Raw genomic sequence first — 57443 nt, forward strand, 5'->3', positions numbered from 1 at the left:
TTTCCTGCATCAGGGCAACACCGGTATTACGCAGAACCTGTCCTATATTGGCGGTTAATCGTTTTAGAAAGGAGCATTCAGATGAGCCAGGCTAGCGCTGAGTTTATTCCGACCCGTATTGCTATTCTTACTGTTTCCAGCCGCCGTGGCGAAGAGGATGATACCTCCGGCCACTGGCTGCGCGAGGCGGCGCAGGAGGCGGGACACCATGTCGTCGATAAGGCGATTGTGAAAGAAAACCGCTACGCCATCCGCGCCCAGGTGTCGGCGTGGATCGCCAGCGATGACGTGCAGGTGGTGCTGATCACCGGCGGGACCGGGTTCACCGAGGGTGACCAGGCGCCGGAAGCGCTGCTGCCGCTGTTTGACCGTGAGGTCGAAGGCTTTGGCGAAGTGTTCCGCATGCTGTCGTTCGAAGAGATCGGCACCTCGACGCTGCAGTCCCGGGCCGTGGCCGGCGTTGCCAACCGCACGCTGATTTTTGCCATGCCGGGCTCGACCAAAGCCTGCCGCACGGCGTGGGACAACATCATTGCCCCGCAGCTGGATGCTCGCACCCGTCCGTGTAACTTCATTCCTCACCTGAAGAAATAATCTATGTCACAACTGACCCATATTAACGCCGCGGGCGAAGCCCATATGGTGGATGTCTCCGGCAAAGCGGAAACGGTGCGCGAAGCGCGCGCCGAGGCTTATGTCGAAATGCAGGCGGCGACGCTGGCGATGATTATCGACCGCAGCCACCATAAAGGCGATGTGTTCGCCACCGCGCGTATCGCCGGGATCCAGGCGGCAAAACGTACCTGGGAGCTGATCCCGCTGTGTCATCCGCTCATGCTGAGCAAAGTGGAAGTCAATCTGCAGGCGCAGCCGGAGCATAACCGGGTGCGCATTGAGTCACTTTGCCGTCTGACCGGTAAAACCGGCGTTGAGATGGAAGCATTGACCGCCGCCTCCGTTGCCGCGCTGACCATCTACGACATGTGCAAGGCGGTGCAAAAAGATATGGTCATTGGCCCGCTGCGCCTGCTGGCGAAAAGCGGCGGCAAGTCCGGCGATTTTAAGGTGGACGAACGCCATGATTAAGGTTCTGTTTTTCGCCCAGGTGCGCGAACTGGTCGGCACCGATGCCCTGACACTCGACGCCAGCGACCTGGCAACCGTCGAAGCCGTGCGTCAGCAGCTTGCCGCTCGCGGCGACCGCTGGGCGCTGGCCCTGGAAGAGGGCAAGCTGCTGGCGGCAGTCAACCAGACGTTGACCGCGTTTGACCATCCTGTCGCCAGCGGCGACGAAGTGGCGTTCTTCCCACCGGTTACCGGAGGCTAATAAGATGACGCAAACTCGTATCGTGGTTAGCCCGGCGCGCTTTTGCGTCGGCGATGAGTATCCGTGGCTGGCCGAGCGCGATGAAGACGGTGCGGTGGTCACCTTCACCGGTAAAGTGCGCAATCACAATCTTGGCGACAGCGTGAAAGCGTTAACGCTGGAGCACTATCCGGGGATGACTGAAAAATCGCTGGCGGAGATCGTCGACCTGGCGCGCGAGCGCTGGCCGCTGGGCCGGGTGACGGTTATCCACCGCATCGGCGAAATGTGGCCGGGGGAAGAGATTGTGTTTGTCGGCGTCACCAGCGCCCACCGCGGCAGCGCCTTCGCCGCGGGCGAGTTTATTATGGACTACCTGAAAACCCGTGCGCCGTTCTGGAAGCGTGAGGCGACGCCGGAAGGCGAACGCTGGGTCGACGCCCGCGACAGCGATCGTCAGGCGGCAGAGCGCTGGTAGTGTGATACGCTTACAGGGTGAAACTTTGTTAATCAGGAGAGAGTCATGGACAGATATCCGCGTTCCGATTCAATCGTGCAGGGCCGAACCGGCCTGCAGACTTACATGGCGCAGGTATACGGCTGGATGACGGTCGGCCTGCTGCTGACGGCGTTTATCGCGTGGTTTGCGGCGAATACCCCGGCGGTGATGATGTTCGTCTTTTCGAGCAAAATCACTTTCTTCGGGCTGATTATTGCCCAGCTGGCGCTGGTGTTTGTGCTGTCGGGAATGGTGCGGCGGCTGAGCGCCGGGATGGCCACCACGCTGTTTATGCTCTACTCGGCGCTGACCGGGCTGACGCTGTCGAGCATTTTTATCGCCTATACCTACTCATCGATCGCCAGCACCTTTGTGGTCACCGGCGGGATGTTCGGGGCGATGAGCTTGTATGGTTACACCACGAAGCGCGATCTGAGCGGCTTCGGCAGCATGCTGTTTATGGGGCTGATTGGCATCGTGCTGGCATCGCTGGTCAACCTGTGGCTGAAGAGCGAGGCGCTGATGTGGGCGGTGACCTACATTGGAGTGGTGCTGTTTGTCGGCCTGACGGCGTATGACACCCAGAAGCTGAAAAACATCGGCGAGCAGATTGACACCCGCGACAGCGCCACGCTGCGTAAATACTCGATCCTCGGGGCCTTAACGCTGTACCTGGACTTTATCAACCTGTTCCTGATGCTGCTGCGTATTATGGGCAACCGCCGCTAACCTCTTAATATCAGCGGGTTGCATCTCCTAACGCCCGGCAAGCGCAGCGCCGCCGGGCGATGGCATCAGGTACGGTACCCGTGGTGCTGCCGGGTGGCGGCTGGCGCCTGACCCGGCCTACAGGAGCCTCTCACAGGCTCACACCCCGTAGGCCCGTGCAAGCCGCAGCGCCGCCGGGCGAGATTTCAGGCACGGTACCCGTGATGTTGCCGGGTGGCGGCTGGCGCCTTATCCGGCCTACGGTGCGTGCGACCTGTCGTTAATTTATTCACCTTTCTTGCTGAAACTGCCGGTGCTGACGGCCTCAAAATCGCTGAGACGTTCCCGGAAGGTCGGGGCAGCCCGCATGGATGCGGGCTGAGGGCCGTGTTTTGCAGGGACGCTGCCTCGGCCCGACCCGAAGCCTGCAGGGATAAGTCGAAGGCACCACGAAGTGGCGATTTTGCTGGCCGGAGCCCGGGGGTACAGGGGGCGGCGGCGACTGGCCGCCCCCTGTGCGCTCCCTGCGCCGTAAGAGACATAACGCAGAAGACTAACCGGGAGCGCAAACTACGCTGAAGCCACAGATAATATAAACAACCACACCGCAGTGCTTCCCCTCACCCTGTCCCTCTCCCGGAGGGAGAGGGAACCGTCCGGCTGGCGTTTAGACCTGCCAAGCGCAGCGCCGCCGGGCAAGATATCAGGCACGGTACCCGTGGTATTGCCGGGTGGCGGCTGGCGCCTTACCCGGACTACAGGATCCTCTCACAGGCTCACACCCCGCAGGCCCGGCAAGCGCAGCGCGACCTGGCGGTGTCATTCGCGGGCCAGCTTGCGCTCGTTCTTTTGCCGCAGCTTTTTCGCCCGACTCTCCAGCAGCAGATAAGCCACCGTCGCCAGCAGCAGCGGCAGGAAATAATAGAGCGCGCGCCAGGCGAGCAGGGCGGCGATAATCGCGCCCTTCGAAATATCCTCTCCGGAGAGCATGGCGATAAACACCGCCTCCAGCACGCCGATACCGGCCGGAATATGAACGATCACCCCGGCGATACTGCTCACCAGCAGCACCCCTAATACCAGGAAATAGTTAATTTCGCTGCCCAACAGCAGCCAGATTATCGCCCCCATCGCCATCCAGTTCGCCGCCGAAATCCCCATCTGCAGCAACGCGAAGCGCCAGGAGGGCAGCACCAGCCGCTGGCCTTTAATCGTCAGGTGACGGCGTTTGGCAAACGCGCAACCGAACAGATAGCAAAGCGTAAGGATCAGCATCACCCCACCGATAATGCGCAGAGTGGTCTGGCTGATGTACCAGTGCGGCGGCAGCTTCACCAGATCCGCCGTAAATATCACCCCACCGAGCAGGATATAGCCCAGCCAGTTGGTGGTAATGCTTAATGAAAAAATACGGGTGATGGTGCCGCCGTTGAGCCCCAGCCGCGAGTACAGCCGGTAGCGCATGCCGATCCCGCCGACCCAGGTGCTGAGCGTCAGGTTAAAGGCATAGCAGATAAACGACACCAGCATCACCTGGCGTTTCGCCAGCTTATGCCCACAATAGGCCCGGCCAAGCAGATCGTAGCAGCCGTAGATCAGATAGCTGACGATGACCAGCGCAATGGCGCTAAACAAGGCCAGCCGATCGTAGCCGCGGATCACCTTCCACACGTCCTGCCAGTCGACTTTTTGCGCGTAAATCACCAGCAGGACGATCACCGCGATAAAAAAGAGCACGGTAAGTACTCTTTTCGCCATCCGCCAGCGGGGATGCGATTTGCTCATAGCGGATTATCCCTGGTTTGTGAGTCGACACGATCCTGGGTTTCAATCTCCGGCTGCACCGGCGGGCTGACCCTGGCCAGCCGCGGCGTATGGGCTGGTAGCCAGCCGACCCACGCCGGGAAGTGGCGCAGAAAGTGGAAGGCCATCACGCTGACGCCCAGCCGCCACCAGTTGCGTTTCGGCAGCATCGTTTTATCGATCCGCTGGCAATCCCTGGCGATAAGCCCGTTAAGGTTATCGCGCAGCGTCTGGTTAAACACCCGGTCGTGGATGATCAGATTGGCTTCCAGATTCAGCGACAGGCTCAATGGATCCAGGTTGCTCGACCCGACGGTGGCCCAGTGGTCATCCGCCAGGGCGACCTTGCCATGCAGCGGACGGCGGCGATATTCGTAGATCTGCACCCCGCCCTTAACGAGATAGTGATAGAGCAGGTGGGCGCCAAACTTCACAATCGGAATATCCGGCTCGCCCTGGACGATCAGCTTGACCCGCACGCCGCGCCGCGCGGCGTTGCGCATCGCATGCAGCAGGCGGTAGCCGGGAAAGAAATAGGCGTTGGCAATGATCACCTCCCGGCGGGCGCTGGTGAGCATCTTCAGGTAGTGGCGTTCGATATCGTCGCGGTGATCCTGGTTATCGCGCCAGATGAACAACGCCTGCGCCTCGCCGGGAGTCTGGTTGATCTCTGGCTGGTGGCGACGGCGGCGCCACCAGCGGCGGGCGGTTTCGCTGTTGGGCAGGTTCTCCAGCTCGAACTGGAGAATATCAAGCACCACCGGCCCCTCGACCTGCACCGCATAATCCTGTTTCGCCTCCGGGCCGTAGTCGCTCATATGCTCGGCGGAGTAGTTGATGCCGCCGACAAAGGCGGTGGTGTCGTCAATCACCACGATTTTACGGTGCATCCGACGGAACAGGTTGGTGCGCATCCCCATCAGCTTAGGGCGCGGATCGTAGTAGCGAAAAATCACCCCGGCGGCGGTCAGTTCGCCGACAAACTCATCGCTGAGATCCGGCGAGCCGTAGCCGTCAAGCAGCACCTCCACCTGAATACCGCGGCGGGCGGCTTTCAGCAGCACCGCGTGCAGCCGCCAGCCCACCTCATCTTCAAACCAGATAAAGGATTCGAGGATCACCCGCCGGCTGGCGCGACCAATAGCCGCAAACAGCGCCGGATAGTACTGGTCGCCGTTCTCCAGTAGCGTAATGCGGTTGCCTTCCTGCCAACGACATTTCACAAGTGTATCTCCACGCTAAGGGGCGCATGATCGGACAGATGCCGCCATTGTTTGAGGGCCAGCGCCTTCGGGTGGCTGGCGTGGGCGTTTTTGACATAAATACGATCGAGGCGCAGCAGCGGAAAACTGACCGGAAACGTACGCGCCGGCCGTCCGCGGGCGCGGGTAAAGATCTCTTCCAGCCCGGCTTGCGCTTTTAACGGCTGATTCGCCTGCTGACGCCAGTCGTTAAAATCCCCGGCCACCACCACCGGCTCACCGGCGGGGAGGGTATTGACCCATTCTGCCAGCATGGTCAACTGCGCCTGCCGTTGGTCGGCGCGTAAACCCAGGTGAACGCAGATCACATGGATCGTCACGCCGCTCTCTGGCGGCACGATGCGGCAGTAAAGCAGACCGCGTTTCTCGCCGTTGCCGACTGAAATATCCCGATTTTCATAGTATTCAATGGGAAAGCGCGACAGTACGGCATTGCCGTGGTGGCCTTCCGGATAGACTGCGTTGCGCCCGTAGGCGTAATCGCTCCACATGGTGTCGGCGAGAAATTCATAATGGGTGGTATCTGGCCAGTTTTCGATGTGCAGCGGGTGAACCTCGTGAGCGCCCATCACTTCCTGCAGGCAAACAATATCCGCGCTGACGCTGCGCACGGCGTCGCGCAACTCGGGCAAAATAAAACGCCGATTAAACGCCGTAAAGCCTTTATGGGTGTTAATTGTCAGCACGTTCAACGAAAATCCCGACGTTGGCTCAGCCATAATTCTCCAGTAAATGTCACTTTCCTGAATAAAATAGTGTAGTAGACGTCACAAAAAGATGCGGTGTTACGGAATTTTCCGTAAAGTGCGGTACTCTGAGTAGCAGAGAAAAATCCTTCAGGAGAGAAGCCATGAAGTGGCAACAACGTGTACGCGTCGCAACAGGTCTTAGTTGCTGGCAGATTATGTTGCATCTACTGGTCGTGGCAGTGCTGGTGATGGGATGGATGAGCGGCGCGCTGGTGCGCGTCGGATTGGGGCTGTGCGTCCTCTATAGCGTCACGCTGCTGGCGATGCTGTTTTTGCAGCGTCACCACGAGGCGCGCTGGCGCGATGTGGGAGACTTCCTTGAGGAGCTCACCACCACCTGGTACTTTGGCGCGGCCATGATAGCGCTGTGGCTGCTGTCGCGCGTGCTGCACAACAACCTGCTGCTGGCCCTCGCCGGGCTGGTGATACTGGCAGGCCCGGCGGTGGTCTCGCTGCTGGCGAAAGATAAAAAACTACGCAATCTTTCTTCGGAACATCGCATACGCCGCTGAGCCGGTGGTGGCCGCTATGACCAGTAGCGGCCACAAACTTCCCCACACAATCTTCAGACTCGCATCCTTCAGATAAATTTGCTTGGTGATATCGGTAAAATGGCGGATCGGGTTTATCCAGGTCAGATCCTGCAGCCACTGCGGCATATTTTCCACCGGTGAAACGTAGCCCGAAAGCAGGATCGCCGGCATCATAAAGACGAACACGCCGATAAACGCCTGCTGCTGGGTGGCGCACAGCGATGAAATCAATAAACCGAAGCCCACCAGCGATAAGCCATAAATCACCATCGTGAAATAGAACAACAGCAGCGAGCCGGCAAACGGGATCTGATAGGCCCAGATACCAATCGCCAGCACGATAGTCGCCTGCAGGGTGGCGACGATCAGCGCCGGCACTGCTTTGCCAACGAAGATTTGCCAGGTGGCGAGGGGCGAGACCAGCAGCTGATCGAGGGTACCCTGTTCGCGCTCACGGGCCACCGACAACGACGTCACGATCATCACTCCGATGGTGGTGATCATGGCGATAAGCGACGGCACCACGAACCACTTATAGTCGAGATTCGGGTTGTACCAGTTGCGCACCACCAGTTCGCTGTTGTTCGGCTTCGCTTTCCCCTCCAGCAGCTCCTGCTGATAGTTTTTTACGATCTGCTGCAGGTAGTTGGCGGCGATTTGCGCGCTGTTGGAGTTGCGCCCGTCGAGCAGGAGCTGCAGCGGGGCGGTTTGATAGTTGTCGAGATTACGCGAGAAATCCGCCGGGAAGCGTACCACCAGCAGGGCTTTTTGTTCATCGATGGTCGGCTGGATAGCCTGCGGGCTTTTCAGCAACAGGACGTGGGTAAAGGCTTTGGCGCGGGCGAAGCGCTGAGTGAGTTCCACCGCGTGGCGGCCGCTGTCTTCGTTGTAGATGGCGATGGTGGCGTTGGTCACCTCCAGCGTCGCGGCAAAGGGAAACAACAATACCTGAATCAGCACCGGCATGATTAAAATTGCCCGCGTTTGCGGCTCGCGCAGCAGCGACTGCAGCTCTTTGCGGATCAATGTCCATAAACGGTGAAACATAATTGCTCCTTTGGCCCATTCAACCACGCCGGGCGGCACTGCGTTTGCCCGGCCTGGGGGATCGGCGAACCGTATAATCGATGTTGGTTAAACCGTAGGCCCGGTCAGCGCAGCGCCACCGGGCAAAACCTAATCCAGACGCCGCTTGGTTTTTAACCACGTCAGGCCGATAAACATCACCGCCGACGCAATCAAAAACAGCACATTCACCAGCAGCACCACCGGAATATTGCCCGCCAGAAACAGGCTTTGCAGGGTGTTGACGAAATAGCGCGCCGGGATCACGTAGGTCACCGCGCGGATCACCGCCGGCATACTGTCTATCTGGAAAATAAACCCGGACAGCATAATCGACGGTAAAAACGCGGCATTCAGCGCCACCTGCGCGGCGTTAAACTGGTTGCGGGTAATGGTTGAGATCAGCAGCCCCATCCCCAGGGTGCTGAGCAAAAACAGACTGGTGATGACAAACAGGATCGGCAGCGAGCCGCGATAGGGCACGCCGAGAATAAATACCGACACCAGCATACAGAGCAACATCGCCAGCATGCCGAGGAAATAGTAGGGAATGAGCTTGCACAGCAGCAGTTCGGCGCGGGTGATCTCCGTCGACAGCAGCGCCTCCATGGTGCCGCGCTCCCATTCGCGCGCCACCACCAGCGAGGTCAGGATCGCGCCGACCACGGTCATGATGATGGTAATTGCGCCGGGGATAATAAAGTGCTGGCTAATAGCCGCCGGGTTAAACCAGTAGCGCATCTGCACGTCGATCAGCGGTTCAAAGGTTTCGCCGCGGTCTTCCGCCCGCTGCTGCTGCCAGATCTGCCAGATACCTTCCACGTAGCCCTGAGCGAAGTTGGCGGTATTGGGCTCGCTGCCGTCGGTGATGAGCTGCAGCGGTGCGTCGGCGCCGGCGCGGGCCATCTGTCGGTCGAAGTCCACCGGAATGACCACCATGGCGCGGATGCGCCCGGCCTGCATCATTTGAATCAGTTGCTGGCGATTATCGCTGACCGTGGCGTCGATATAGGGCGAGCCGGTCATGGTATGGACGAAATCCAGCGCCTCTTCGCTCTGTTGCTCCAGCAATACGCCGACCCGCAGTTTGCTGGAGTCGAGGTTAATGCCATAGCCGAAGATAAACAGCAGCAGTAGCGGGATCACCACCGCGATCAGCCAGCTGCTGGGATCGCGGACGATCTGCCGGGTCTCTTTCACGCACAGGGCGCGGACCCGCCGCCAGGAGAGAATGCTATTGCTCATGGCTATTCTCCTTATCCCAGCGGTTAATCAGGGTAATGAACGCCTGCTCCATGGTCGGGTCCGTCTGGCTGTCATCCGCTGCCTGGGCCTTCAGCGCGTCCGGGGTGCCGCTGGCGATAAGTTTACCGTGGTAAACCAGCCCGATACGGTCGCAGTATTCCGCCTCATCCATAAAGTGGGTGGTCACCATCACCGTCACCCCTTTATCGACCATGCTGTTGATATGCAGCCAGAACTCGCGGCGGGTGAGGGGGTCGACGCCGGAGGTCGGTTCATCGAGAAACAGAATATCGGGCTCATGCATCAGCGAGCAGGCCAGCGCCAGCCGCTGCTTGTAGCCGAGCGGCAGCTCGTCGGCGGCGTGACGGGCGATACTTTTCAGGCCAAAGGCATCGCTCATTCGGGCGATTTTTTCATTTTGCGCCCGGCCGCGCAGGCCATAGACGCCGGAGAAAAAGCGCAGGTTCTGCTCGACGCTGAGGTTGCCGTACAGCGAAAATTTTTGCGCCATATAGCCCAGATGCTGGCGCGCCTTGCCAGAGCTGACCTTAAGATCCATCCCCAGCACCAGCGCTTTGCCGGAGGTGGGCACCAGCAGGCCGCACATCATTTTGAAGGTGGTGGATTTCCCGGCGCCGTTGGGGCCGAGCAGGCCGAAAATTTCACCGCGCTTAACCTGGAAATCGACGTGGTCGGTAGCGGCGAAATCACCAAACTTTTTCGTTAACGACTGGGCTTCAATGACCGTTTCGTCTTTGCTGCCGTCAACACGATGGATAATCGCTCCCAACGGCGATTCGGCGGTTCCCGCTCCGCCGAGCAGATCGATAAACGCATCTTCAAAGCGCGGCGCGGTGTCGGCCACCTGCAGCGGCGGCATGTCGCCATGCTGCTGGACTTCCTCAATGCGGGCGTCCTTTTTCAGGATCAGGCGCACCGATTTGCCCTGGATCACGCCATCGCTGACCTGCGGCAGCTTCAGCGCCCGCTGCAGCAGACGGCGGTTGTTTTCCTGTGGGCTGGAGACGAGGAAACTGCGCCCGGCCATGGTTTGCGTCAGCGCCGTCGGCTCACCCTGGTAGAGCAGTTTGCCTTCGTTCATCAGCAGCACGTCGCGGCATTGTTCCGCTTCATCGAGATAGGAGGTGCTCCACAGGATCAGCATGCCGTCGCCGGCCAGCTCGTGCACCATCTGCCACAGCTCGCGGCGCGAGATAGGGTCGACGCCGACGCCGGGCTCATCCAGCAGCAGTACTTTCGGGTCGCCCACCAGGGTACAGGCGAGCCCCAGCTTTTGCTTCATGCCGCCGGAAAGTTTGCCTGCCAGCCGTTCGGTGAACGGGCCAAGGGAGGTGAACTCCAGCAGACGGTCGAAAATTTTCTTCCGCGCCTCGCCGGTGACGCTGCGCAGGTCGGCGTACAGGGTCAGGTTTTCCATCACCGTCAGATCTTCATACAGGCCGAACTTCTGCGGCATATAGCCGAGCACCGCGTGCAGGGCGCTGTCGTCTTTTAGCGGGTCGAAGCCGATCACGCTGGCGCGGCCCTCATCAGGCTTGAGCAAACCGGCCAGCATTCGCATCAGGGTGGTTTTCCCCGCGCCGTCGGGCCCCACCAGCCCGGTGACGTAGCCGGCGTGGATCGTGCAGGTGAGCGGCGCCACCGCTGGCCTGTCCATTCCGGGAAAACGGCGGCTCAGACCGTTTAAGGCAATGATGGCCTCACTCATGTCCGTTCCCGTGGTTAAAGGAGACGGTCACCGGCATCCCCTGGCGCAGGGCGCCGTCGGCATCGTTCACCACAATACGCAGACGATAAACGAGGTCGGTACGCAGATCCGGCGTTTCAACGGTCTTCGGCGTGAATTCAGCGCTTGGCGAGACAAAGCCGATTTTGCCGTGATAGGGCTTATCCGGCCGGCTGTCGGTATACAGCAGCACTTCACGTCCCGGCTGCGCCTGACCAAGGTTTTTTTCGTCAACATAGGCGCGGACCCATACCGGATGGGTTAACGACAGCGTCAGTACGGTGCCGCCGGCGTTGAGCATGGTGCCGGGCTCGACGGCGCGGGTCATCAGCGTACCGTCGGAAGGGGCGGTGAGCACGGTATCGTGCAGGTCCAGTTTGGCCTGGGCCAGCGCCGCCTGCGCCTGTTCCAGACTGGCTTTGGCCTGGGCAATCTCCTGCGGGCGGTTACCGGCGCGATACTGACGCAGTTTATCCTGCGCCGATTTGAGCGTTGCCTGCGCCTGGTCGCGTGAGGAGCGGGCGTTCTCCAGATCGTTGGCGGAAATCGCGCTGCTGGCGCGCAGCCCGAGCTGGCGCTGATAAAAGTTTTGCGCATAGTCGTAAGCGGCCTGCGCCTGTTTCACCGCCGCCGCGGCCTGGGCAATCTCTTCCGCGCGGTAGCCGGCCATCATCAGGTCATACTGCGCCTGGGCGGTGGAGACGTTGGCCTGGGCCTGCAGCAGGGCATTTTCATAAGGCGCGCGATCAAGCTCGCCGAGAGTTTGCCCGGCGCGGATGCTGTCGCCTTCGTCGACGGTCAGCGAAGCCAGTCTGCCGCCGACGCGGAAGCTCATGTTGACGGTGCGGATATCGACATTGCCATACAGGGTCAGCGGCTGCTGCCGGCTGCTCTGGTACCACCACCAGCCGCCGCCCAGCGCGGCGAGAAGAATCACGATCAGCAGAATGACGACGACGGGTTTTTTCATCAGCCCAAACTCCTTTGCGATAACCCATGCAGAATGAAATCGATATGACAGGTAATGACCTCGAAAATCTGTTCGGTCTTTTGCGCGTCAAACTGCGTCCAGCCGGTGCGTAGCAGGATGGTTTCACGCCCAAGACGGAAAGCCAGCACCTCGCCCAGCAGGGCGTGGGTGTGGAGGATCATTTGCGTATCACCGGCATCGCGGCCTGTCCAGGCGGCAATCAGCCGGGTGAGATAGTGGTGCAGGGGGGCGATCACCTGCTGGTGGATCAGATGGTAGGCGGCGGTCGGCGCCAGCTGCTCACGGGAAATGAATTTGCTTAAGTTGACCGTATCATCCTGGGTCAGCAGCAGGATCATGTTATGGCAGGCGTTGAGAATGAGGGCGCGTATTGCCTGGCGATCCGGCGACTTCCCGGCGAGCAGGGCCTCCGCCGCTTCGGCCTGTGGGCGAAAATTGTCGCCGATAAAATCGGCGATCCATTGGGCACAGGCGAGATATAAGTCGTCTTTCGAGCCAAAATAATAGGTGATAGCGGCGATATTCTGCCCGGCCTGGGCGGCGATATCGCGGGTGGTGGCATGCTGACCATACTCGCCAAACTGGGCGATAGCGGCCGCGATAAGCTGATTTTTTGCCTGTTCGCCTTTACTGGTCATCGCGCTCGGTAAAAGTTAATCAATCGATTGATTAACTTTAGGCCTCGATCGGCGGTTTGTCCACCAGCCGGGATCAAATATGGAACCCTTCCTCCTTCAGCTCCCCGGCGACCCAGGCGAAGAAACGCTGGACCTTCTCCTTCTGTTCATTGGCATGGGGAAGAACGAAGTGGTGCGCGCCGACCGGCATACTCCGCTCGTCGTCAAATACCGGCGTCAGCTGCCCCTGACGCACGTGCCCGCCGGCCAGCAGATTGCTTTCGAGGATCACGCCCATCCCCATTCTGGCCGCCTCGATGCTCATGTACGACCGGTCGAAATTAAAAATGAAGTTTTTATGCCAGCCGCGGACCTTGTGCCACGACAGCCAACTGCTCCAGTTAATTAAGGTGCTGTCGGAGTGGATCAGATCGCAGGCCAGCAGATCTTCCACCGCATGCACAGGATGGCTGGCTAAATAAGACGCTGCGCTGTAGGGCAGGACACACTCATTTTTAATGGTTCTGACCAACAGCGTTGGCCACTGTGATAGCCCGTGACGAATATCGATATCAATATTATCCCGGGAGAACTGGATGCTTTCGTAGGAACAGGTCAGGCTGATTTTTAACTCCGGCCACGCCTGGCGAAATTTATCCAGGCGAGGCATCAACCACAGCAGGCCGAAGCTCGGCGCCGAGTGAATACGTAAATAATCCTGATGGATATCATTGATCACCTGGCTGGTGGCCTGGCCAATCATATTCAGCGCCCCGGAGACCTCTTTGAGATATTTTTCTCCCACCGCCGTTAACATGACGCCTTTACTGCTGCGGGAGAACAGTTTTTTCCCCAGAAAGTGCTCCAGGCTGGCTATCTGATGGCTGACCGCCGAGGCGGTAATATTGAGATTCTCTGCGGCCAGGTTGAGGCTGCCGGTAGCGGCGACTTCAATAAAGGCCTGGATATTGCGTAAAGAGGGCATCGGCAAATTTTTATTGGGCAACGGTTGACTCATGGCAGCATCCTGGGCAGGGCGTTTCTAAAAGAAAATAGCGAACAGCGTGGCGCAGTCGTGATAGCCAGCATAGGGAAAAGGAAAAAAATGATTTTAATTTGTGATGGGCTTAACAATTTATCTCGTTAAAAGCGCGCGTGTCAGTAAAGACTAAAAATTTGCGGGAAGTCACTAACTCAATTTTTCTCAATCATAATTGAGGTTTTTTGAATACCGTTTCATTTTGGGGTTGTTATATTCCTCTCACAGGCCTGATCACAAACGGCGATGCGTTGAGATCGCCATTATAAAACACCTAACCACCTGTTTAGCTGAGCGAAAAGATATTTATCTTTTGCTGCTGTATGGAAAGTGAAAACGCGGTGATCCGAAGCGGCAACGGGCAGCGAAGTGGATGAGGTATAAGATGAGGAAACCCTATGTCACGTATAGATACACTAGTCTGTACTGACGCCAGGAAAACGAAATATCGTTTCGTGGTTTTGACGATGATTTTCCTGGTGTATGCCATCAATTACGCCGACAGAACCAATATTGGCGCGGTTCTGCCGTTTATCATTGATGAGTTTCATATCAATAATTTTGAAGCCGGGGCCATCGCCAGTATGTTTTTCCTCGGCTATGCGGTAAGCCAGATCCCGGCCGGTTTTTTCATCGCCAAACGCGGTACCCGGGGGCTGGTTTCGCTGTCCATTTTCGGCTTCTCCGCCTTTACCTGGCTGATGGGCACGGTGAGCTCCGTGTTTGGCCTGAAGCTGGTGCGTCTGGGACTGGGGCTAAGCGAAGGGCCTTGCCCGGTGGGGCTGGCTTCCACCATAAATAACTGGTTTCCACCAAAAGAGAAAGCCACGGCAACCGGCGTTTACATCGCGGCGACCATGTTTGCGCCGATTATTGTCCCGCCGCTGGCGGTGTGGATTGCGGTGACCTGGGGCTGGCGGTGGGTCTTTTTCTCCTTCGCGATACCCGGGATTGTGGCAGCGATAGCCTGGTATCTATTGGTGAAGTCAAAGCCATCAGAAAGCGGATTTGTTTCACAAAGTGAACTGGCAGAGATTAATGCCGGGCGTGAAAGTCATAATAATAGCGTACGCGAAAATATATTAATTGCCGATCGATTCACCTGGCTGGATAAAATCATTCGGGTAAAGAAGATGGCGCCAATTGATACGGCGAAAGGCTTATTCACCTCAAAAAATATTCTCGGTGACTGCCTGGCGTATTTTATGATGGTTAGCGTGCTGTACGGATTATTAACCTGGATCCCGCTGTACTTAGTCAAAGAGCGTGGCTTTGATGTAATGAGTATGGGGTTCGTGGCCAGTATGCCGTGCATCGGCGGCTTTATTGGCGCGATTGGCGGCGGGTGGATTTCAGATAAAGTCCTGGGCCGCCGACGTAAACCCACCATGATGTTTACTGCCGTGTCAACGGTGGTCATGATGTTAATTATGCTGAATATCCCGGCAAGCACCCTGGCGGTCTGTATTGGATTATTTTTTGTCGGTTTTTGTTTGAATATCGGCTGGCCGGCTTTTACCGCCTACGGTATGGCCGTTTCGGACAGCAAAACCTATCCAATCGCCTCTTCCATAATTAATAGCGGCGGCAACTTCGGTGGATTTGTCGCGCCGATGGCAGCCGGTTTCTTACTTGATAAAACCGGGAGTTTTAATTCTGTATTTACCTATTTTGGTATCTGCGCCGCCATTGGTTTGGTGGTGATTCTTTTCCTCGATGAACCACAATAACGGAAATATATCCTGTTAATTAATATGACGTAATGTCATGGAGTGAAACTATGTTATTAGAAGATAAAGTCGCCATTATTACTGGCGCGGCCTCCGCTCGCGGTTTGGGTTTCGCCACCGCGAAATTATTCGCCGACAACGGCGCGAAAGTGGTCATTATCGACCTCAATGGTGAAGCCAGCAAAACCGCGGCGGCGGCATTAGGCGAAGGCCATCTCGGCCTGGCGGCGAACGTCGCTGATGAAGTGCAGGTACAGGCGGCCATCGAACAAATTCTGGCGAAATATGGCCGGGTTGATGTGCTGGTGAATAACGCCGGGATTACCCAGCCGCTGAAGCTGATGGAGATCAAGCGCGCCAATTATGACGCAGTACTTGATGTCAGCCTGCGCGGCACGCTGCTGATGTCGCAGGCGGTTATTCCCACCATGCGGGCGCAAAAATCCGGCAGCATCGTCTGCATCTCGTCCGTTTCCGCCCAGCGCGGCGGCGGTATCTTCGGCGGCCCGCACTACAGCGCGGCAAAAGCCGGGGTGCTGGGTCTGGCGCGGGCGATGGCGCGCGAGCTTGGCCCGGATAACGTCCGCGTTAACTGCATCACCCCGGGGCTGATTCAGACCGACATTACCGCCGGCAAGCTGACCGACGACATGACGGCCAACATTCTTGCCGGGATCCCGATGAATCGCCTCGGAGACGCGGTAGACATCGCGCGCGCCGCGCTGTTCCTCGGCAGCGACCTCTCTTCCTACTCCACCGGTATCACCCTGGACGTTAACGGCGGCATGTTAATTCACTAAGCGAGGCAAACAGATGAAGATGACCGAATCACAAAAAGTCGCCGCGGCGGCATGGCGTATTCGCCGTTACGCCCTGCAAATGGGGGAAGTGCAGGGGCAGGGCTATATCGGCCAGGCGCTGGGCTATGCCGATGTGCTGGCCACCGCCTTCAGCCACGCCATGACCTATCGTCCGGAAGATCCCGAGTGGGAGGGGCGCGATCGCTTCCTGCTCTCTCATGGCCATTACGCTATCGCTTATTATGCCGCGCTGCTGGAGGCGGGCATTATCCCGGAAGCCGAGCTGGAAACTTACGGCTCCGACGACAGCCGCCTGCCGATGTCCGGCATGGCGACCTACACCCCAGGCATGGAGATGTCCGGCGGTTCGCTGGGACAGGGGCTGTCCATTGCCGTCGGCATGGCGCTTGGGCTGCGGCAGAAACAGAGCACGGCCTGGGTCTACAACTCCATGTCCGATGGGGAGCTGGACGAAGGGTCGACCTGGGAAGCGGCGATGTCGGCGGCTCACTATGGCCTGAGCAACCTGATTAACCTTGTCGACGTCAACAAACAGCAGGCCGACGGCGATTCACGCAAAATCCTCGGCTTTGAGCCGCTGCATGAAAAATGGGCCGCCTTCGGCTGGTACGTACAGCGCGTGGACGGTAACGATCTGCCGGCGGTGATGGCCGCCTTTGACAACGCGAAAAGTTATTCCGGCAACCAGCCGCGGGTCATTTTATGCGACACGCTGATGGGCAAAGGTGTGCCGTTCCTCGAAACCCGCGATAAAAACCATTTTATTCGCGTCGATGCCGACGAATGGCAAAAAGCGATTGCGGTGCTGGATGCTAACAAACCAGAAGGAGTGCTGTAATGAGCCAGAGTCAACCCCGTTTAAAAACGTCGGCGATGATCGCCTCGATTGCCGATGAGGGCCAGGCGACCATCTCTGCGCCCTTCGGCGTCGCGCTGTCAAAACTGGCGGCGCAGCGTCCGGAAATCGTCGGCATGACCGCGGACCTGTCAAAATATACCGATCTGCATATTTTCGCCCAGGCCTTCCCGGATCGTTTCTTCCAGATGGGCATGGCCGAGCAGCTGCTGATGGCGGCGGCGGGGGGAATGGCGAAGGAGGGATTTATTCCTTTCGCCACCACCTATGCCGCCTTTGCAACCCGTCGCGCCTATGATTTTATTCATCAGGTCATCGCTGAAGAGCATCTGAACGTGAAGATCTGCGCGGCGCTGCCGGGCCTGACGACCGGTTATGGCCCCAGCCATCAGGCCACTGAAGATCTGGCGATTATGCGCGGTATCCCCGGCATGGTCATCGTCGATCCTTGCGATGCGCTGGAGATAGAGCAGGCGGTGCCGGCCATTGCCGATCACCAGGGGCCGGTGTATATGCGCCTGCTGCGCGGTAAGGTGCCGCTGGTGCTGGATAAATACGACTATCAGTTCGAACTGGGTAAAGCAAAGCTGCTGGAGGACGGCAACGATGTGCTGATCATCTCCTCCGGGCTGATGACCATGCGCGCGCTGGAGGCGGTTGAAAAGCTGCGGGCCGATAACATCAGCGTGGCGGTCCTGCACGTGCCGACCATCAAACCGCTGGATGAAAAAGCGATTATTGAACAGGCGTCGAAGCCAGGTCGTCTGGTGGTGACTGCGGAAAACCACACCGCGGTCGGCGGCCTGGGGGAGGCGGTGGCCGCGCTGTTGATGCGTAAGGGTGTGCGCTGTGAGCTGGATACTGTGGGGCTGCCCGACGCGTTCCTGTTAGCCGGCGCGCTGCCGACCCTTCACGATCGCTACGGCATCTCCACCGCGAAGATCGTTGAAAAACTTAAGTATCGTCTGCGTTAATCGCTTTGCCATGACGCACCAGGCCGCTGAGCTCGCTCAGCGGCCTTCTCATGCCCGCCAGCCAGGCGCGGTATTCTTTTGCAGATTTTATGCGGCCTGTCACAAAATCTGCTAGACTGCGCCCCTTCATGGCATTGTGGTTTTTGCCATCTCTTATCGCAATAATCTCCCTGAAAACTACGCCCTTCACCGGGCCGGGGCGGTTCGGAGTTGTTATGTCTTTTGATTCCCTTGGCCTGAATCCCGATATCCTGCGCGCTGTCGCTGAGCAGGGCTACGTTGAGCCGACCCCTATCCAACAGCAGGCGATCCCGGCAGTAATGCAGGGGCGCGACCTGATGGCCAGCGCCCAGACCGGTACCGGTAAGACGGCGGGCTTTACCCTGCCGCTGCTGCAGCGCCTGATTGACAAAGAGCCGCACGCAAAGGGTCGCCGTCCGGTACGCGCGCTGATCCTGACCCCGACCCGTGAGCTGGCGGCGCAGGTGGGCGAGAACGTCCGCGATTACAGCAAGTACCTGAATATTCGCTCGCTGGTGGTATTCGGCGGCGTGAGCATCAACCCGCAGATGATGAAGCTGCGCGGTGGCGTCGACATCCTCGTTGCCACCCCGGGCCGTCTGCTGGACCTCGAACATCAGAACGCGGTCAGCCTTGATAGCGTGGAAATCCTTGTGCTGGACGAAGCGGACCGCATGCTGGATATGGGCTTTATCCATGACATCCGTCGCGTACTGGCTAAACTGCCGGCGCGTCGACAGAACCTGCTGTTCTCGGCCACCTTCTCCGACGAGATCAAGGGCCTGGCCGAGAAACTGCTGCACAACCCGCTGGAAGTGGAAGTGGCGCGTCGCAACACCGCGTCCGAGCAGATCACCCAGCACGTCCATTTCGTTGATAAGAACCGCAAGCGCGAACTGTTGTCGCAGCTGATCGGCGAAGGCAACTGGCAGCAGGTGCTGGTGTTTACCCGCACCAAGCATGGCGCCAACCACCTCGCGGAGCAGCTTAATAAAGACGGCATCCGCAGCGCGGCGATCCATGGCAACAAGAGCCAGGGAGCGCGTACCCGCGCGCTGGCCGACTTTAAATCCGGCGGCATTCGCGTGCTGGTGGCGACCGATATCGCCGCCCGTGGTCTGGATATCGAAGAGCTGCCGCACGTGGTGAACTACGAGCTGCCGAACGTACCGGAAGATTACGTCCACCGTATCGGCCGTACCGGTCGCGCGGCGGCCACCGGTGAAGCCTTGTCGCTGGTGTGTGTGGATGAGCATAAGCTGCTGCGCGATATCGAGCGCCTGCTGAAAAAAGAGATCCCGCGCATCGCGATTGCCGGATATGAGCCGGATCCGTCCATTAAAGCCGAACCTATCCAGAACGGTCGCCAGCAGCGCGGCGGCGGTCGTGGGCAAGGTCAGGGACGCGGTGGCCAGGGTCAGGGACGCAGCGGACAGCCGCGCAGCCAGAACAGCGCCCCGCGCCGTCAGGACGGCGAGGCGCCGAAAGCGCGTACGCAGGACGGCAAACCGCCGCGCCGCCGTCGTCCGCGTAAACCGGCTGGCGAATAACACGATGATGCCCCGGCCGCGATAACGCGGCCCGGCTCAGGCCCGTCTGTCCGCTACGCGGCGGCGGGCCTTTTTCTTTCCATTACACTATTTGTCGAGCACGCTTCCACACTCAGCAGAAAGCAATACCTCCAGGCGGGCAAAAATGGCACAATAGTGGCTGTTTATACAGTATTCAGGTTTTCTCATGGCTTTGACCGCTGCGCTGAAAGCGCAAATCGCCGCCTGGTATAAGGCGCTTCAGGAACAGATCCCGGACTTTATTCCCCGCCCCCCGCAGCGGCAGATGATCGCCGATGTGGCGAAAACTCTCGCCGGGGAAGAGGGCAGGCATCTGGCTATCGAAGCGCCGACCGGCGTAGGTAAAACGCTGTCATACCTGATCCCGGGCATCGCCATCGCCCGGGAGGAACAAAAAACGCTGGTGGTCAGCACCGCCAACGTCGCCCTGCAGGATCAAATCTACAGTAAAGACCTGCCGCTGCTGCGTAAAATTATTCCCGACCTGCGCTTTACCGCCGCCTTCGGTCGTGGGCGCTACGTCTGTCCGCGTAACCTGACGGCGCTGGCCAGCACCGAGCCGTCGCAGCAGGATCTGCTGGCCTTCCTCGATGACGATCTCACCCCGAACAACCAGGCCGAGCAGAAGCTGTGTGCGACCCTGAAGCAGGACCTCGACAGCTACCGCTGGGACGGCCTGCGCGATCATACCGATAAAGCCATCGATGACGCGCTGTGGAGCCGGCTGAGCACCGATAAGGCCAGCTGCCTGAACCGCAACTGCCACTACTATCGCGAGTGCCCGTTCTTCGTGGCACGGCGGGAAATTCAGGAGGCGGAAGTGGTGGTGGCCAACCATGCGCTGGTGATGGCGGCGATGGAGAGCGAGGCAGTGCTGCCGGAGCCGAAAAACCTGCTGTTGGTCCTCGATGAAGGCCATCATCTGCCGGACGTCGCCCGCGACGCGCTGGAGATGAGCGCTGAGATCACCGCCCCCTGGTTTCGCCTGCAGCTGGATCTGTTCTGCAAGCTGGTCGCCACCTGCATGGAGCAGTTTCGTCCGAAAACCACACCGCCGCTGGCCAATCCGGAGCGGCTCACCGGCCATTGCGAAGAGCTGTTCGAGCTGATTGCGTCGTTGAATAATATTCTCAATCTCTACATGCCCGCCGGTCAGGAAGCGGAGCATCGCTTCCCGATGGGCGAACTGCCGCAGGAGGTGATGGAGATCTGCCAGCGGCTGGCGAAGCTCACCGAGATGCTGCGCGGGCTGGCGGAGCTGTTTCTTAACGATCTCAGCGAAAAGACCGGCAGCCATGACGTGGTGCGCCTGCATCGGGTGCTGCTGCAGATGAACCGCGCGCTCGGCATGTTTGAAAGCCAAAGCAAGCTATGGCGCCTGGCGTCGCTGGCGCAATCCTCAGGCGCGCCGGTAACCAAATGGGCGACGCGAATGGTGCGCGACGGCCAGATCCATGTCTGGTTCCACTGTGTCGGCATCCGCGTTAGCGATCAGCTGGAACGGCTGCTGTGGCGCAGCGTGCCGCATATCGTCGTGACGTCAGCGACGCTGCGCTCGCTAAACAGCTTCTCGCGCCTGCAGGAGATGAGTGGTCTGAAGGAGAAAGCGGGTGACCGCTTCGTGGCGCTGGATTCGCCGTTCAACCACGTGGAGCAGGGGAAAATTATTATTCCTCAAATGCGCTATGAACCGCTGATGGATAACGAAGAGCAGCACATTGCCGAGATGGCGGCCTATTTTCGCCAGCAGGTAGAGAGCAAGAAACATCTCGGGATGCTGGTGCTGTTTGCCAGCGGGCGGGCGATGAACCGCTTCCTGGAGCATGTGACCGATCTGCGCCTGATGCTGCTGGTGCAGGGCGACCAGCCGCGCTATCGGCTGGTGGAGCTGCATCGCAAACGGGTGGAAAGCGGCGAGCGCAGCGTGCTGGTGGGTCTGCAGTCCTTTGCCGAAGGGCTGGATTTAAAGGGTGATCTGCTAAGCCAGGTACATATCCATAAAATCGCCTTTCCGCCCATCGACAGCCCGGTGGTGATCACCGAAGGCGAATGGCTGAAAAGCCTTAATCGTTACCCTTTCGAGGTACAGAGTTTGCCCAGCGCCTCCTTTAATCTTATTCAGCAGGTGGGGCGTCTGATCCGCAGCCATCACTGCTGGGGAGAGGTGGTGATTTACGATAAGCGTCTGTTGACCAAAAACTATGGCGCGCGTCTACTGAACGCGTTACCTGTTTTTCCCATAGAGCAGCCGGGCGTCCCGGAGGTTATAGTAAAACGGAAAGCAAAACAGACAGCAAAACAGTCAGGCCGCAAACGTCGCTGACGCCGGCGCGTGATGCACCAGGGGGAGCCATGGAGTACAGCAAAATTATAAAAGAGGTGGGTCGCGGTAAGAATCATGCCCGCGACCTCGATGAAGAGACCGCCCGTGCGCTCTATGCGCGGATGCTGGACGGCGAGGTGCCGGAGCTGGAGCTGGGGGGAATATTAATCGCCCTGCGCATCAAAGGCGAAGGCGAAGCGGAGATGAAAGGGTTTTACGCGGCGATGCAGCAGCATACGCTGCGCCTGACCCCGCCGGCCGGCAAGCCGATGCCGATTGTCATCCCCAGCTACAACGGCGCGCGCAAGCAGGCGAACCTGACGCCGCTGCTGGCGATGCTTCTGCACAAGCTGGGGTTTCCGGTGGTGGTTCACGGCGTCAGTCACGATCCCACCCGGGTGCTGACCGAGACCATTTTTACCCTGCTGGATATTCCGGCCACCCGGCACGCCGGACAAGCTCAGGCGCAGCTGGAGGGCCATGAACCGGTGTATATCCCGGTGGGGGCTTTCTGTCCGCCGCTGGAGAAACAGCTGGCGATGCGCTGGCGGATGGGCGTGCGCAACAGCGCCCATACCCTGGCCAAGCTGGCTACACCGTTTGGCGAAGCGGAGGCATTGCGTCTCTCCAGCGTGTCGCATCCGGAATATGTTCCGCGGGTGGCGAACTTCTTTCGTGAGACCGGTGGCCGCGCGCTGTTGATGCACGGTACCGAGGGCGAAGTGTATGCCAACCCGCAGCGCTGCCCGCAGATCAGCCTGATCGATGAGCAGGGCGTGCGGGTGCTGTACGAACGCCAGACTGAGACGGCAGCGGAGGCGGTGGTCCTGCCGGCCTCGAAAGATCCTGAGGTCACCGCGCGCTGGATCGAGCGCTGCGTCGCCGGCGTCGAACCGGTGCCCCACTCGTTGAAAATTCAGCTTGCCTGTTGTCTGCTGGCCAGCGGGGAAGTCACCACCCTGGAGCAGGGCCTCAGCCGCGTCAACGACTGCTGGTGATCGGATCTGCAGGATAAAAAAAAGCCCGTCCGGTGGCTCGGACGGGCAAGGCAAGGGTATTAAAGGTCTTTTCAGGGTTAATTCAGTGGCTTACAGAGGGAACAGCGATTATTTATAGATAACCGCAGTACCGCTCAGTTTGTTGTTGGTGTTAGCGGAAGTAATGCTGTAGCCGGTCGCGCCAGCGGCTTCGGCTTTAGCAGCCAGTTTTGCTTCCAGACCATCTAAAGTGGTTGCGCCTTGCGCAGACACCACACCGATTTTATTCATGCTTTCAGCCTGAGCGGGGGTGACCGGTTCGGCGGCAAAGGCGCCGAAGGAAAGGGCGGTCAGAGCGATGGCAGCGGCAGCATATTTGATGTTTTTCATAGTTAATCTCTCGCAGGTTGTTCTGTTCAGGGGACGATGTTCCGTCGATGTGATAAGTATCACGCTTTTTTGCGGGAGATAAAATCGAAGGAAATTCACAGTCTTCATCGAATTTTTTGAATGATTAATAATTTACTGATTATTAATAAATTATTTCTCATTCTTTTCGTCACGAAGCGTAGCGAGGAAGACCGACGCGTTTAAGGGCACATATTGCGACTTTTTCCGCCAAAAAATGTGCGCGAAAAGATAATGCGAAAGGCTGTCATGAACGGTAAAGGAAAGTCAGCGTAGCTGGCTATCCTTGGATACGCGGCGATTATATCCTGAAAATGTATTGTTATGTAAATCTTTCTCCTGCTGGCACTTCACGCAATATCTGACCCCTGGGATGGCCTGTCGACGGGCCTCCGGAATCGGCTCTCCACATTCATCACAAAATTTGTTGCTTTCGCCGCGCGGAAGCTCACGGCGCGCGCGAGCCACCGCATCGTCAATGGTGCTGTCGATCTGATCCTGAACGGCCCCATCGCCTGCCCAACCTGATGCCATCGTCTGCCTCCTGTGAAAGGTTATTGATAAATTATAGCTGAACCGTGCAGTCGGTTACCGCTACTGGCGGCATTGACCCGCCAGGCTATCGCCCCCTGGCGGTGGGCCTTATCCGCGAGGGCGGCCACCAGATCATCAAGGGTGCTGGCACCGGAGGCGGAGACGGTGCCGACAGGGCGGAGCGGCCCGGCATAGGGCAGTACGGGTGTCGGTGGCAGGGGAGAGGCCGCGGTGGCATGAGCGGTGAGCGCAGCGGCGAATAGCAGCGAGGTGATTTTCATCAGCATATCCTCATAAACAGCATGGGACATAGCTTAAGTGTAGGTCTTTCCCGACCGTGCGATAGGGAATTTTTAATGCAAAACAAGGCGTTTAGTAGGCTACCGGCGCAGGGCAGCGGTACTCTGGCCGGTAGATTATTTAGCGGGCGTCAGGGCGGATCATGTCAAAACGCAGACTATCATCAATACTGTAATAGGCGCTCGGACCTCCGGCGCGCAGGATCGGCTGGGCGCGGGCGGTTTGATAGATGCCGTTGTCCAGCAGTGATTCATCAATATGCACGGCGACCACTTCGCCGAGCACCAGCCACGTATCAACAGGGTTACCGTCGGCGGTGGTGAGTTGAATACATTGCGACAGACGGCACTCAAAGTTCACCGGGCTCTCCGCGACTCGGGGGGCGCTGACCAGGCGGCTGGCGGCGGCGGTGAGACCGGCGCGCACGAACTCGTCCTCATGGTGCGGGATCGAGGCAGACGTTTCATTCATCGCCACGGCCAGCGGTCGCGTCGCCAGGTTCCAGACGAACTCCTTTGTTTCGACGATATTTCGCACGCTGTCTTTCCAGCCGCTGCTGGCGAAACCAATGATCGGCGGGCGATAGTTAAAGCAGTTAAAAAAGCTGTATGGCGCCAGATTTCGCTGGCCCTCGGCGTCCTGCGAGGCGATCCAGCCTATCGGGCGAGGCCCGATTATCGCGTTCAGCGGGTCGTGCGGCAGGCCGTGGCCCTGCGAAGGTTGATAAAAGTACATGCTGCACCTGTCACGGATAAAGGAGATATCCAGACTCCCTTATTTACCGCGCCGCCGTCAACGGGTATCTTACGCGGCTGTTCAAAGGAGATTGTCATGAAAGCCCAGAAACCGGGGTTACACCCGCGTAACCGCCACCATCAACGCTACGACCTGCCTGCGCTCTGCCAGGCGCATCCTGACCTGCAGGGATACATTACGCTCAATCCGCTGGGTGAGCAGACCATTGATTTTGCCAATCCGCAGGCAGTAAAGGCGTTGAATAAAGCGCTGCTGGCGCATTTCTACGCGGTCAAACACTGGGACATTCCTGACGGTTTTCTCTGTCCGCCGGTGCCCGGGCGTGCCGATTATATTCATCATCTGGCGGATCTGCTGGCGCAGGATAGTGGCGAGGTGCCGAAGCAAGCCACGATCCTTGATATTGGTACCGGCGCCAACCTCATCTATCCCCTGATCGGCGTTCACGAGTACGGCTGGCGCTTTACCGGCAGCGAAATCAGCCCGGAAGCCTTCGCCAGCGCGCAGGCGATTGTCAATGGCAACCCCGGATTGACCCGGCAGATCCGTCTGCGTCGGCAAAAAGAGAGCCAGGCCATCTTCCACGGCGTCATCCACAAAAACGAGACCTATGACGCCACGCTGTGTAATCCGCCGTTCCATGACTCCGCAGAGAGCGCCCGGGCGGGCGGTGAGCGCAAGCGCCGCAATCTCGGACTCGGCGCCGACAGCGCGCTTAACTTTGGCGGTCAGCAGCAGGAGCTGTGGTGCGAAGGAGGCGAAGTGGCCTTTATCTCGCAGATGATCCGCGAAAGTCAGGCCTTCGCCCGCCAGGTGAAATGGTTTACCTCGCTGGTGTCGCGCGGCGACAATCTGCCGCCGCTCTACCGCCTGCTGACCGAGGTTGGGGCCGTGAAAGTGGTGAAAAAAGAGATGGCCCAGGGGCAAAAGCAGAGCCGCTTTATCGCCTGGAGCTTTATGGACGACGCCAAACGCCGCCGTCCGTTCTAACGCTACTCGGCGGCCGGGCTGTCTGAGCCCGGCATCGGCAGCTGTTGCCAGGTCTGTACCGGGGCGCGAACCCCGGCGCGATCGAAGTGCTTTTTCACCTGAGTGTCGAGGGCAAAGCGCACCGTCCACTGCTTCAGCGGCAGGGTGGTGAAGCTGACGCGTAGCGTAAAGGCGGTATTGCTCAGCCCCACCAGCCCGGCGAACGACGGTTCGCCAATGATCAGGCCGCGGATCTCCTCCTGGGCCAGCAGATCGTCCACCGCCGCCTTCAGCGCCTGGCTGGCTTTATCCAGATCCTCATGACGGTCGACATCATAGTTGGCGACTACCGAGCCAATGCCGCGCACGAAGTTGGCAAAAGTGGTGATCGAGGACCAGGGAATAATGTGATAGGCGCCGGTATCCTGCCGTACCCCCACGGAGCGAATCGACATTCGTTCCACGGTGCCGGTCAAAGGGCCGATGGTGACCAGGTCGCCGGTATTCATCCCGTTCTCAAACTGGATAAATATGCCGGTGATAATATCTTTAACCAGCGTTTGCGCGCCAAACGAAATCGCCAGCCCTAACGCCCCGGCGCCCGCCAGCAGCGGCGCAATGTTAACCCCAATCTCCGAAAGCAGGATCATCACCGTGATGGTGCTGATCACCACCGCCAGCGCGTTGCGAAACAGGGTCAGCAGCGTCCGGGCCCGCGCGCTGGGCAGCGGGCGGCCATGGATATCCGAGGCCAGCCGGTTTTCGATCAGGCTGGCCAGCACCGTCCAGCCGATGGCAGAGAAGAAGAGGATGAGGGCGATGCGGATCAGCACATCCACCGTTTTTTGCCCGGCATCGTTATGCAGCCATTCGCGGAAGTCAAACAGGCCCCAGGCGCTCAGCAGCAGCATGACGGCGACGCAGACGGTGAGAATGCGCGCGGCCTTCAGCGAGGCGGAGATCCAGCCATTCAGCCGCTTTTGCAGCTCAGGATAATTGCGCTGGGTGGCGGGTGACAGGGTGATGGTTTTGGCTATCCAGCGCGACAGGATGCCGGACACCAGCGCCGCGCCGCCGATAATGGCCAGGCTGCGCAGGGTGGCGCCCATCATGAATTTCAGGCTATTGCCCGGGTCGAACAGGGAGAAGAAAAAGAGCACCACAAAGTAGGCGCAGGCCAGCCAGTGCCAGACCAGCGCGAAGGCGCGGATAAACAGGCTAAAGAAGGAGAGCGAACGGTCGGCCAGATGGATTAGACCCTGCGTAATCAAGGTCTTGTTATGAAAAATCAGGTACAGCGCCCACAGCGTAATGCACAGCATGATGACGACGTTAGCCAGCGCGCCAACCTGAACATTCACCTGATTGGAGATAATCGGCACCGCGACGATCAGGCCATAGCCAATCAGGCTGCTGAGCGCGCTCAGGCGCAGGCTCCAGTATGACGCGGCTTCGTCGCTGAGGTTAAAAGGCCGGAGCGCCGGGATGCGCGGGCAGAAAATGAGCCGCAGAATGGCTTTAAAAAACTCGATCAACGCGAAGGCATTGAGGAAAAGACTCTGCTGGAAGGCGATGGTGGGGTTATTACCATTCAGGCGATCGCTTAACAACTGGCCGACAAACAGGGTCAGCGCCAGCAGCAGCAGGTCGATAACAAACGCCCCGGCGATGGTCAGGGGCAGCTGGAGCCAGTTTCCGCGATCGCGGTTTTTATGCCGCCCCCATTCACCCATTTTGCGATACAGCGGCAGCGCCGCAAGACGCACCAGCCACCAGAAGGCAAAGACCAGGCCGGCCAGCAGTAAAAAATGCCAGGCCGCGCTGGTGAAGGTTTGCGAATTAAAAGGTTTATGCGGTGAGCCGGTGATATTGCGCCACAGTTGAGAGAAGCGAGACGAGAGCTGCTCGCCGTATTCCCGGCTGATCTGCGTGACGTTCTCCAGCACCGTGGTCTCTTCTTTCACCGCCGGCGGCGTCAGCGTCGGGGTGCTGTCTGGCGGCGGCGTGGCGGCTGCTTTACGCAGCTGGTCAATGAGCTCCTGACGGGCGCTGTCGTTAGCCAGCACGTCAGCCAGCGCGGCGTAGGCCGCTCTTTTCTGTTCCGCATCGGGTTCGCTGGCGCTGGTTTTATCGGCGTTAGCTGTCGGCACGCCGGGCAGGGCGGCGGCGGAAAGCGGGGCAGTAAACAGTGCAGCGAGCAAAAGCAGGATCCACGGCATGGGCACCTCCGTTGCAACGTAAACGGGTAAGTATAGAAGCCGCTGGCGGAAGGGGAGGGAAGAGGAATCTGGAAAAGCGGCTCTCTCCGCGGAGGAAGAGAGCCGTTGCGGGTCAGGCGACGTGCTGCAGGAATTCGCGCAGGCGCGGGCTTGGCGGGTTCTTCACCAGCTCCTGCGGGTTGCCGTCTTCAGCAATGCGTCCTTTGTCGATAAAGATCAATCGCGAAGCCACTTTTTCGGCAAAGCCGATTTCGTGGGTTACGATCACCATCGTCATCCCCTCTTCAGCCAGATCCTGCATCACCTTGAGCACTTCATGGCGCAGTTCCGGGTCGAGCGCGGAGGTCGGTTCATCAAACAGCATCATCTTTGGCTTCACCGCCAGCGCGCGGGCAATGGCCACACGCTGCTGCTGGCCGCCGGAGAGTTCAGACGGATAGTGATGCGCGCGCTCGGCCAGGCCGACTTTCGCCAGCAGATCTTTCGCCTGCTTCTCTGCCGCCTGCTTGCTGGCGCCGCGCACCCGCAGCGGACCAAACATGACGTTCTCCAGCGCCGTCAGGTGCGGGAACAGATAAAACTGCTGAAATACCATCCCGGCTTCCTGACGAATCAGACGTTCGTCCACCTTCGGGTCGTTGACCTTCAGGCCATCGACAATCAGATCGCCGCTGGTGATCTCTTCCAGTTTATTGATGCAGCGCAGCATCGTTGATTTACCGGAGCCGGACGGGCCGATAATGACCACCACTTCACCCTGATTAATTTTCAGGGAGATATCGTGCAGCACCTGGGTCGGGCCAAAGTGCTTGGAGACGTTTTTAAATTCAATCACAGGATTTTCATCCTTCTTTCAAGACGACGCAGAATAAAGCTCAGGACCAGGGTGATAATCAGGTAGATAACAGCAACGGCGCTCCAGATTTCCAGGGCGCGGAAGTTGCCCGCGATGATCTCCTGTCCCTGACGGGTCAGTTCGGCGACGCCGATGACGATGAACAGCGAGGTATCCTTGATGCTGATAATCCACTGGTTGCCCAGCGGCGGCAGCATGCGGCGTAGCGCAAGCGGCAGGATCACGTGGCGAATGGTTTCGCGACGCGACAGGCCCAGCGCCAGGCCCGCTTCGCGGAAGCCTTTATGAATGGAGAGCACCGCGCCGCGGGTAATTTCCGCGATATAGGCGCCCGAGTTAATCATGATGGTCACTACCGCTGCGGAGAAGGGGTCGATGCGCAGGTCGCTAAAGGCCATCGGCAGCGCAAAGTAGATGAACATGACCTGCACCACAATCGGGGTGCCGCGAATGATTTCAATAAACACCAGTGCGATGTGGTTGGCGATCCAGCCGCCGAAGCAGCGGGCGAAACCGGCCACCAGACCGATTATCAGGCCGCCGGCCAGGCCGAGGACGGAAATCCACAGCGTCATTTTGGCGCCTTCCAGCAAAATCGGAATGGCAGGCCAGATGGCACTCCAGTCAAACTGCATAATACGTTCCTGTTACCGTGTCGAGAGCAGAGGAAATCCTCCGCCAAAATACGGTCTCCCGCCGAGTCTGTGCCGGAAGACCGTTGTGATGTCGCCGGAGCTGCGTCTGGCGAAGTGTGTTCTTATTATTTTGGTTCAGTGCCGAACCATTTTTTATAAATTTCGTTGTAGGTACCATTCTCGCGCAGCGTTTTCAGCGCACCGTTCACTTTCTCACGCAGCTCGTCGCTGCCTTTCGGGAAAGCGATACCGTAGTTTTGCGCTTCCAGTGATTCGCCTACCGCTTTGAACTTGCCGTTGCCTGCGGTTTTGATGAAGTACAGAATATTTGGCGTATCGTGCAGCACGGCATCAGCGCGGCCGGTACCCAGTTCCATATAGGCGTTATCGATGTTCGGGAACTGACGCAGATCTTTGGTTTTGATATTGGCTTTCGCGTAATCAACGGAGCCGGTACCGCTCTTCACCGCGACCACTTTACCGTTCAGATCTTTCACATCTTTGATGTCGTTATTATTGGCGTTGACCATCACCAGCAGGCCGCTTTTGTAGTAGCCGTCGGAGAAGTCGATCGCTTTTTTACGTTCGTCGGTGATGGTGATCCCGGCCAGCGCCAGATCGATATTTTTAGTTTGCAGCGCCGGGATAATGCCGCTGAAGTCCATTGGCTTCAGGGTGTAGTCGAGCTTCAGCTCTTTGGCGATAGCCGCCCATAGGTCAACGTCAAACCCGACATATTTATCGCCTTGCTTAAATTCGAACGGGACGAACGCCGTATCGGTGGCGACAACCAGGGTCTTATTGGCGGCATGGGAAGAAACCGCAAAAGCCAGGGTCAGTGCAGCCAGTGAAACTTTAAATACAGACTTCATAGCATTTCCTTTTATATCCACGGGACGATCCCCTGCGAGAACGACTAGTCTAATGAAAAAATCGTGCCACTTTTACAAGCTGTTGTTTTTCAACAAACGAAGCGCGAGCGGTTGCACAATTTCGATCATGACAGGCACTTACTGCACCAGGATGGGGCGTCACTTTGGTGCGTTATAGAGTTGCTGAATAACGAGCACATTTTTAGCGCAAACCCTGATGGGAAAACAATCTCAACGTAACGATTGTGTGAGGTGATTATTACAATTGTTTTACTTTTGCGCGCATTTTCATCAATTTGGCGCCCTAAAACAGTGCATGGCCAGCAGGGGGACGAAAAGCATAGAAGGGGAAACGGATAGAACGGAAAACAGAAAGGTGGGCGAGAAAAGTAAAGGCGCCGCCGACCGCGCTGCGGCCGGCGGCAAAGCCTTACTCGATATTCGCTTCAATGAACCACAGGAATTTATCCAGATCGCGGGAGGCCGCGGTGAAAATATCCGCAGTATCCTCGTCTTTGGCTTCATCGATCGCCTTGCGCACATCGTTAGCGACGACGGCATAGCGGTCAGCCAGCGCTTTCAGGTGATCCTGAACGTGATGGATATCGAGCGGGTAGCTCTGCAGCGGCGTTTTGCTGTTAATGACCTGAGTGGTGCCCAGTGCGACGCCGCCCAGCTGCACGGCGCGCTCCGCCATGGTGTCCAGGTGCTCGGTTAGCGCGGTACGGAAGCCATCCAGCATTTCGTGCACGGCGATAAAGTTCGCACCGCGCATATTCCAGTGTGCCTGCTTGGTGATAAGTGACAGGTCAATGAACTGGATCACCTGGCGATTCAACAGCTCAATGGTCGCTTTCTTTTCGCTGTCAGCGACATCGTTGCGGGTATAGACCAGATTAGATGCTTTTGATTTAACCAGTTTTGCGGTACTCATCGTTTCATATCCTCTTGATATTGATGCTCGTCACACTTCAAATCTGAATGATGTGGAGCGTTGTCCCAGGTAACTTCGGGACTAAGTATAGCAAGGGTTTCAAAGAGTGAGGCATCGGCAGGCCATATCACTTCGATAGCGCAAAGTGGTTGGTTATTTTGAAAGTCGCTAAATATCATAGGGTTATATTTAGCTGAACGGCCCGGATTTCTCACGGGCCGGCGGCGTAACAGAATGTTAATTGATATCGACTTGCTCGATTTTACTTTGTCGCTGCATGGTCAGCGTGGCGCCCATCGAGGCGATAATGATCGCGCCCAGCGCCAGGGTCTGGGAGAGCTTCAACGTTTCGCCGAGGAAGACCATACCGGAAAGGGCGGCTAATGCTGGTTCAAGGCTCATCAGCGTGCCGAAGGTGCGCGTCGGCAGGCGCGTCAAGGCCATCATTTCGAGAGAGTAGGGCAGCGCGGTTGAGAGAATAGCAATCCCCAGCCCCATCGGCAGCAGCGACCATTGCCACAGCGTATCCGTAGCCTGCGCCATGCCTAACGGAACAAACACCAGCGAGGCGATGAGCGACCCCATCGCCACCGTGGCTGGCCCATGCTCTTCACCGGCGCGCTGCCCGGTCAGAATATAGACCGCCCAGCAGGCGCCGGCGCCCAGGGCAAAGAGCGCGCCGGTTAAATCGACCTGCGCCACGTTCTGCCCCAGCGGCAGGAGATACCACAGTCCGAGGATCGCCAGCGCCACCCAGACAAAATCCAGCGGTCGGCGCGAACCAAACAGCGCCACCGCCAGCGGGCCGGTAAACTCCAGGGCTACCGCCACGCCGAGCGGAATACGCTGCAGGGATAAATAAAAGAGATAGTTCATCGCGCCGAGCGCCAGGCCGTACAGTAGCAGCGGCACGCGCTGCGCCGGGGAGAAACGTAACCGCCATGGCTTGAACACGACCACCAAAATCAGCGTCCCGAGCGCCAGGCGCAGGGCGGTGACCCCCGGGGCGCCGACCAACGGGAACAGCGATTTGGCGAGCGATGCGCCGCTCTGAATCGAGGTCATGGCGATTAAAATCACCAGAATCGGCAACCATGCCGCCGCTTTTCGGGATGGACCGGGCATCCTTTCTCCTGTCAGGTTTTGTCAAAAGTCGTAAAAGTGCCAGTGTACTGGAATAACCTGCTGACGGTTGAGCTAATGTTGAAAAAAACAGAGGCAAAAACAGTAGAATGGCGCACGTTGCTGAGAAATTCGCCAGGTGATTAAGATTAATCTGGATGCTTGCGAATTTCTTAATGAGCGTTAAGATGTACGTTAACGCCAAAAATTGTTGTTTTCCATATTGTTATAGAAATATGGAAACTTTTGGTTACATGAAAAAGTATGTTAGACAATGTAAACTCCAAAGAGTTTCCCAAAAGTTTTTGATATATTTAAGGCTTAGGACTTATTAGAAACACATTTGAGGTGGTTATGAATAAAATTGCACGTCTTTCAGCACTGGCCGTTGTTCTGGCTGCATCCGTAGGTACCACTGCATTTGCTGCAACTTCTACCGTAACCGGCGGTTACGCGCAGAGCGACATGCAGGGTAAAGCGAACAAAGCTGGCGGTTTCAACCTGAAATACCGTTACGAGCAAGATAACAACCCGCTGGGCGTTATCGGTTCCTTCACCTACACCGAAAAGGATAACACCAGCAACGGTACTTACAACAAAGGTCAGTACTACGGCATCACCGCAGGTCCGGCTTACCGTCTGAACGACTGGGCAAGCATCTACGGTGTAGTGGGTGTTGGTTACGGTAAATTCCAGAACAACAACTTCCCGAACCAGAAATCCGATATGAGCGACTACGGTTTCTCCTACGGTGCTGGTCTGCAGTTCAACCCGATCGAAAACGTTGCTCTGGACTTCTCCTACGAGCAGTCTCGTATTCGTAACGTTGACGTCGGTACCTGGATTGCTGGCGTGGGTTACCGCTTCTAATCACTCCGGTGATATAAAAAATCCGCCTTTCGGGGCGGATTTTTTTTGCCTGTTGCCGGCCAGCCTGAGCGACTGGCCGGGCCTGCACGATTAATTGACGGTGAACTCATCGGTACCGAGGTGAGCGTAGTCCACCTTCTGCAGCTGGAAGTTGGTGATGTACACCGGACCGGCCTTTTGCTCAGAGATAAAACGATAGCGCGGGACGATTTCCGCCGCCTTGATCCCGGTCCACTGGGAGAAGAAACTGAGGAAATCATTCGCTGAGCGCTGCGCTTTAATCACTTTATGCGCTTTGTCATCGCTGGACAGCACCATAAACGGCACCTGGAAGTTCTGCTGGAACTTATCGTCATGCGCCAGATACTGCACCTCTTTTCCCCGCTCCTTGAACGCCAGACCATGATCGGAAAAGTAGGTCAGTGAAAAGGTATCGCCGGAGTTTTGCAACTGACTGTATAGCTTAGCCAGCAGCGAATCGGTCTGCGTCATGCTGTAGAGATAACAGGAGGTCTCTTTCGACTGGACGAAAACCGTGTACTTGCCTTTGGTCCGATCGCAGGCCTGCGGGTGAGAACCCATCAGATGCAGGACAATCAGCTGCGGCTGGGTGCGCTGCGTAGAGAGTACCTGCTCGGTCAGCTTTAATAACTGCTCGTCCTGAGTATTTTTATTGGCCTCGAAATCGCCGTTTTTCAGGAACTGGACTTCATCCGCACGTTTGGCGATGCTGGCGATAGCGGTGTCGTACTCGCCAATCTGCCCCTGGTTGGAGAACCACCAGGTCTGGAAACCCGCGCGGTTGGCGAGGGTGACAAAGTTATCCTGAAACTGCGGTTTGCCGTCGACCACCCGGTTAAGCGTCAGGCCGAGCGATTTCTGCGTCGAGCCGCTGGCGGCGACATAGTTGTTAAACAGATAACCGTTTACTGAGCTGGCAAACGGCGTGTTATCCCAGTGGCCGCCGAAGGCGCCGAGGGCGTCGCGACGGGCGCTCTCGCCAATCACCACCACATAGAGATGGTACTTTGGCTTCACCGCCAGCACGTGCCAGCTGTCTTTCATGCCGGCCAGCTGCGCCATTCGCGCCTGCTCGTCCAGCACCTCGTTATTATTCACCACCACGTCTTTCACAAAACGAAAGGCCGGATAACCGGTGTCAATCACCTTGAACACGCCGCCCCAGGCGAGGTTTTGCACCGGCTGCAGAAAGAAGATCCCGACGCTGAACAGCAGGCCCAGGGTCTCCATTTTTCCCCAGCGGGAGGGCTCAACGATCCTGCGGCGGACCGCAATGATCCCCAGTGCGAAAATGAAGACCGCCAGCAGATAGTTGTACCACGGGAAGATGGTCAGAATTTCCGTAGATTCTTCCACGTTGGTCGCGTGCAGCGCCAGCAAGGTGTTGAAATTGGGGGCGCCGTAAGCCTGGCCAAAGGGGTAATACAGGGCCGCCAGCAGCGAATAGGCGCCGACTACCCCTTTCTGGACGCGCGGAAAAGCGCGCCACAGAAGATGTAACACGCAGGTAAATGCCACGGTATAGAGCAGGCTAAATTCATAGCCCAGCGCCAGGTTAATCAACAGCGATTGTAAAAAGTAGAATCCTGTCCATGGGTTCAGTGCCAGTCGGCGGGCGACCAGCGTATCTTTCAGGGTGGTGACATTCATAGTAAACAATCAAAAAGAGGCCATGCGCATCCCCTGGCGACAAGGGGTAAAACCTGCTGGACAGTGCGTGAAGAGGGTCTCTGCGAGCCGCGAATGTGGCAGGGCTGTGCAAAGATAGGGCTTGTAAATGGTAAGGTCAACCAGGCATAACAGATTGTTTTGCGAGGGCGCTTACAAAACTTGAAAAAAGGTCAGGGAAACGGGGGAAACCGGTCATTTTGCCGGCAGAAGATGACAGAAAAATGAAGCGGCGTACCGCGACGCCGCCTTAGGAATGGGGTTTGCCCTGCTGTGGTTTACCGTTGATCATCTCGCACAGCATACCGATCAGCATTAATCGTACTTTAAAGGGTGAATGGCTAAACACGTTTAAGCACCTCTTGAATTCGTTCATCTGCTCTCCTCCTGCCTGTTCACGCCGTCAATCCATGATGGCTGTTTGCATTACATACAGATATAGCACAGGCTATATTTTATAGCTATGGCTAAAACGTTAATTTTTTGTGCTCTTGGCGCAATCCATTACAATGTGGATCTTTTTATATGATGCTTGACGCGTCACACGAATGAGGAAGCACAATGAACCGTCGCGCAGGTAAGCCAATAACAAAAAAAGTGACGCAGTTAGTAAATGTTGAAGAGCACGTTGAGGGGTTCCGTCAGGTGCGGGAAGCGCATCGCCGCGAACTGATCGATGACTATGTGGAGCTGATCTCCGATCTGATCAACGAAGTGGGGGAGGCGCGCCAGGTGGATATGGCGGCGCGTCTTGGCGTTTCGCAGCCCACGGTCGCCAAAATGCTCAAACGCCTGGCCAGCGTGGGTCTGATCGAACAGATCCCCTGGCGCGGGATCTTCTTAACCCCGGAAGGGGAAAAGCTGGCCCAGGAAAGTCGCGAACGCCACCAGATTGTGGAAAACTTTCTGCTGGCCATTGGCGTCAGTCCGGAAATCGCCCGCCGCGATGCGGAGGGAATGGAGCATCACGTGAGTGAAGAGACGCTGGCGATGTTCCTGAAATTTACCCAGAAACAGGGATCCCAGGAAGCATGACTCTTCCCTTTGTTCAGTCGCTGCTGCGCGACCGTTTTTTACACCTGCTGCTGATTATCGCCTGTGTGCTCAGCGCCATCGTGCCGTTTGTCCCGGCAAGCTGGCCGGCGGCCATTGACTGGCATACCATCATCACGCTCAGCGGCCTGATGCTGTTGACCAAGGGCATTGAACTGAGCGGCTACTTTGACGTGCTGGGGCGGAAAATGGCCCGCCGCTTCGTGACTGAGCGCCAGCTGGCCATCTTTATGGTGCTGGCGGCAGCGCTCCTGTCCACCTTCCTGACCAACGATGTGGCCCTGTTTATTGTGGTGCCGCTGACGCTGACGCTGAAAAAGTGGTGTGCGATCCCGGTTAACCGTCTGATTATCTTCGAAGCGCTGGCGGTTAACGCCGGGTCGCTGCTGACGCCGATCGGCAACCCACAGAACATTTTGCTGTGGGGACGGTCCGGCCTCTCTTTCGTCGGGTTTATCGGCGAGATGTTACCCCTGGCGGCGGCAATGATGTTGACCCTGCTGGTGTTGTGCTGGTTCTGTTTCCCGGCAAACCGGCTTAGCTACCAGAGTAGCGATAAGGCGCCATCGTGGCAGCCTAAGCTGGTCTGGAGCTGTCTGGGATTGTATCTGGTGTTCCTGACCGCGCTGGAGATGAATCAGGCGCTGTGGGGGCTGGCGCTGGTGCTGCTGGGCTTCCTGATTCTGGCCCGGGCGGTGATCGTCCATGTGGACTGGTCGCTGCTGCTGGTGTTTATGGTGATGTTTATCGACGTCCACCTGCTGACCCAGCTTCCGGCGCTGCATCATGTGCTGAGCGGCGTCGGGACGCTTTCCGGCGGCGGACTGTGGCTGACCGCCATCGGCCTGTCTCAGGTGATCAGTAATGTGCCCTCGACCATTCTGCTGCTCAACTATGTCCCGCCGTCGATACTGCTTGCCTGGGCGGTTAACGTGGGCGGCTTTGGTCTGCTGCCAGGATCGCTGGCCAATATCATCGCCCTGCGCATGGCCAGCGATCGGCGGATCTGGTGGCGCTTCCATCTTTACTCCATTCCTATGCTGCTATGGGCGGCCATCAGCGGCTATTGGCTCTTTAAACTCTGCGCCTGATTTCTGCAGAATTGGGCAAGAAACTGACAGAAACACCCCATTCGCACGCCTCGACACAGCGGTATAACTATACCGCTGACGATAACCATCCTGTTGAGGAGAGTGCTATGCGATATCAAAAACTGGGCAATACCGGTCTGTTTGTCTCTGAGCTGTGCCTGGGCACCATGACCTTCGGCGGCGAAGAAGGGATGTGGGGCAAAATCGGCCAGCTGCGCCAGGCTGAAGCCGAACAGCTGGTCGGCAGCGCGCTGGACGCCGGGATCAACTTTATCGATACCGCCAACGTCTACTCGGAAGGGCGCTCTGAAGAGATTACCGGTCAGGCGCTGAAAAACCTGAAAATCCCGCGTGAAAACGTGGTGGTGGCGACCAAAGTGTTTGGCGAAACCGGCACCGCCGGCGTGAACTCGCGCGGCAGCTCACGGTACCACATCATGGGCAGCGTGAAGGAGAGCCTGCGCCGCCTGCAGCTCGATCATATCGATCTCTATCAATTGCATGGCTTCGATCCGGCGACGCCGATCGAAGAGACGCTATCGGCCCTGGATACCCTGGTACAGCAGGGGCATGTGCGCTACATCGGTGTTTCAAACTGGGCGGCCTGGCAAATCGCCAAAGCGCTGGGCATCGCGGAACGCCTTGGACTCTCGCGCTTTGCTTCTCTGCAGGCCTACTACACGATTGCCGGGCGTGACCTGGAACGTGAGCTGGTGCCGATGCTGCAAAGCGAAGGACTCGGCCTGATGGTCTGGAGTCCGCTGGCGGGCGGCCTGCTGAGCGGGAAATACCGCCGCGACGGCGAGGCGGAAGCGGGTGGTCGTCGCCTGGCGTTCGACTTTCCGCCCGTGGATAAAGCGCGCGCATTTGATTGCATCGACGTCATGCGGGTGATAGCTGAAGCAAAAGGGGTATCGGTGGCGCAGATTGCCCTGGCGTGGCTGCTGCATCAGCCGGCGGTGACCAGCGTCATTATTGGCGCCAAACGGGCCGAGCAGTTGCAGGATAACATCGCTGCGACCGCTATCCGCCTGAGCGATGATGAGTTGCGCCAGCTTGACGCGGTCAGCGCCCTGCCGCGCGAATATCCGGGCTGGATGCTGGAGCGACAGGGGGAATATCGTCGTCATCAGCTTGACGCGCAGTAACGCCGTTTTTTCCGTGCCTATAAAGATCGCCGCTTGCGGCGATCTTTTTTGTTTGCCTGGCTCACAGAAAACGATCCGACTTTTGCTTCGGTGGCGGATCTTTTGTATATGACTAGTCATTACAGTTAAATGACTAGTCATATACCGAGGCGCAGCATGAAGAACACACTACCGGCAGATTTTTTATGGGGTAATTCCGTCTCCAGCATGCAGACGGAGGGGGCGTGGAACGAGGGGGGCAAGGGGATGTCGGTGTACGATATTCGTCAACCGGCGGAATTCGCCTCGGACTGGAAGGTCGCGACCGACTCCTATCATCGCTTTCGCGAAGATTTCGATCTGATGCAGGATCTGGGCATGAACTGCTACCGCTTCCAGATCGCCTGGAGCCGGGTGTGCCCGGAAGGGGACGGCGAATTCAATGAAGAGGGGATCGCGTTCTACCATCAGTTTATCGATGAACTCATTGCCCGCGGTATTGAACCGATGATCTGCCTGTATCACTTTGATATGCCGCTGTCGCTGGCGGAGCGTTACAACGGTTTTACCGACCGCCGGGTCATGGACGCCTTTATCCGCTATGGCCAGAAGATGATCGACTGTTACGGCGATAAGGTGAAGTACTGGCTGACCTTCAATGAACAGAACCTCTACCATTCGCCGGAAGCCTTCCTGATCACCGGCTATTTGCGTGGCGATAAAACGCTGCGCGAACTCTACCAGATCCAGCACCACGTGATGATGGCGCATGTCCATCTGACCCACTATCTGCATCAGACGAAGCCGCAGTGCCTGATGGGCGGAATGCTGGCCCATGCGCTGGTCTATCCGGCTACCTGCAAACCACGCGATATTCTCTGCGCCCAGCAACTGGACGAGTTTTTAAACCAGAACCTGCTGCGCGCCTACGCCGGCGAGGGTTATAGCCCGGAAGTGATGCATTTTGTCGCTCGCCAAGGCTTTGACGATATTTATCGCCCTGAAGATATCGCGCTGATGGCGACGGTGAAGGTCGATTATCTTGCGTTCAGCTATTACGCCAGCCGTGCGCTCAATAGCGACGCGATCCCGCCGGGAACGGCGGTCAACAATTACATGCTATTCGGTAATCAGGATAACCCGTACCTGAAAGCGACGGAATGGAACTGGCAGATCGATCCGCTGGGATTTCGCATGATCATCACCCGCTATTACAATGACTGGCGGCTACCGGTGTTCCCGATTGAAAATGGCATCGGGGTGATCGAATCCTGGGATGGCGAACATCCCATTGCCGATGATTACCGCATCGCCTACCATCGCGACCATATTAACGCCATGAAAGCGGCGATATTTGAGGACGGCGCGCAGGTGATTGGCTATCTCGGCTGGGGATTAATCGATATCCTCAGCTCTCAGGGCGATATGCGTAAGCGCTACGGCGTGGTGTACGTCAATCGTGAGAACCATGACCTCAAGGATCTGCGGCGGGTGCCGAAGAAGAGCTATGCGTGGCTAAAGCAGGTGATCCACAGCAACGGCGAAGCGATGTAACAGTGTCCTGGCGGTCAGGTCAAGTATGCTGTCCGCCAACCACACACAGAATGTAAAAGGACCGGGAATGACGGCGAAGTATCTGCAAATCGCGCGGGAAATAAAAAAACGCATCATCAGCCAGCAGTATCCTGCCAGCGCGCCGCTACCCGACCAGTTTGCGCTGGCGGCGGAGTTCAACACCAGCCGGATGACGATCCAGCAGGCGATGCGTCAGTTAATCGTCGAAGGGCTTATCTATACCCGCAAAGGACTGGGTACCTTTGTGCGGAAAAATTTTCTCCAGCTGTCGCAGTGGGAGTTGCCCGGCAGCGACTATTTTGGCGCCACCAAAACCTGGGAGCATCTTGGCGAGGTACAAAGCGAAGTGGTGCGCTTTGAGGTGCGTTTTCCCAGCGACAAAGAGCAGAGTTCGCTGCTGATTGACGCCGATGCGCCGGTGTATGACTTCGTTCGCCTGCGGTTGCTCAACGGGGAACCGGTGTCGCTGGATCTGACGGTCATGCCGGTGGGGCTGGTGCCGGGGCTCAATAAAAGCCATCTGGAAAGCTCGGTGTTTCGCTATATCCAGGAGACGCTGGGGCTGAAGCTGATGGGATCTTACCGCGTGGTGCGTGCGATGAAGCCGGATGAACTGGATAAATTACATCTTCACTGCGACCTCACCGACCCGGTGCTGGAGGTTGAACAGGTGATCTACCTCGAAGACGGTACGCCGCTGGAGTATGCCCACTGTCACTATCGCTACGATCACGGCGGGATTATTCTGGTGAATAACGGCTAGACCGGGGACCCCTGTTTGCGCAGCGCTTAGCAGGCCCAGGGTGTTGTCAGGTTTGGTAACCCAGGCAAGGCGTCAGCCGCAGCCCGGGGAAATGCAGATAAAAAAACGGCGGGCATCAGGCCCGCCGTTTTTCTTGTCATGCAGAACTTAGTTCAGACGCACCGGCATGCCGGAGCGGTTCTGGATAGCCTGCTCAACCACGTTCTGATCGACATCAGACTGGCTGGTGATCGCCTGTACCGGCTGAGTCAGGGTGATCGGCACGATTTCGCCGCCCTGGAACTGCGCTTCGGTGGTCGACAGCGGGTTGTGAACCTCAATGTAACGGCTGCCGTCCGGCTCGGTGGTCGCTTTTACCGGCTCATCGATAAACTGCACGCGGGTGCCGACCGGCACATTCTCAAACAGGAATTTGATGTCATCGTTGCGCAGACGCACGCAGCCGTGGCTCACGCGCAGGCCAATACCAAAGTTAGCGTTGGTGCCGTGGATGGCGTACAGACGGCCAATATATAACGCGTACAGACCCATCGGGTTATCCGGACCGGCCGGTACGACGGCTGGCAGCGGGTTGCCGGCAGCGGCGTATTCAGCGTGCATCTTGGCGGTCGGCGTCCAGGTCGGGCCGGCCTTCTTGCGTTCGACTTTGGTGGTCCAGTTAATCGGCGTATCTTTACCTAACTGGCCGATACCGATCGGCAGAACGATCACGGTGTTGGTGCCTTTCGGATAGTAATACAGACGCATCTCGGCGCTGTTGATGACGATGCCTTCGTGGACGGTGTCCGGCAGGATCAGCTGCTGCGGGATGTTCAGGACGCTACCGCCTTTTGGCAGATAGGTGTCCACCCCCGGGTTGGCTTCCAGCATGTTGGACAGTCCCATCTGATATTTCGCCGCAAAGTATTCCAGCGGCTGCTTGTTATCATCCGGAATGGTGATGACCTGATTCTGACCAACCAAACGGCTGCCGTCGGTCGGCAAAGGATAGGTGACAGCAGACGCTGTATTGCAAAAGCCTACGAGGGCGAAGGCTGCCGCTAAGAGTGTAGATAATTTCATAGTCTTTAATGTCGTGTGCGAAATCAACGCCACACAGGCCTTTGTTAATGATTGAGACAGTAGATGGGAGCGCATTATATGTGCATTCCGCTAAACAGGTAAATCAGATGTGTACGAAATCACATTTTTTTCCCTGTCGCCTCGGCTGACGGGGCTGGCGGATGATGCAATCGCCGCCTCTCACGCGGGTGACAGGGAGGTTATCCTTCCAGTAACCGGTCCTGTAGCGAAGCGCGTGCCGGGGCGGTGAGCTGGTACTCTTCTGCCAGCCAGGCGTCGACCGTGCCATAGCGCTGGTGGATGGCTGACAGCGCGGCGGCGAGATAGGACTCTTTCACCGTCAGGATATCCGCCAGACTCTGGCGTCCCTGGGGCGTCAGGTCGTTGCCCAGCATCTCCAGCATCCAGGCTTCCACTTGTGTCAGCATGCCGTGGGTGAGCAGATACTCCTCCATGACCGTCTCGCTGTCGCATCCGACGGCAAACAGGGTTAACGCGCAGCCGACGCCGGTGCGATCTTTGCCGACGGCGCAGTGTTGCAGTAAAGCGCCTTCAAAAGGCGTGGTCAGCCAGGCGGCGAGCTGGCGATAGGCCGGGTTATTAAAGGGCAACTGGCGATACAGTTGCAGCATAAACTGCTCCCCGTTCAGCGCGTTAAGGGTGGCAGCATTCAGCTCGGTGACTTTCGCATTCGCATCGCCGAGCGGCGGATTAGCGGGCGCGTTTAAATAGTGAGTGAGCGGGCTAAGCTTGTCAGGGGTGCGCTGCACTTCGCCGGGGTCGCGATAGTCGAGCACCCGACTGAGCGGCAGCGTCGCCAGATGGTTGAGATCGTCCGCCGTCAACCGATTTAGCGCGCCGGAGCGTAGCAACTTGCCGCTGCGTACCGTGCGTCCGTCGGCGGCGCGCTGGCCGCCGAGGTCGCGAAAATTGATACCGCCCTGCAGGGATAAAAAAGCCGGGTGTCGCGGTAGGCTGGTGGTCATGGGGTTCCTCATAATGACGTACAGAATAACCGTTTGAGCCCTGGTCTGCGGCTCATCTGACAAAGACCTTAGCACAAGCGCCGCGGCGGAATTTACCGCAGGCCGTGAAAAGTGTGTCATTTGCTGGCATAATGTCTGTTGTGTCACACCCCTCATTCTCTTTTTTCAGGATATCCCCGTGCTAGTATCCAGCAACGTTACCATGCAGTTTGGCAGTAAGCCGCTGTTCGAAAATATCTCCGTTAAATTTGGCGGCGGCAACCGTTATGGTCTGATCGGCGCCAACGGCAGCGGTAAATCGACCTTTATGAAGATCCTCGGCGGCGATCTCGAGCCGACGCTGGGCAACGTTTCTCTCGACCCGAACGAGCGTATCGGTAAGCTGCGCCAGGATCAGTTCGCCTTCGAAGCATTCACCGTGCTGGATACGGTTATCATGGGCCACGGCGAGCTGTGGGAAGTGAAGCAAGAGCGCGATCGCATCTACGCGCTGCCCGAAATGAGCGAGGAAGACGGCTATAAAGTGGCCGACCTGGAAGTCAAATACGGCGAGATGGACGGTTACTCCGCCGAAGCGCGCGCCGGCGAACTGCTGCTCGGCGTCGGCATTCCGGTTGAACAGCATTACGGCCCGATGAGCGAAGTCGCGCCGGGCTGGAAACTGCGCGTCCTGCTGGCGCAGGCGCTGTTCTCCAATCCGGATATCCTGCTGCTCGACGAACCGACGAACAACCTGGACATCGACACCATCCGCTGGCTGGAGCAGACGCTGAACGATCGCGACAGCACCATGATCATCATCTCGCACGACCGTCACTTCCTGAACATGGTCTGCACCCACATGGCGGACCTCGACTACGGCGAGCTGCGCGTCTATCCGGGCAACTACGACGAATACATGACCGCGGCCACCCAGGCGCGTGAGCGTCTGCTGGCGGACAACGCCAAGAAAAAAGCGCAGATTGCGGACCTGCAGTCCTTCGTTAGCCGCTTCAGCGCCAACGCTTCTAAATCACGTCAGGCCACCTCGCGCGCGCGCCAGATTGACAAAATCAAGCTGGAAGAGGTTAAAGCCTCCAGCCGTCAGAACCCGTTTATCCGCTTCGAACAGGACAAGAAACTGTTCCGTAACGCGCTGGAAGTGGAAGCCCTTACCAAAGGCTTTGATGAAGGTCCGCTGTTCAAAAAGGTCAACCTGTTGCTGGAAGTGGGCGAGAAGATTGCCATTCTGGGCGCCAATGGCGTGGGTAAATCCACCATGCTGAAAACTCTGGTAGGCGAACTGCAGCCGGACAACGGCACCGTGAAATGGTCTGAAAACGCGCAAATTGGTTACTACGCGCAGGATCATGAGTACGAGTTCGAAAACGACCTGACGGTCTTCGAGTGGATGAGCCAGTGGAAGCAGGAAAGCGACGACGAGCAGGCGGTACGCAGTATCCTCGGCCGTCTGTTGTTTAGCCAGGACGATATCAAAAAGCCGGCGAAAGTCCTTTCTGGTGGTGAGAAAGGGCGCATGCTGTTCGGTAAGCTGATGATGCAGAAGCCAAACATCCTGATCATGGACGAACCGACCAACCACCTGGATATGGAATCGATCGAATCGCTGAACATGGCGCTGGAGATGTATCAGGGCACCCTGATCTTCGTTTCTCACGACCGCGAGTTCGTCAGCTCGCTGGCGACCCGCGTCCTGGAGATCACCCCAGAACGCGTGATCGATTTCAGCGGTAACTACGAAGACTACCTGCGCAGCAAAGGTATCGAGTAATCCCTGTCCGTTACCCGGGTAGCGGCTACGCCTTACCCGGGCTACGCCTGGCATGTGATCTGTAGGCCCGCGCAAGCGTAGCGCCGCCGGGCAATAACTGCGGGTAAAGAGCCACTTTCGCGCCGGATGGCGGCTGCGCCTTATCCGGCCTACGGTCCGTGCCATTGTGAGCTTAAGAGCGCTATCTTGTACCCATGGTTACTGAAACTGTCCGTTACCCGGGCTACCAAACCGCACAGTGCTGTAGCCCCGGTAAGCGGTAGCGCCACCGGGGATTTTGAGGCCACCCGTTTGTAGCCCGGATTAGCGTAGCGCAATCCGGGAACATCATAAAATCCAGGCCGGGCAAGGCGTAAGCCGCCGCCCGGCATATCGCTTAGCGCCTCCACTCGGTCCCTTCAACGCCATTCACCAGCAGCTTGCGCTTTTCTCCCGCCGGTAATGACAGCTTCAGCGCTTTCCACGCCGGACGGTAGCTGCCGCGAGCGTTGATATTCAGGTTTATGCTGTTGGCGCTGCAGATCATTTCCCACTCCAGCCATAGCGCATCCCCCTCTTTATAGCCCCAGCTTTCGCCGTCGTCTTCAAACAGCAGACCGCGGGTTGAGCCGGTACCTTTCAGCGGGAACAACTGCAGTTCGCGACGATCGTCTTTTTGCGCATCGACGTGGCTGATACGTTCACTAAGCGGCAGACCGGCGCCGGCGCGGACCAGCAGCGGCAGTTTTTCCAGCGGCGCGTCCAGCGTCACCCACTGGCCGCCGGCGAACCACTGGTGGCTGTAAAAATCGTACCAGCCGTCCTGATTATCGGGCAGCCACAGCTGGCGTTGACGGGCGCCGGGCTCGACCACGCTGGCCACCAGCAGATCGCGACCCAGCAGGAAGTCATCGCACTCGGCGAAGGTCTGGGTATCGTGCTGGTGATCGAGGAAGGTCGGGCGCAGCATCGGTTCGTCATCGGCATGCGCCTGCCATAACAGGGTGTACAAATAGGGCAGCAGACGGTAGCGCAGCTCGATGGCTGAGCGGATCGCCGGGGTGATTTCCGGGTACATCCAGGCTTCATTGACCGTCTGGTCGTCATTCCACGAATGAATGGTAAAGCGCGGATGCATCACGCCGTTTTGTACCCAGCGCACGAACAGCTCCGGCTCGGGTTTATCGCCGGAGAAACCGCCGACGTCGTGGCCGACGTTAAACAGCCCGGAAAGGCTCATGCCCAGCCCCATGCGGATGTTATAGCGCAGCGTATCCCAGTTGGTGCGGTTGTCGCCGCTCCAGGTCTGGACGTAGCGCTGCATCCCGGCGCAGCCGGAGCGGGAGATCAGATACGGGCGCTTTTGCGGCGCAAAGCGCTGCTGGGCTTCCATGGAGGCGCGCATCATCAGCAACGGCATCACCGGGCGAATATGTTTAATGGCGATTTCGCGGCCAAAGCCGTAGCAGCGCGCCTCGCCGTCCCACACCTCATACTCGTTATTATCGTTCCAGGTCGAATCGATACCCATCTCCAGTAGCTGGGTGGTCACGCCTTCCTGCCACCAGGCCACGGTGTGCGGGTTGGTGAAGTCGAGATGCGACCCTTCATCGTCCCAGAAGCTGGAGCGCTCCGGCGCGTCGGTTTGCGAATCGCGAATAAAAAGACCGCGTTCCGCCACTTCGCCATAGCGCGGGTGATCCTGCAGCAGGCACGGTTTGATATTGGCGGCCAGCTTCAGCCCGGCATCATGGAACGACTGGCTCATCACTTTTGGCTGCGGCACCTTGTCGTAGTTCCAGTTAAAGACGTAGCGCTTGCCGTTGATCGAGGTATAGCCGGAAGAGAGCTGGAACGAGTCGCAAGGGATCGCGTGCTGCTCGCACAGGCGGATGAAGTTCATCAGCTGATTTTGCGCATCCGGCGCGTCGGTATAGTGCATCGTGGAGCCGCTGTAGCCGAGGCTCCATTTTGGCCCGAACAAGGTTTTACCGGTCAGGCGGACGAAGGCTTTGGTCACATCCAGCACCTGTTTACCGGTAAACAGGTAATAATCGATATCGCCGGCCTCCGCCTGCCAGCGGCGATAGGCGGTGTGGTAGTTGTCGATTTCATTGCCCAGATCCAGCCAGCAGCTGCTCAGGTTGTCATAGAACAGGCCGTAGCTGATATCGCTGCGCTGGGTGATGGTAAACGGAATATGTTTATAAAGTGGATCGGTGCTGACGGCGTTGTAGCCCATGGCATCGAGGTTACGCATTTCATAGCGCTTACCGTTGCGCTGCAGGTCGCCGGCCTTTTCGCCCAGGCCGTAGAAACGCTCATCTTTGCGGCGGCTCAGATAATGGGCGACGCCGTCGCCGTGAGCGTTTGCCAGATAGGCGCTGGTGGGGCGGTCACTGGCGAGCGTCTGCCACTCGCCGGCGTCGTCGCGATAGCTCCACTCCAGCCAAAGCGGCTGGTGGACGGTGACGCGCAGCTGGCGGGTGGCGATGGTCAGCGCGTCATCTTCTTTGGTCATCTGCCAGGCCGGGAGGCTAAAACCGCTGAGGTCATCCCGCGCGCGGCCTTCCCACGGCACATCCTGCTGCGGGGCGATACTCCAGGTGCGATCCAGCGCCAGTTGGCCCTGGCGCTTCAGCAGGACGCGGAATAAATTCTCTTCCAGCACGTACAGACACAAAGTGTGCTGACCATCAACGGTCAATTCAACGTGATGCTCCAGCTGTTGGTGCAAACTCCAGTGTTTCAACGTCTTCATATTTTACATCCACTCTCAGGCGCGCTTGGCGCGACGTTCAGCAATAAATGCCACCAGGAAAACGGCGCCAATCAGGTCAAAGAACCCCATGGCGATAAACAGCGGGTTGAAGCCAATTTTGTCGGCGGTCACCCCGATTAATAATGAGAACAGGAAGCTGGCGATCCACGCCGCGGAGCCGCGCATACCGTTGACCGTCGCCATTTGTCCCTTGTCGAAAGACTCCACCACCAGCGCGCTGAGCATGCAGGAGATGATCTGATGGCCGAAACCACCAATGGAGATCAGGATGATGGTGATATAGGGATCGCGAGTAATGGCGACCAGGGCCAGCGAGATCATCAGAAACGCGCCGGTTACCGAGCTGGCGATAACCGAGTTGACTCGCGTGCAGCCGAACCAGCGAACGTACAGGCGGGTGAGATAGCCGCTGACCACGCTGCCAAGATCGGCGGCGAGGAACGGCAGCCAGGCGAACATCGCGATCTGCTTCAGATCCATGCCGTGCTCTTTCGCCAGGTACAGCGGCACCCAGAAGCTCAGTACCGCCCAGGCAGGCTCGGCCATAAAGGCGGGGATGGCGATCCCATAGAAACGTTTATTCTTCGAGACGGTTTTGAGCGCGGTAAAGAAGGGCTGTTTCACCGGCGGGGCTTCGTTATCCTGCTTGATGTACTCCAGCTCGCTTTTGCTGAGGTTCGGGTGCTTTTCCGGGTTCTGATAGAAAGCCCACCACAGCACTACCCACAGCAGCGCCAGCGCGCCGGTAAACATAAACGCCCCCTGCCAGCCGAAGGAGGCGTGGGCGAAGTAGATAATCGGCGGGGCCAGCATTGCGCCGATAGAGAAGCCGACGCCAGCCCAGCCGGCGGCGATTGGCCGTTCAGATTTCGGGAACCACTCGCCGATGGTTTTGGCGTTCGCCGGCGTGGCGGCCGCCTCGGCGCCGCCCATAAAGAAGCGCAACATAGCCAGGTGCAGCCAGCTGCCAGCCCCGGCGTGGGCGATACAGGCCAGCGCCCACAGGGTAGCGCAGATCATAAACCCGAGCTTCAGGCCGATGACGTCGATAAGCCAGCCACAGAGCGGCTGGAAAATCGTGTAAGCCAGCTGAAACGCGCCGACGATCCAGGAATATTGTTCGGTGGTAATACCGAGCGTCGCTTTCAGTTCCGGGGCGATAATCCCCAGCGAGTTACGTGTGATGTAGTTGACGGTGACGCCGAGTAAAAACAGGACCAGCACCCACCAGCGCAGGTTTTTTACCACCCGGCGCGTTTTACTGACCGCGATATCATTGTTGAGTCCTTGACTCATAGCACACTCCACAAGACGTTGTAGGGGGAAAGTGACGGCCTCTTTCCCTGAGTGGTCACATAGTTTTTTTAACTATTTGAATAGTCTATTTTTTATCTCAACATCATTGGTATAACTAGTATGGGAGATGTTGGACCAATTCAGGCTAAGGGAGAAAAAACGTCGGGCAAAGTGCTATTTATGCAACTTTTTTCATGAAATGACCGAGATCTCAAATTTCGCTCTGTCATTTGCTTACAGGAAGCGCTTTGGCGATTATGAAAATTCTTTCATTTTCCAATCGGAGCTGGATCACAAAATGGATAAAAAGCTGCGCGTCGCCGAAATCGCCGCCCGCACCGGGCTGTCGGCCAGCACCGTTTCGCGCGTCCTGGCCGGAAAGGCGAATACCAGCGATAAGGCGCGCCGGGCGGTGCTGGAGTGCGCCCGCGAGCTGGGGGTCATGCAGGGACTGGCCGCCGGGCGTCTGCTGCTCAATAATCTGCTGGTGTTTGCTCCGCAGCGCGCCTTCGATGAGCGATCGGATATCTTCTACTACCGGGTGATCCAGAGCATCAATAACGCGCTGGCGGCGCATGAAGTGCGCCTGCGCTACTGCGCACTGGACGAGAACGACAGCGACGCCAACCTGTTTCTTGCCCGCATGAACGAAGCGGAGACCCAGGCCGCGGTGCTGCTGGGGATCGACGATCCGCATATTCATGGCCTGGCGGCGGATGTGGGCAAACCCTGCGTATTGATCAACTGTCGGGATGAAGGGATGCGGCTGCCGTCCATTGCCCCCGACCATCGTCTGATTGGCCAGTGCGCCGCCCGCTATCTGTTTGATATGGGCCATCGGGCGGTGATGAACGTGATGTGCCTGCGCCGCTATACCATGGAGCTGCGGCTGGGCGGGATCCAGGAAGCATGGCGCGCGCGCAATCTGCGCTTTACCGCCAGCCGGGATCTCATCAGCGTCGCCAACTTTAGCGCCAGAGAGACGGAAGAGCAGGTAGGGGCCTGGCTTGACGGCTTACAGGGGCGCCCGATGCCTACCGCCTTCCTGGTAGGCGGCGATTTTATGGCCGCCGGCACCGTCAGCGCCCTGCAAAAACGAGGCCTGCGGGTGCCGCAGGATGTTTCGGTAATGAGTATCGACGGGTTTAATCTGGCGGCGATCCAGGAGGTGCCGCTGACCGCGGTGCATGTGCCGCGAGATGAGCTGGGCAGCGAGGCGGTGCATCTCCTGCAGCAGCGCCTGCTGCGCCCGGAGGCGCCGCACGGCTCGCTACTGTTGCACGGCACGCTGGTGGTACGTGATTCGGTACGGCGGATCCGGCCGGGCAAAGGCCATACCGCCGTGGAGCCGCAGGGGCTGTATGACGATTAAACCGGGATACCCAGCGCCCGTTTCCCGTGAATATTCAGATCTTCCAGGGTGAAGCGCCCCTGCCAGCTGGCCTCATAGTCCTCGCGCGGGAAATCCCCCGGCGAGGCCCCTTTTTCCAGAGCAATTTTCACTTTCTGCGCGTAGGCGAGGTTCTTTTCGCACATCGGCGCGGCCGGGATGTACATCACGTTGCCCCAGCCCTGTTGATTTTCCACCGGCGCCACTGAGTGAATAACATCGCAGTGCCACCAGACGGAATCGCCAGCGTTCAGCGCCGGAATCGAGCTTAACGCTTTAATTAAGAGTGGGTGCCATTGCTCAGAGATCGGCAGCACTCTGCCCGGCGCGACGCCGCACAGCTCATCTTCCGGCACATCGTCGAGCAGGGGGCGCAGCAGCACATAAGCCATCGCCTCCGGGATCGGCACCACGTGTAGCAGCCCCTGACCCGGGATCATGTCCGACAGCGCGGTCCAGCCCTGGAAGGTGCGGAACACCGAGCATTTGGTGGTGTTGTCGACGGTGTACTCTTCCACTTCGGTACGGTGCGCGGCGTCCCACGGATCGTAGGCGTCGATATTGCCATTAAAGACGTTGGCGAAAACCTGCTGATAGGCGGGAAGCAGCCAGCGCTCCAGCGCGCCAGAATCGGTATGCGCCCCCAGCCCCTTTGACGTGGTTCCCGGCGGGCGGCGGCGGATACGGTCAGGGTAAATCACGCTGACATCCGGATCGAACCAGCGCTTGCCATTCTGTTCAAAGCGCCACAGGCGATTGAGGAAGGATTGCACCGCCGCCATTTCATCACTCTGTCGCGCCTGCATTTGCGAGGGGGACCAGTAGATCGGATAGATTTCCGGACGCGAAGCCTCCAGCGAACCGAAGAAGCTGTCGCCAGGTCCTTTGTAAACATCATCGAAATGGTTCAGATCGAGGTATTCCAGCATCGCGTTGTCCCAGGCCAGCGCCTGTTCGCGCGGGTAGTGTCCTTTGATCACTGCACAGCCCCGGCGCTTAATCGCCGCGCGCTGCTCATCGCTCACTTTTCCTTCGGCGATATCGCTGAACGGGATCGTCGGCCAGACCTCCTGGCCTGTGGCTTTCAGGGCATTAATCTCGTCCAGGCGCTCGCTGATACGCGCCGAGAGTTTATCGAACACTGCCTGGACATCGCCAATTTGTGCCCGTAAGGCCTGTTTCATCTGGCGAATTGCCGCTTTGTGGTCGGCAGGTAATGTTTCGTGGGTCGGGAGAGCAGCCATAATAACCTCGCTGTATCTTTCATTCGAAAGTGTTAAATCTTACAAACGTTAATTTAGGTTAAAATGGAGTTAATGCAAGTTTAAAATCTTGCTACGGCGCACAAAATGGAAAAACCGGGGCGCGATGCCCCGGCGAAGGGTCACGCGTTGAAGGGAGCGGTGTTATCGAGGACGGCCTGAATGACGTTCAGCGCGCCGTCATGGTTATTATCGTCGGTAGCGTAGCCGGCGATAGCCTTGATGCTGTCGGCGGCGTTACCCATGGCGAAAGCGTATTTCACCAGCTTCAGCATTTCGGCGTCGTTGCCGCTGTCGCCGATGGCCACGCACTGCTGCGGCGAAAGGTTCCAGCGTTTGAGCAGGCGGCTGATGCCGTTGGCTTTATGCAGGCCGGGGATAATCAAATCGACAAAGCCAAAGCCGCTGGTGACCGGCTTCATGATCCCGTCGAGCGACACGTGCAGTTTATCGATCAGCTGTGGGATCTCGCTGTCCGGCAGGTTGAGGGAGAATTTGAACAGCGTGTCGTCGATGCGATGGTAATCGCTTACCCGCTGCAGACGGTGGTAGTGCTTTGACATCAGGTCGACGAAGGCGTCCGGAGCTTTATCGCTCACATACGCGCTCTGCAGGCCGCAGGCGACAAAGTTGAGCTGCGGATCTTTGAGCAATTCGCCAATCACCACCTGTGATTCGTGGCGGGTCAGTTCGCCGTGGAACAGCTGCTTGCCATGCTCAAAGACCAGCGCGCCGTTTTCGGCGACGAACGAAATCTGCTCGCGGATCTCCGGGAAGAAGGAGATCAACTGATAGTACTGGTTGCCGCTGGCGACAACAAATTCAATGCCGCGCTGCTGCAGCTGGGCGAATTGCGCCAGAAACCGTGAGCGATCGTAGGTTTTGGCGTCATTGAGAAAAGTTCCGTCCATATCGGTGACGATAACTTTAACGGTCATAAGGGGATGCTCCTGGCTTAACTTCGACCAGTAACATTCTAATTACAATGTGATGGGGAGCACAAATTTATTTCGAATGAAAGTTCACTCAGCGCAGAAAATGCCGGGTGGCAACGTTGCCTTACCCGGCCTGCAGAACAGGGTAGGCCCGCTAAGCATAGCGCCAGCGGGCACGAAGGGTTACAGCGTATGTTCGGTTCGGGCGATGATATCGTCCTGGGTATCCGGCGACAGGGCGGTGAAGAACGCCGAGTATCCGGCGACGCGGACCACTAAATCGCGGTACTGGTCAGGGTGTTTCTTCGCCTCCAGCAGCGTGTCGCGGGATACGATGTTGTACTGAATATGCCAGCCTTTGTGCACCTCGAAGAAGGTGCGCAGCAGCACCATCAGCTTCTGCTTGTCGGACTCATTCTCCAGCGTGGACGGATTCAGCTTCTGGTTAAGCAGCACGCCGCCGAGGATCGCGCCGGTGGGGAGTTTGCCCACCGAACTGATGACCGCTGTCGGCCCCAGATGGTCGGTACCGGAGGCCGGGCTGGCCCCTTCCGCCAGCGGGGTGTGCGCTTTACGGCCATCCGGTGTCGCCATCGTCTGGGCGCCGAACGGAACGTTGGCGGAGATAGACGACGTGCCGGCGTAATAGTTGCCGCCGATTGGGCCGCGGCCATAGCGCGGGTTGTGATACTGCTTCAGCTCGTCGATATAGGTCTGGTAGGCCCGCGCCAGCAACTCGTCGACGCTGTCATCATCGTTACCGTACTTCGGCGCGCCGTTGATCAACCGCTGGCGCAGTTGCTCGTGGGTCAGACCGTCGAAATCTTCCGCCAGCGCCTTCGCCAGTTCCTGCTGGCCGATGGCGCCCTGATCGAAGACCAGTTTTTTCACCGCCGCCAGGCTGTTGCCGAGGTTGGCGATACCCACCTGCAGGCCGGAAACCCAGTCATATTTCGCGCCGCCTTGCTTGATGCTTTTCGCCCGTTCGATACAGTCATCCACCAGCGCCGAACAGAGAATATCGTGGACGTTTTCCTCCAGCATGGTATCGACCACGTACTCAATCTCAATGGATTTACGGGTGTAGTAGCGGATCTGGTTATCCCAGTCTGCCAGCACCTGGTCGAAATTAGCGAAGTTGCCTTTCGACAGGGCATGCTCCTGGGGCAGGAATACCTGACCGCTGGTGGCATCGCGGCCACCTTCCAGCGTCGCCAGCATCACCCGCGCGAAGTTGATAAAGCTCATGCCGGTGCAGCGGTAGCCCCATTTGCCGCCAACCGCGGTTTCGATGCAGCCGATGGCGGCGTAATCGTAGGCGTCCTGCGGCTCGATGCCGAGTTTGATAAATTCCGGGATGACGATTTCGTCGTTATTAAACGCCGGCATGCCGAAGCCGCAGCGGATCACCTGGACGCAGGCGTCGAGGAAGTCGTTGCTCATCCCGGCATGGTAACGCACGCTGAGGTTCGGCTGGGTAGAGCGCAGACGACCACAGGATTCCAGGATGGCATACGACAGCGGGTTGACGGCGTCCTGCGGCTGGCCGTCGACCAGGTTCTGGCCGCCAATGGTGACGTTCTGGTACAGCGGGCTGCCGGCAGAGGCCTTGGAGTGCGAGCCGGAGCGAATTTTGTTGACCTCCAGCAGCTTCAGCCAGCAGCTGTGCAGCAGCTCAATGGCCTGTTCGCGATCCAGCGACTGCTGCAGTTCAACGTCGCGACGGTAGTACGGATAGAGGTACTGGTCCATACGGCCAAAGGAGACCGAGTGGCCATTAGATTCAATCTGCAGGATTAGCTGAATGAAGTAGCACAGCTGCAGCGCCTGCCAGAAGGTTTTCGGCGGCTCATGGGCGATGATGTCGCAGTTTTCGGCTATCGTCAGCAGTTCGTGGCGGCGTGATTCACGGGATTCTGCTGTCGCCATCTCGCGCGCCAGCGCGGCGAAGCGTTTGCTGTGGTCGCTGACCGCTTCCAGAACGATATCAATCGCTTTCAGGAACTGCTCGCCGTGCAGATCTTCCAGCACCGTCAGGTTAATGCGCGACCGGCGTTCGGCGACCTTGGCGCGCATACCGTCGAGGCCTTTCTCCAGCAGCAGCGGGTAGTTGACCGCCAGGTGGGCGTCACCGGAAGTCATGTTGCCTTCCGCCTTGATAATACCGGTGGCGAGGAGCGCCTTCTGCTCATCGGTAAACATACCGTAGCAGCGGTCCTGTACGGTCTGCCCGCGCCACCATGGGCACACTTCATGCAGCACGTGTTTGTTCTCTTCGCTGACCGAGAAGCCGGCGCCGGGGCGGTCGGCAAGATCGTCGATCTCTTTCTCAATCCAGCTGACGGTGTATTCCGGGAAAATCGGCGCGGCGCGCACTTCGCTGGCCTGGTTGCCGACGATCAGTTCGTCGTGCTTGATCCAGATGGTGCGCTCGGCAAGGTGATGTGCCAGCGCCAGGGCGCGACGTACCGGGATTGGCTTATCAAGATGCTGCTGATACATCTCGGTGTAGTGGCGGGCGCGTTCGGTACAGACCGGCGGTTTGACAATATGCACCAGTGCCATTTTATGGGCCTGGATGCGGGCGCTGAGGGTATTGAGTTTGAGAGTCGTCATAAGGTTATCCTCGTAAGATCGCCGTTAGCCCCTTGCTCCGCGCATAATCCTGCGCGAAGGCGAGCAGCTCAGGAGCATCCAGCGGTTTGTCCGGTGCGGTGTAGGGCTGACTGAGTAACTGGTATTTGTTCATTCCCAGCGTGTGGTACGGCAGGAAATGGATCTCGCTGACCTGCAGGCGGTCGGCGGCAAAATCGGTGATCGCGGCAATGTCGGCTTCACTGGCGTTGAATCCCTGGATCAGCGGCACGCGAATAATCATTTTTTTCCCTGCCTGCGCCAGTCGCTGCAGGTTATCCAGCACCCGGCGGGCGCTGCCGTCGGTCCACTGCTGGAAAACGGCCTCGTCGACGTGTTTCAGGTCGGCGAGAAACAGGTCGACAAAGGGTAAAGCCGGTTCAATGTATTTCCACGGCACGTGCAGGCAGGTTTCCACGGCGGTGTGAATACCTGCCTGATGGCTGGCTTCGAAAAGCGCCTGCGCCAGCGTCGGGTTCATAAAGGGTTCGCCGCCGGAAAGGGTGATGCCGCCGCCGCTGCGATCGTAGAACGGTTTATCACGCAGCACCGTCGCCATGATCGCTTCGACGTTTTTCTCCTCGCCGCAGACCGTTAGCGCGGTGGTGGGGCAGCAGTCACGCAGCGCAGTAATATGCTTGTCGTTAACGTTTTGCCGATCAATGATCAAACCATCGAGGGTACGGGTGATAACCTCCGGCGCCGCCTGCTGGCACAGATCGCAGCCGGCCAGGCACAGCCGCGAGTCATACAGCAGATCTTCGCTGCGGGCGCGGCTTTCCGGGTTCTGGCACCAGCGGCAGCCCAGCGAGCAGCCTTTCAGGAAGACGACGGTACGGATCCCTGGGCCGTCATGGGTGGAGTAGCGCTGGATGTTGAAGATCATGGCTTATCCTCTTGTTTGCGTATGAATATAAAAACACTTTCGAATGAAAGTTATATTGACGCAAATCAACAAGCGGGATGGGGCTAAGCTCCTGGGGATAAAAAAACGAGAGAGGTCACAAAACCACCGACGACCCTCGTCGCCGGTGTGGGGGTTAGTGCGAGCCGCATACCTCGCACTGCGGATGACGCATCAGCTTCATTTCACGAAACTGGCAGGTCATGGCGTCGTACATCACGATTTTTCCGCTGGCAGGGGTGCCGTAGCCGGTCAGCAGTTTAATGGCCTCCATCGCCTGCAGCGAACCGATGGTGCCCACCAGCGGGGCCATTACCCCGGCTTCGACGCAGGTGAGGGCATTTTCGCCGAACAGACGGCTCAGGCAGCGGTAGCAGGGTTCGCCATCCTGATACGTGAAGACGCTGATTTGCCCCTCCATGCGGATCGCCGCCCCGGAGACCAGCGGGGTGGTGTGCTGGAAACAGCCGGCGTTGAGCTGGTTACGAATGGCGACGTTGTCGGTGCAGTCCAGCACCAGATCGTGATCGGCAATCTGCCCCGCCAGCGCGGTCTCATCCAGCAAAGCATTGAGCGGGACCAGCCGGACGTGCGGGTTAATGCGCGCCAGCGCCTCGCGGGCAGAATCCACCTTCGGTTGGCCGATGGTCGCGTCGCTGTGCAGCGTCTGGCGCTGGAGGTTGGACAGCGAGACGGTGTCGAAATCGAGCAGGGTGAGCTGACCCACGCCGGCCGCCGCCAGATATTGAGCGGCGGCGCAGCCGAGCCCGCCGAGGCCGACCACCAGTACGCGAGCGGCTTTTAGCCGCTCCTGACCGTCGAAATCAAAACCGCGCAAGATGATCTGCCGGTTATAGCGCAGCATCTCCTCGTCGCTCAGCTCAACGGCCATTACAGCCCCCCAAACAGATGATTAAAGGGCTCGACTTCGACCCATTCGCCCGCTTCGACGTGGCCGCGTTCGCGCTCCAGTACGATAAAGCAGTTACCGAGGCTGAATGAGCTGAAAATGTGCGAGCCCTGATGGCCGGTGGTGGTCACCACCAGCTCGCCGTCGGGGTTGCGCTGCAGAATACCGCGCTGGAAGTCGAGACGGCCCGGCGACTTCTTCAGTCGCGTGGCGGCGCGTACCCGCAGGCGGGTTGCCTGAAGCGGGCCGTGCTTGCCCGAGAGTTTCGCCAGCAGCGGCTGCACCAACTGACAGAAGGTGACGGTGGCGGAAACCGGGTTACCCGGCAGGCCGCAGAACCAGCTGCTGCTGAGTTTGCCGAAGGCGAAGGGTTTCCCCGGCTTGATCGCCAGTTTCCAGAAGCCGATCTCCCCCAGCTCTTCAAGAATGGTTTTGGTGTAGTCGGCTTCGCCCACCGAGACGCCACCGGAGCTGATGACCACGTCGGCCCGCTGGTCGGCGGCGATAAACGCGTCACGCAGCTTCGCCGGGTCGTCAGGAATAATGCCGAGGTTAATGACCTCGTAGCCCAGCTGCTGCAGCATCAGGTGCACCGCCAGGCGGTTGGTATCGTAAATCTGGCCGTCGCCGAGCGGTTGACCCGGCAGCTGCAGCTCATCGCCGGTTGAGAAGACCGCGACGCGGACCTTGCGCACCACCTCGACCTCGGCAATGCCCAGCGAGGCCAGCACCGGCAGCTCGGCCACCGTCAGGGGCGTCCCCGCCGGGAAGACCACCGCGCCGTGAGCGATATCTTCTCCGCGACGGCGAATGTGCTGCCCGGCTTTCACCGGCGCGGTAAAGCGCACGCCGGCGTCGGTCTGTTCGGTCTCTTCCTGCATGACCACCGCGTCGCAGCCCGCAGGCACCGGCGCGCCGGTCA

The 57443-nt window shown here is 58.1% G+C and carries 53 protein-coding genes and 1 pseudogene (2 of these 54 only partly in view); 23 read left to right on the forward strand and 31 right to left on the reverse strand.

The annotated features are described in order from the left end of the window. The 6 genes in view from moaA to A1WC_RS17990 are tightly spaced (at most 45 nt apart) and all read left to right on the forward strand, a layout consistent with a single transcriptional unit that may run on beyond the window. On the forward strand, positions 1-58 hold the end of the coding sequence (moaA, locus tag A1WC_RS18015) for a GTP 3',8-cyclase MoaA (protein ID WP_012968667.1). 932 nt of this gene lie to the left of the window's left edge; the window shows 58 of its 990 coding nt (coding positions 933-990); the start codon falls outside the window, past its left edge; the stop codon is at positions 56-58. 23 nt (positions 59-81) lie between these two features. Beyond that, positions 82-594 (forward strand): molybdenum cofactor biosynthesis protein B, encoded by a 513-nt coding sequence (gene moaB, locus A1WC_RS18010; RefSeq protein ID WP_008805747.1) that lies wholly within the window; start codon positions 82-84, stop codon positions 592-594. Positions 595-597: 3 nt separating this feature from the next. After that, entirely contained in the window at positions 598-1086 is a 489-nt protein-coding gene (moaC, locus tag A1WC_RS18005; RefSeq protein WP_016160526.1) for a cyclic pyranopterin monophosphate synthase MoaC, read from the forward strand. Continuing rightward, the gene (gene moaD / locus A1WC_RS18000) at positions 1079-1327 is read left to right on the forward strand and encodes a molybdopterin synthase sulfur carrier subunit (protein ID WP_008805749.1); all 249 of its coding nucleotides are present in this window, start codon (positions 1079-1081) and stop codon (positions 1325-1327) included. The genes moaC and moaD overlap by 8 nt, the downstream gene beginning before the upstream one ends. Positions 1328-1331: 4 nt before the next feature. Further along, entirely contained in the window at positions 1332-1784 is a 453-nt protein-coding gene (gene moaE / locus A1WC_RS17995; protein WP_012968664.1) for a molybdopterin synthase catalytic subunit MoaE, read from the forward strand. Between the two features lie 45 nt (positions 1785-1829). Beyond that, a complete protein-coding gene (locus tag A1WC_RS17990; RefSeq protein ID WP_016160527.1) occupies positions 1830-2534 on the forward strand; it encodes a Bax inhibitor-1 family protein in 705 nt (234 codons plus the stop codon). Positions 2535-3332: 798 nt separating this feature from the next. Here A1WC_RS17990 and A1WC_RS17985 read toward each other — a convergent pair. The 3 genes from A1WC_RS17985 to A1WC_RS17975 are packed head-to-tail and all read right to left on the reverse strand — an operon-like array spanning position 3333 to position 6297. Then, positions 3333-4298: a lysylphosphatidylglycerol synthase domain-containing protein gene (locus A1WC_RS17985; RefSeq protein ID WP_016160528.1), complete on the reverse strand. Its 966-nt coding sequence runs from the start codon at positions 4296-4298 to the stop codon at positions 3333-3335. Then, positions 4295-5539: a cardiolipin synthase ClsB gene (clsB, locus tag A1WC_RS17980; RefSeq protein WP_008805753.1), complete on the reverse strand. Its 1245-nt coding sequence runs from the start codon at positions 5537-5539 to the stop codon at positions 4295-4297. The genes A1WC_RS17985 and clsB overlap by 4 nt, the downstream gene beginning before the upstream one ends. After that, entirely contained in the window at positions 5536-6297 is a 762-nt protein-coding gene (locus tag A1WC_RS17975) for an endonuclease/exonuclease/phosphatase family protein (RefSeq protein WP_008805754.1), read from the reverse strand. Before A1WC_RS17975 ends, clsB begins: the two co-directional genes overlap by 4 nt. A gap of 131 nt (positions 6298-6428) precedes the next feature. Here A1WC_RS17975 and A1WC_RS17970 point away from each other — a divergent pair, with 131 nt between their 5' ends. Then, positions 6429-6839, forward strand: a complete 411-nt coding sequence (locus A1WC_RS17970; protein WP_012542390.1) for a YbhQ family protein — start codon at positions 6429-6431, stop codon at positions 6837-6839. Here the strand turns inward: A1WC_RS17970 and A1WC_RS17965 are convergent. From A1WC_RS17965 to A1WC_RS17940, 6 genes are all read right to left on the reverse strand, one after another. Continuing rightward, positions 6801-7907 (reverse strand): ABC transporter permease, encoded by a 1107-nt coding sequence (locus tag A1WC_RS17965; protein ID WP_012542389.1) that lies wholly within the window; start codon positions 7905-7907, stop codon positions 6801-6803. The two genes, A1WC_RS17970 and A1WC_RS17965, sit on opposite strands and share 39 nt — an antisense overlap. 129 nt (positions 7908-8036) lie before the next feature. Beyond that, a complete protein-coding gene (locus A1WC_RS17960) occupies positions 8037-9170 on the reverse strand; it encodes an ABC transporter permease (RefSeq protein WP_008805757.1) in 1134 nt (377 codons plus the stop codon). After that, a complete protein-coding gene (locus A1WC_RS17955; protein WP_012968663.1) occupies positions 9160-10899 on the reverse strand; it encodes an ATP-binding cassette domain-containing protein in 1740 nt (579 codons plus the stop codon). The genes A1WC_RS17960 and A1WC_RS17955 overlap by 11 nt, the downstream gene beginning before the upstream one ends. Continuing rightward, positions 10892-11887, reverse strand: a complete 996-nt coding sequence (gene hlyD / locus A1WC_RS17950; RefSeq protein WP_008805759.1) for a secretion protein HlyD — start codon at positions 11885-11887, stop codon at positions 10892-10894. Before hlyD ends, A1WC_RS17955 begins: the two co-directional genes overlap by 8 nt. Then, the gene (cecR, locus tag A1WC_RS17945; RefSeq protein ID WP_008805760.1) at positions 11887-12546 is read right to left on the reverse strand and encodes a transcriptional regulator CecR; all 660 of its coding nucleotides are present in this window, start codon (positions 12544-12546) and stop codon (positions 11887-11889) included. Before cecR ends, hlyD begins: the two co-directional genes overlap by 1 nt. Positions 12547-12619: 73 nt before the next feature. Then, positions 12620-13543 carry a LysR substrate-binding domain-containing protein gene (locus tag A1WC_RS17940; RefSeq protein WP_012542386.1) on the reverse strand — a complete coding sequence of 308 codons (924 nt, stop codon included), beginning with the start codon at positions 13541-13543 and terminating at the stop codon, positions 12620-12622. Positions 13544-13962: 419 nt separating this feature from the next. Between A1WC_RS17940 and A1WC_RS17935 the strand changes: the two genes are divergently transcribed. The 7 genes from A1WC_RS17935 to ybiB all read left to right on the forward strand — a co-directional run bounded on the left by A1WC_RS17935 (position 13963) and on the right by ybiB (position 22858). Next, the gene (locus A1WC_RS17935) at positions 13963-15294 is read left to right on the forward strand and encodes an MFS transporter (RefSeq protein ID WP_016160529.1); all 1332 of its coding nucleotides are present in this window, start codon (positions 13963-13965) and stop codon (positions 15292-15294) included. A 50-nt stretch (positions 15295-15344) separates the two neighbouring features. After that, on the forward strand, positions 15345-16094 hold the full coding sequence (locus A1WC_RS17930; RefSeq protein WP_016160530.1) for an SDR family NAD(P)-dependent oxidoreductase: 750 nt from the start codon (positions 15345-15347) through the stop codon (positions 16092-16094). 13 nt (positions 16095-16107) lie between these two features. Further along, a complete protein-coding gene (locus tag A1WC_RS17925; RefSeq protein WP_016160531.1) occupies positions 16108-16953 on the forward strand; it encodes a transketolase in 846 nt (281 codons plus the stop codon). Beyond that, positions 16953-17945: a transketolase family protein gene (locus tag A1WC_RS17920; protein ID WP_008805765.1), complete on the forward strand. Its 993-nt coding sequence runs from the start codon at positions 16953-16955 to the stop codon at positions 17943-17945. Before A1WC_RS17925 ends, A1WC_RS17920 begins: the two co-directional genes overlap by 1 nt. A 215-nt stretch (positions 17946-18160) precedes the next feature. Then, complete coding sequence (gene rhlE / locus A1WC_RS17915) at positions 18161-19516, forward strand: ATP-dependent RNA helicase RhlE (RefSeq protein WP_008805766.1); 1356 nt, start codon at positions 18161-18163, stop codon at positions 19514-19516. 187 nt (positions 19517-19703) lie between these two features. Further along, positions 19704-21860: an ATP-dependent DNA helicase DinG gene (gene dinG / locus A1WC_RS17910; protein WP_016160532.1), complete on the forward strand. Its 2157-nt coding sequence runs from the start codon at positions 19704-19706 to the stop codon at positions 21858-21860. A 29-nt stretch (positions 21861-21889) separates the two neighbouring features. Next, positions 21890-22858, forward strand: a complete 969-nt coding sequence (gene ybiB, locus A1WC_RS17905; RefSeq protein ID WP_008805768.1) for a DNA-binding protein YbiB — start codon at positions 21890-21892, stop codon at positions 22856-22858. A gap of 108 nt (positions 22859-22966) precedes the next feature. On the opposite strand, the gene ybiJ is transcribed toward ybiB, so the two are convergent. The 4 genes from ybiJ to A1WC_RS17885 all read right to left on the reverse strand — a co-directional run bounded on the left by ybiJ (position 22967) and on the right by A1WC_RS17885 (position 24814). Next, the gene (ybiJ, locus tag A1WC_RS17900) at positions 22967-23227 is read right to left on the reverse strand and encodes a DUF1471 family protein YbiJ (RefSeq protein ID WP_004176772.1); all 261 of its coding nucleotides are present in this window, start codon (positions 23225-23227) and stop codon (positions 22967-22969) included. Between the two features lie 285 nt (positions 23228-23512). Continuing rightward, complete coding sequence (locus tag A1WC_RS17895) at positions 23513-23779, reverse strand: DksA/TraR family C4-type zinc finger protein (protein ID WP_016160533.1); 267 nt, start codon at positions 23777-23779, stop codon at positions 23513-23515. A gap of 20 nt (positions 23780-23799) precedes the next feature. Next, on the reverse strand, positions 23800-24060 hold the full coding sequence (locus A1WC_RS17890) for a DUF1471 domain-containing protein (RefSeq protein WP_016160534.1): 261 nt from the start codon (positions 24058-24060) through the stop codon (positions 23800-23802). A 139-nt stretch (positions 24061-24199) separates the two neighbouring features. Continuing rightward, positions 24200-24814 carry a flavin reductase family protein gene (locus A1WC_RS17885; RefSeq protein WP_012968656.1) on the reverse strand — a complete coding sequence of 205 codons (615 nt, stop codon included), beginning with the start codon at positions 24812-24814 and terminating at the stop codon, positions 24200-24202. 96 nt (positions 24815-24910) lie between these two features. On the opposite strand from A1WC_RS17885, the gene rlmF reads away from it, so the two are divergent. Beyond that, positions 24911-25825, forward strand: a complete 915-nt coding sequence (gene rlmF / locus A1WC_RS17880; RefSeq protein ID WP_008805773.1) for a 23S rRNA (adenine(1618)-N(6))-methyltransferase RlmF — start codon at positions 24911-24913, stop codon at positions 25823-25825. 2 nt (positions 25826-25827) lie between these two features. Here the strand turns inward: rlmF and ybiO are convergent, their stop codons facing one another. The 6 genes from ybiO to rhtA all read right to left on the reverse strand — a co-directional run bounded on the left by ybiO (position 25828) and on the right by rhtA (position 32445). After that, positions 25828-28023, reverse strand: coding sequence for a mechanosensitive channel protein (ybiO, locus tag A1WC_RS17875; protein ID WP_012542377.1), 2196 nt, complete (start codon positions 28021-28023; stop codon positions 25828-25830). 112 nt (positions 28024-28135) lie between these two features. Beyond that, positions 28136-28858, reverse strand: a complete 723-nt coding sequence (gene glnQ, locus A1WC_RS17870) for a glutamine ABC transporter ATP-binding protein GlnQ (protein WP_008805775.1) — start codon at positions 28856-28858, stop codon at positions 28136-28138. After that, positions 28855-29514: a glutamine ABC transporter permease GlnP gene (glnP, locus tag A1WC_RS17865; RefSeq protein WP_002895837.1), complete on the reverse strand. Its 660-nt coding sequence runs from the start codon at positions 29512-29514 to the stop codon at positions 28855-28857. The genes glnQ and glnP overlap by 4 nt, the downstream gene beginning before the upstream one ends. 125 nt (positions 29515-29639) lie before the next feature. Then, complete coding sequence (glnH, locus tag A1WC_RS17860) at positions 29640-30386, reverse strand: glutamine ABC transporter substrate-binding protein GlnH (protein ID WP_004886198.1); 747 nt, start codon at positions 30384-30386, stop codon at positions 29640-29642. A 430-nt stretch (positions 30387-30816) separates the two neighbouring features. Then, entirely contained in the window at positions 30817-31320 is a 504-nt protein-coding gene (dps, locus tag A1WC_RS17855) for a DNA starvation/stationary phase protection protein Dps (RefSeq protein WP_002895841.1), read from the reverse strand. Positions 31321-31557: 237 nt separating this feature from the next. Then, positions 31558-32445 (reverse strand): threonine/homoserine exporter RhtA, encoded by an 888-nt coding sequence (rhtA, locus tag A1WC_RS17850; RefSeq protein WP_008805776.1) that lies wholly within the window; start codon positions 32443-32445, stop codon positions 31558-31560. A 351-nt stretch (positions 32446-32796) separates the two neighbouring features. On the opposite strand from rhtA, the gene ompX reads away from it, so the two are divergent. Then, the gene (gene ompX, locus A1WC_RS17845) at positions 32797-33312 is read left to right on the forward strand and encodes an outer membrane protein OmpX (RefSeq protein ID WP_008805777.1); all 516 of its coding nucleotides are present in this window, start codon (positions 32797-32799) and stop codon (positions 33310-33312) included. A 90-nt stretch (positions 33313-33402) separates the two neighbouring features. Here the strand turns inward: ompX and A1WC_RS17840 are convergent, their stop codons facing one another. Together A1WC_RS17840 and mntS are read right to left on the reverse strand one after the other, a co-directional pair. Next, entirely contained in the window at positions 33403-34983 is a 1581-nt protein-coding gene (locus A1WC_RS17840; protein ID WP_012968654.1) for a phosphoethanolamine transferase, read from the reverse strand. Between the two features lie 268 nt (positions 34984-35251). Beyond that, the gene (mntS, locus tag A1WC_RS17835) at positions 35252-35377 is read right to left on the reverse strand and encodes a manganase accumulation protein MntS (RefSeq protein WP_012542374.1); all 126 of its coding nucleotides are present in this window, start codon (positions 35375-35377) and stop codon (positions 35252-35254) included. 185 nt (positions 35378-35562) lie between these two features. On the opposite strand from mntS, the gene mntR reads away from it, so the two are divergent. The 5 genes from mntR to A1WC_RS17810 all read left to right on the forward strand — a co-directional run bounded on the left by mntR (position 35563) and on the right by A1WC_RS17810 (position 40610). After that, a complete protein-coding gene (mntR, locus tag A1WC_RS17830; protein WP_008805779.1) occupies positions 35563-36036 on the forward strand; it encodes a manganese-binding transcriptional regulator MntR in 474 nt (157 codons plus the stop codon). After that, on the forward strand, positions 36033-37145 hold the full coding sequence (locus tag A1WC_RS17825) for an anion transporter (RefSeq protein WP_012542373.1): 1113 nt from the start codon (positions 36033-36035) through the stop codon (positions 37143-37145). The genes mntR and A1WC_RS17825 overlap by 4 nt, the downstream gene beginning before the upstream one ends. A gap of 107 nt (positions 37146-37252) precedes the next feature. Then, entirely contained in the window at positions 37253-38293 is a 1041-nt protein-coding gene (locus A1WC_RS17820) for an aldo/keto reductase (protein ID WP_008805781.1), read from the forward strand. A 156-nt stretch (positions 38294-38449) separates the two neighbouring features. Then, entirely contained in the window at positions 38450-39826 is a 1377-nt protein-coding gene (locus A1WC_RS17815) for a glycoside hydrolase family 1 protein (protein ID WP_012542372.1), read from the forward strand. A 67-nt stretch (positions 39827-39893) separates the two neighbouring features. Then, positions 39894-40610 carry a GntR family transcriptional regulator gene (locus A1WC_RS17810; RefSeq protein WP_016160535.1) on the forward strand — a complete coding sequence of 239 codons (717 nt, stop codon included), beginning with the start codon at positions 39894-39896 and terminating at the stop codon, positions 40608-40610. A 147-nt stretch (positions 40611-40757) separates the two neighbouring features. Here the strand turns inward: A1WC_RS17810 and ldtB are convergent, their stop codons facing one another. Together ldtB and A1WC_RS17800 are read right to left on the reverse strand one after the other, a co-directional pair. Further along, a complete protein-coding gene (gene ldtB, locus A1WC_RS17805) occupies positions 40758-41672 on the reverse strand; it encodes a L,D-transpeptidase (protein WP_008805784.1) in 915 nt (304 codons plus the stop codon). A gap of 200 nt (positions 41673-41872) precedes the next feature. Then, positions 41873-42788: pseudogene (locus A1WC_RS17800) on the reverse strand (tyrosine-protein phosphatase). Positions 42789-42836: 48 nt separating this feature from the next. Between A1WC_RS17800 and A1WC_RS17795 the strand changes: the two are divergent. After that, on the forward strand, positions 42837-44429 hold the full coding sequence (locus tag A1WC_RS17795) for an ABC-F family ATPase (protein WP_008805786.1): 1593 nt from the start codon (positions 42837-42839) through the stop codon (positions 44427-44429). Positions 44430-44805: 376 nt separating this feature from the next. Here A1WC_RS17795 and A1WC_RS17790 read toward each other — a convergent pair whose 3' ends face one another. Together A1WC_RS17790 and A1WC_RS17785 are read right to left on the reverse strand one after the other, a co-directional pair. Continuing rightward, a complete protein-coding gene (locus A1WC_RS17790; RefSeq protein ID WP_012968651.1) occupies positions 44806-47169 on the reverse strand; it encodes a glycoside hydrolase family 31 protein in 2364 nt (787 codons plus the stop codon). A gap of 15 nt (positions 47170-47184) precedes the next feature. Further along, a complete protein-coding gene (locus A1WC_RS17785; protein WP_012968650.1) occupies positions 47185-48486 on the reverse strand; it encodes an MFS transporter in 1302 nt (433 codons plus the stop codon). A gap of 298 nt (positions 48487-48784) precedes the next feature. Between A1WC_RS17785 and A1WC_RS17780 the strand changes: the two genes are divergently transcribed. Continuing rightward, positions 48785-49858 carry a LacI family DNA-binding transcriptional regulator gene (locus A1WC_RS17780; protein ID WP_016160537.1) on the forward strand — a complete coding sequence of 358 codons (1074 nt, stop codon included), beginning with the start codon at positions 48785-48787 and terminating at the stop codon, positions 49856-49858. Here A1WC_RS17780 and A1WC_RS17775 read toward each other — a convergent pair. The 6 genes from A1WC_RS17775 to moeA all read right to left on the reverse strand — a co-directional run. Beyond that, a complete protein-coding gene (locus A1WC_RS17775; RefSeq protein WP_008805790.1) occupies positions 49855-51120 on the reverse strand; it encodes a DUF1479 domain-containing protein in 1266 nt (421 codons plus the stop codon). The two genes, A1WC_RS17780 and A1WC_RS17775, sit on opposite strands and share 4 nt — an antisense overlap. A 140-nt stretch (positions 51121-51260) precedes the next feature. Next, positions 51261-52076, reverse strand: a complete 816-nt coding sequence (locus A1WC_RS17770) for a Cof-type HAD-IIB family hydrolase (protein ID WP_016160538.1) — start codon at positions 52074-52076, stop codon at positions 51261-51263. Positions 52077-52256: 180 nt separating this feature from the next. Continuing rightward, complete coding sequence (locus A1WC_RS17765; protein WP_012968649.1) at positions 52257-54689, reverse strand: formate C-acetyltransferase/glycerol dehydratase family glycyl radical enzyme; 2433 nt, start codon at positions 54687-54689, stop codon at positions 52257-52259. A 4-nt stretch (positions 54690-54693) separates the two neighbouring features. Further along, positions 54694-55593, reverse strand: a complete 900-nt coding sequence (locus tag A1WC_RS17760) for a glycyl-radical enzyme activating protein (RefSeq protein ID WP_008805793.1) — start codon at positions 55591-55593, stop codon at positions 54694-54696. 154 nt (positions 55594-55747) lie between these two features. Further along, positions 55748-56503, reverse strand: coding sequence for a molybdopterin-synthase adenylyltransferase MoeB (moeB, locus tag A1WC_RS17755; protein WP_012968648.1), 756 nt, complete (start codon positions 56501-56503; stop codon positions 55748-55750). Next, positions 56503-57443, reverse strand: partial view of a molybdopterin molybdotransferase MoeA gene (gene moeA / locus A1WC_RS17750; protein WP_016160539.1) — the 3' portion only. The gene runs 295 nt beyond the window's last position; only the last 941 of its 1236 coding nucleotides appear in the window; its start codon lies beyond the right edge, outside the window; the stop codon is at positions 56503-56505. Before moeA ends, moeB begins: the two co-directional genes overlap by 1 nt.

This window comes from Klebsiella sp. KTE92 (genome assembly GCF_000398905.1).
GTDB lineage: Bacteria > Pseudomonadota > Gammaproteobacteria > Enterobacterales > Enterobacteriaceae > Klebsiella > Klebsiella variicola.

Excerpts from the sequence above, each read along its gene's own strand:
- moaB (WP_008805747.1), top strand. The coding sequence starts at position 82 with ATGAGCCAGGCTAGCGCTGAGTTTATTCCGACCCGTATTGCTATTCTT.
- moaC (WP_016160526.1), top strand. The coding sequence starts at position 598 with ATGTCACAACTGACCCATATTAACGCCGCGGGCGAAGCCCATATGGTG.
- moaD (WP_008805749.1), top strand. The coding sequence starts at position 1,079 with ATGATTAAGGTTCTGTTTTTCGCCCAGGTGCGCGAACTGGTCGGCACC.
- moaE (WP_012968664.1), top strand. The coding sequence starts at position 1,332 with ATGACGCAAACTCGTATCGTGGTTAGCCCGGCGCGCTTTTGCGTCGGC.
- A1WC_RS17990 (WP_016160527.1), top strand. The coding sequence starts at position 1,830 with ATGGACAGATATCCGCGTTCCGATTCAATCGTGCAGGGCCGAACCGGC.
- A1WC_RS17985 (WP_016160528.1), bottom strand. The coding sequence starts at position 4,298 with ATGAGCAAATCGCATCCCCGCTGGCGGATGGCGAAAAGAGTACTTACC.
- A1WC_RS17975 (WP_008805754.1), bottom strand. The coding sequence starts at position 6,297 with ATGGCTGAGCCAACGTCGGGATTTTCGTTGAACGTGCTGACAATTAAC.
- A1WC_RS17970 (WP_012542390.1), top strand. The coding sequence starts at position 6,429 with ATGAAGTGGCAACAACGTGTACGCGTCGCAACAGGTCTTAGTTGCTGG.
- A1WC_RS17965 (WP_012542389.1), bottom strand. The coding sequence starts at position 7,907 with ATGTTTCACCGTTTATGGACATTGATCCGCAAAGAGCTGCAGTCGCTG.
- A1WC_RS17960 (WP_008805757.1), bottom strand. The coding sequence starts at position 9,170 with ATGAGCAATAGCATTCTCTCCTGGCGGCGGGTCCGCGCCCTGTGCGTG.
- A1WC_RS17955 (WP_012968663.1), bottom strand. The coding sequence starts at position 10,899 with ATGAGTGAGGCCATCATTGCCTTAAACGGTCTGAGCCGCCGTTTTCCC.
- hlyD (WP_008805759.1), bottom strand. The coding sequence starts at position 11,887 with ATGAAAAAACCCGTCGTCGTCATTCTGCTGATCGTGATTCTTCTCGCC.
- cecR (WP_008805760.1), bottom strand. The coding sequence starts at position 12,546 with ATGACCAGTAAAGGCGAACAGGCAAAAAATCAGCTTATCGCGGCCGCT.
- A1WC_RS17940 (WP_012542386.1), bottom strand. The coding sequence starts at position 13,543 with ATGAGTCAACCGTTGCCCAATAAAAATTTGCCGATGCCCTCTTTACGC.
- A1WC_RS17935 (WP_016160529.1), top strand. The coding sequence starts at position 13,963 with ATGTCACGTATAGATACACTAGTCTGTACTGACGCCAGGAAAACGAAA.
- A1WC_RS17930 (WP_016160530.1), top strand. The coding sequence starts at position 15,345 with ATGTTATTAGAAGATAAAGTCGCCATTATTACTGGCGCGGCCTCCGCT.
- A1WC_RS17925 (WP_016160531.1), top strand. The coding sequence starts at position 16,108 with ATGAAGATGACCGAATCACAAAAAGTCGCCGCGGCGGCATGGCGTATT.
- A1WC_RS17920 (WP_008805765.1), top strand. The coding sequence starts at position 16,953 with ATGAGCCAGAGTCAACCCCGTTTAAAAACGTCGGCGATGATCGCCTCG.
- rhlE (WP_008805766.1), top strand. The coding sequence starts at position 18,161 with ATGTCTTTTGATTCCCTTGGCCTGAATCCCGATATCCTGCGCGCTGTC.
- dinG (WP_016160532.1), top strand. The coding sequence starts at position 19,704 with ATGGCTTTGACCGCTGCGCTGAAAGCGCAAATCGCCGCCTGGTATAAG.
- ybiB (WP_008805768.1), top strand. The coding sequence starts at position 21,890 with ATGGAGTACAGCAAAATTATAAAAGAGGTGGGTCGCGGTAAGAATCAT.
- ybiJ (WP_004176772.1), bottom strand. The coding sequence starts at position 23,227 with ATGAAAAACATCAAATATGCTGCCGCTGCCATCGCTCTGACCGCCCTT.
- A1WC_RS17895 (WP_016160533.1), bottom strand. The coding sequence starts at position 23,779 with ATGGCATCAGGTTGGGCAGGCGATGGGGCCGTTCAGGATCAGATCGAC.
- A1WC_RS17890 (WP_016160534.1), bottom strand. The coding sequence starts at position 24,060 with ATGAAAATCACCTCGCTGCTATTCGCCGCTGCGCTCACCGCTCATGCC.
- A1WC_RS17885 (WP_012968656.1), bottom strand. The coding sequence starts at position 24,814 with ATGTACTTTTATCAACCTTCGCAGGGCCACGGCCTGCCGCACGACCCG.
- rlmF (WP_008805773.1), top strand. The coding sequence starts at position 24,911 with ATGAAAGCCCAGAAACCGGGGTTACACCCGCGTAACCGCCACCATCAA.
- ybiO (WP_012542377.1), bottom strand. The coding sequence starts at position 28,023 with ATGCCGTGGATCCTGCTTTTGCTCGCTGCACTGTTTACTGCCCCGCTT.
- glnP (WP_002895837.1), bottom strand. The coding sequence starts at position 29,514 with ATGCAGTTTGACTGGAGTGCCATCTGGCCTGCCATTCCGATTTTGCTG.
- glnH (WP_004886198.1), bottom strand. The coding sequence starts at position 30,386 with ATGAAGTCTGTATTTAAAGTTTCACTGGCTGCACTGACCCTGGCTTTT.
- dps (WP_002895841.1), bottom strand. The coding sequence starts at position 31,320 with ATGAGTACCGCAAAACTGGTTAAATCAAAAGCATCTAATCTGGTCTAT.
- rhtA (WP_008805776.1), bottom strand. The coding sequence starts at position 32,445 with ATGCCCGGTCCATCCCGAAAAGCGGCGGCATGGTTGCCGATTCTGGTG.
- ompX (WP_008805777.1), top strand. The coding sequence starts at position 32,797 with ATGAATAAAATTGCACGTCTTTCAGCACTGGCCGTTGTTCTGGCTGCA.
- A1WC_RS17840 (WP_012968654.1), bottom strand. The coding sequence starts at position 34,983 with ATGAATGTCACCACCCTGAAAGATACGCTGGTCGCCCGCCGACTGGCA.
- mntS (WP_012542374.1), bottom strand. The coding sequence starts at position 35,377 with ATGAACGAATTCAAGAGGTGCTTAAACGTGTTTAGCCATTCACCCTTT.
- mntR (WP_008805779.1), top strand. The coding sequence starts at position 35,563 with ATGAACCGTCGCGCAGGTAAGCCAATAACAAAAAAAGTGACGCAGTTA.
- A1WC_RS17825 (WP_012542373.1), top strand. The coding sequence starts at position 36,033 with ATGACTCTTCCCTTTGTTCAGTCGCTGCTGCGCGACCGTTTTTTACAC.
- A1WC_RS17820 (WP_008805781.1), top strand. The coding sequence starts at position 37,253 with ATGCGATATCAAAAACTGGGCAATACCGGTCTGTTTGTCTCTGAGCTG.
- A1WC_RS17815 (WP_012542372.1), top strand. The coding sequence starts at position 38,450 with ATGAAGAACACACTACCGGCAGATTTTTTATGGGGTAATTCCGTCTCC.
- A1WC_RS17810 (WP_016160535.1), top strand. The coding sequence starts at position 39,894 with ATGACGGCGAAGTATCTGCAAATCGCGCGGGAAATAAAAAAACGCATC.
- ldtB (WP_008805784.1), bottom strand. The coding sequence starts at position 41,672 with ATGAAATTATCTACACTCTTAGCGGCAGCCTTCGCCCTCGTAGGCTTT.
- A1WC_RS17790 (WP_012968651.1), bottom strand. The coding sequence starts at position 47,169 with ATGAAGACGTTGAAACACTGGAGTTTGCACCAACAGCTGGAGCATCAC.
- A1WC_RS17785 (WP_012968650.1), bottom strand. The coding sequence starts at position 48,486 with ATGAGTCAAGGACTCAACAATGATATCGCGGTCAGTAAAACGCGCCGG.
- A1WC_RS17780 (WP_016160537.1), top strand. The coding sequence starts at position 48,785 with ATGGATAAAAAGCTGCGCGTCGCCGAAATCGCCGCCCGCACCGGGCTG.
- A1WC_RS17775 (WP_008805790.1), bottom strand. The coding sequence starts at position 51,120 with ATGGCTGCTCTCCCGACCCACGAAACATTACCTGCCGACCACAAAGCG.
- A1WC_RS17770 (WP_016160538.1), bottom strand. The coding sequence starts at position 52,076 with ATGACCGTTAAAGTTATCGTCACCGATATGGACGGAACTTTTCTCAAT.
- A1WC_RS17765 (WP_012968649.1), bottom strand. The coding sequence starts at position 54,689 with ATGACGACTCTCAAACTCAATACCCTCAGCGCCCGCATCCAGGCCCAT.
- A1WC_RS17760 (WP_008805793.1), bottom strand. The coding sequence starts at position 55,593 with ATGATCTTCAACATCCAGCGCTACTCCACCCATGACGGCCCAGGGATC.
- moeB (WP_012968648.1), bottom strand. The coding sequence starts at position 56,503 with ATGGCCGTTGAGCTGAGCGACGAGGAGATGCTGCGCTATAACCGGCAG.